General features: G+C 54.9%; 55 protein-coding genes (1 of these 55 running past the window's edge). 33 read left to right on the plus strand and 22 right to left on the minus strand.

Translation table 11 applies throughout. The features are described 5' to 3' along the window. The 12 genes from ROO76_15025 to ROO76_15080 form a co-directional block, all read left to right on the plus strand. On the plus strand, positions 1-681 hold a 681-nt coding region (locus ROO76_15025), incomplete at its 5' end, for a TrbI/VirB10 family protein (protein ID MDT8069474.1). Positions 682-805: 124 nt separating this feature from the next. Then, the gene (locus ROO76_15030; GenBank protein MDT8069475.1) at positions 806-1,675 is read left to right on the plus strand and encodes a hypothetical protein; all 870 of its coding nucleotides are present in this window, start codon (positions 806-808) and stop codon (positions 1,673-1,675) included. A 3-nt stretch (positions 1,676-1,678) separates the two neighbouring features. Beyond that, complete coding sequence (locus tag ROO76_15035) at positions 1,679-2,500, plus strand: type IV secretion system protein (protein ID MDT8069476.1); 822 nt, start codon at positions 1,679-1,681, stop codon at positions 2,498-2,500. A gap of 6 nt (positions 2,501-2,506) precedes the next feature. Continuing rightward, positions 2,507-3,190, plus strand: a complete 684-nt coding sequence (locus ROO76_15040) for a VirB8/TrbF family protein (protein ID MDT8069477.1) — start codon at positions 2,507-2,509, stop codon at positions 3,188-3,190. A 485-nt stretch (positions 3,191-3,675) separates the two neighbouring features. Beyond that, positions 3,676-4,068 (plus strand): single-stranded DNA-binding protein, encoded by a 393-nt coding sequence (locus tag ROO76_15045; protein MDT8069478.1) that lies wholly within the window; start codon positions 3,676-3,678, stop codon positions 4,066-4,068. 89 nt (positions 4,069-4,157) lie between these two features. Further along, entirely contained in the window at positions 4,158-4,454 is a 297-nt protein-coding gene (locus ROO76_15050) for a hypothetical protein (protein MDT8069479.1), read from the plus strand. A 16-nt stretch (positions 4,455-4,470) separates the two neighbouring features. Continuing rightward, positions 4,471-4,827 (plus strand): hypothetical protein, encoded by a 357-nt coding sequence (locus ROO76_15055; GenBank protein ID MDT8069480.1) that lies wholly within the window; start codon positions 4,471-4,473, stop codon positions 4,825-4,827. Next, complete coding sequence (locus tag ROO76_15060; protein ID MDT8069481.1) at positions 4,828-5,865, plus strand: hypothetical protein; 1,038 nt, start codon at positions 4,828-4,830, stop codon at positions 5,863-5,865. 3 nt (positions 5,866-5,868) lie between these two features. Continuing rightward, a complete protein-coding gene (locus ROO76_15065) occupies positions 5,869-6,729 on the plus strand; it encodes a hypothetical protein (GenBank protein MDT8069482.1) in 861 nt (286 codons plus the stop codon). A gap of 209 nt (positions 6,730-6,938) precedes the next feature. Next, the gene (locus tag ROO76_15070; GenBank protein MDT8069483.1) at positions 6,939-7,256 is read left to right on the plus strand and encodes a hypothetical protein; all 318 of its coding nucleotides are present in this window, start codon (positions 6,939-6,941) and stop codon (positions 7,254-7,256) included. Between the two features lie 16 nt (positions 7,257-7,272). Beyond that, the gene (locus ROO76_15075) at positions 7,273-9,309 is read left to right on the plus strand and encodes a TraM recognition domain-containing protein (GenBank protein ID MDT8069484.1); all 2,037 of its coding nucleotides are present in this window, start codon (positions 7,273-7,275) and stop codon (positions 9,307-9,309) included. Then, positions 9,306-10,268, plus strand: coding sequence for an ATPase, T2SS/T4P/T4SS family (locus ROO76_15080; protein ID MDT8069485.1), 963 nt, complete (start codon positions 9,306-9,308; stop codon positions 10,266-10,268). The genes ROO76_15075 and ROO76_15080 overlap by 4 nt, the downstream gene beginning before the upstream one ends. A gap of 369 nt (positions 10,269-10,637) precedes the next feature. Here ROO76_15080 and ROO76_15085 read toward each other — a convergent pair whose 3' ends face one another. From ROO76_15085 to ROO76_15110, 6 genes are all read right to left on the minus strand, one after another. Next, a complete protein-coding gene (locus ROO76_15085; GenBank protein ID MDT8069486.1) occupies positions 10,638-13,238 on the minus strand; it encodes a S8 family peptidase in 2,601 nt (866 codons plus the stop codon). After that, on the minus strand, positions 13,231-14,232 hold the full coding sequence (locus ROO76_15090; protein MDT8069487.1) for an ATP-binding protein: 1,002 nt from the start codon (positions 14,230-14,232) through the stop codon (positions 13,231-13,233). The genes ROO76_15085 and ROO76_15090 overlap by 8 nt, the downstream gene beginning before the upstream one ends. Positions 14,233-14,707: 475 nt before the next feature. Next, positions 14,708-15,649 (minus strand): LysR substrate-binding domain-containing protein, encoded by a 942-nt coding sequence (locus ROO76_15095; protein ID MDT8069488.1) that lies wholly within the window; start codon positions 15,647-15,649, stop codon positions 14,708-14,710. A 239-nt stretch (positions 15,650-15,888) separates the two neighbouring features. Beyond that, positions 15,889-17,484 carry a PAS domain S-box protein gene (locus ROO76_15100; protein MDT8069489.1) on the minus strand — a complete coding sequence of 532 codons (1,596 nt, stop codon included), beginning with the start codon at positions 17,482-17,484 and terminating at the stop codon, positions 15,889-15,891. Positions 17,485-17,802: 318 nt separating this feature from the next. Further along, a complete protein-coding gene (locus ROO76_15105; protein ID MDT8069490.1) occupies positions 17,803-18,114 on the minus strand; it encodes a helix-turn-helix transcriptional regulator in 312 nt (103 codons plus the stop codon). 139 nt (positions 18,115-18,253) lie between these two features. Next, positions 18,254-18,520, minus strand: coding sequence for a helix-turn-helix transcriptional regulator (locus ROO76_15110; GenBank protein MDT8069491.1), 267 nt, complete (start codon positions 18,518-18,520; stop codon positions 18,254-18,256). 110 nt (positions 18,521-18,630) lie between these two features. Between ROO76_15110 and ROO76_15115 the strand changes: the two genes are divergently transcribed. The 6 genes from ROO76_15115 (at position 18,631) to ROO76_15140 (ending at position 28,031) form a co-directional block, all read left to right on the plus strand. Then, complete coding sequence (locus tag ROO76_15115) at positions 18,631-19,389, plus strand: sigma-70 family RNA polymerase sigma factor (GenBank protein ID MDT8069492.1); 759 nt, start codon at positions 18,631-18,633, stop codon at positions 19,387-19,389. A 5-nt stretch (positions 19,390-19,394) separates the two neighbouring features. Further along, positions 19,395-20,744: a zf-HC2 domain-containing protein gene (locus ROO76_15120; GenBank protein ID MDT8069493.1), complete on the plus strand. Its 1,350-nt coding sequence runs from the start codon at positions 19,395-19,397 to the stop codon at positions 20,742-20,744. 160 nt (positions 20,745-20,904) lie between these two features. After that, positions 20,905-21,489 carry a hypothetical protein gene (locus ROO76_15125; protein ID MDT8069494.1) on the plus strand — a complete coding sequence of 195 codons (585 nt, stop codon included), beginning with the start codon at positions 20,905-20,907 and terminating at the stop codon, positions 21,487-21,489. Positions 21,490-21,540: 51 nt separating this feature from the next. Beyond that, positions 21,541-22,344 carry a DUF5677 domain-containing protein gene (locus ROO76_15130; protein MDT8069495.1) on the plus strand — a complete coding sequence of 268 codons (804 nt, stop codon included), beginning with the start codon at positions 21,541-21,543 and terminating at the stop codon, positions 22,342-22,344. A 250-nt stretch (positions 22,345-22,594) separates the two neighbouring features. Further along, the gene (locus tag ROO76_15135) at positions 22,595-25,684 is read left to right on the plus strand and encodes a carboxypeptidase regulatory-like domain-containing protein (GenBank protein MDT8069496.1); all 3,090 of its coding nucleotides are present in this window, start codon (positions 22,595-22,597) and stop codon (positions 25,682-25,684) included. Between the two features lie 34 nt (positions 25,685-25,718). Then, the gene (locus ROO76_15140) at positions 25,719-28,031 is read left to right on the plus strand and encodes a prolyl oligopeptidase family serine peptidase (protein MDT8069497.1); all 2,313 of its coding nucleotides are present in this window, start codon (positions 25,719-25,721) and stop codon (positions 28,029-28,031) included. Positions 28,032-28,088: 57 nt separating this feature from the next. Here ROO76_15140 and ROO76_15145 read toward each other — a convergent pair whose 3' ends face one another. From ROO76_15145 to ROO76_15180, 8 genes are all read right to left on the minus strand, one after another. Beyond that, positions 28,089-28,241, minus strand: a complete 153-nt coding sequence (locus tag ROO76_15145; GenBank protein ID MDT8069498.1) for a hypothetical protein — start codon at positions 28,239-28,241, stop codon at positions 28,089-28,091. Then, positions 28,216-30,222 (minus strand): asparagine synthase-related protein, encoded by a 2,007-nt coding sequence (locus tag ROO76_15150; GenBank protein MDT8069499.1) that lies wholly within the window; start codon positions 30,220-30,222, stop codon positions 28,216-28,218. Before ROO76_15150 ends, ROO76_15145 begins: the two co-directional genes overlap by 26 nt. A gap of 29 nt (positions 30,223-30,251) precedes the next feature. After that, positions 30,252-30,623, minus strand: coding sequence for a lasso peptide biosynthesis B2 protein (locus ROO76_15155; GenBank protein MDT8069500.1), 372 nt, complete (start codon positions 30,621-30,623; stop codon positions 30,252-30,254). Between the two features lie 2 nt (positions 30,624-30,625). Continuing rightward, on the minus strand, positions 30,626-32,683 hold the full coding sequence (locus ROO76_15160) for a prolyl oligopeptidase family serine peptidase (GenBank protein MDT8069501.1): 2,058 nt from the start codon (positions 32,681-32,683) through the stop codon (positions 30,626-30,628). Beyond that, on the minus strand, positions 32,668-33,918 hold the full coding sequence (locus ROO76_15165; GenBank protein MDT8069502.1) for a phosphotransferase: 1,251 nt from the start codon (positions 33,916-33,918) through the stop codon (positions 32,668-32,670). Before ROO76_15165 ends, ROO76_15160 begins: the two co-directional genes overlap by 16 nt. Positions 33,919-34,119: 201 nt before the next feature. Continuing rightward, positions 34,120-34,371, minus strand: a complete 252-nt coding sequence (locus ROO76_15170; GenBank protein MDT8069503.1) for a PqqD family protein — start codon at positions 34,369-34,371, stop codon at positions 34,120-34,122. A 295-nt stretch (positions 34,372-34,666) separates the two neighbouring features. Then, entirely contained in the window at positions 34,667-36,406 is a 1,740-nt protein-coding gene (locus ROO76_15175; protein MDT8069504.1) for an ABC transporter ATP-binding protein, read from the minus strand. A gap of 169 nt (positions 36,407-36,575) precedes the next feature. Beyond that, positions 36,576-37,943, minus strand: coding sequence for a hypothetical protein (locus ROO76_15180; protein ID MDT8069505.1), 1,368 nt, complete (start codon positions 37,941-37,943; stop codon positions 36,576-36,578). Between the two features lie 613 nt (positions 37,944-38,556). Between ROO76_15180 and ROO76_15185 the strand changes: the two genes are divergently transcribed. From ROO76_15185 to ROO76_15200, 4 genes are all read left to right on the plus strand, one after another. Beyond that, positions 38,557-39,363, plus strand: a complete 807-nt coding sequence (locus ROO76_15185) for a helix-turn-helix transcriptional regulator (GenBank protein MDT8069506.1) — start codon at positions 38,557-38,559, stop codon at positions 39,361-39,363. A 358-nt stretch (positions 39,364-39,721) separates the two neighbouring features. Next, complete coding sequence (locus ROO76_15190) at positions 39,722-40,012, plus strand: hypothetical protein (GenBank protein MDT8069507.1); 291 nt, start codon at positions 39,722-39,724, stop codon at positions 40,010-40,012. Between the two features lie 60 nt (positions 40,013-40,072). After that, positions 40,073-40,531, plus strand: coding sequence for a hypothetical protein (locus tag ROO76_15195; GenBank protein MDT8069508.1), 459 nt, complete (start codon positions 40,073-40,075; stop codon positions 40,529-40,531). A 2-nt stretch (positions 40,532-40,533) separates the two neighbouring features. Beyond that, entirely contained in the window at positions 40,534-40,836 is a 303-nt protein-coding gene (locus ROO76_15200; GenBank protein MDT8069509.1) for a hypothetical protein, read from the plus strand. Between the two features lie 2 nt (positions 40,837-40,838). On the opposite strand, the gene ROO76_15205 is transcribed toward ROO76_15200, so the two are convergent. From ROO76_15205 to ROO76_15215, 3 genes are read right to left on the minus strand one after another with little or no spacing between them, the layout of a single operon-like run. Next, positions 40,839-41,534, minus strand: a complete 696-nt coding sequence (locus ROO76_15205) for a hypothetical protein (protein ID MDT8069510.1) — start codon at positions 41,532-41,534, stop codon at positions 40,839-40,841. Next, positions 41,527-42,048 carry a DarT ssDNA thymidine ADP-ribosyltransferase family protein gene (locus tag ROO76_15210; GenBank protein MDT8069511.1) on the minus strand — a complete coding sequence of 174 codons (522 nt, stop codon included), beginning with the start codon at positions 42,046-42,048 and terminating at the stop codon, positions 41,527-41,529. The genes ROO76_15205 and ROO76_15210 overlap by 8 nt, the downstream gene beginning before the upstream one ends. Next, positions 42,045-42,206: a hypothetical protein gene (locus ROO76_15215; GenBank protein ID MDT8069512.1), complete on the minus strand. Its 162-nt coding sequence runs from the start codon at positions 42,204-42,206 to the stop codon at positions 42,045-42,047. Before ROO76_15215 ends, ROO76_15210 begins: the two co-directional genes overlap by 4 nt. 210 nt (positions 42,207-42,416) lie before the next feature. Between ROO76_15215 and ROO76_15220 the strand changes: the two genes are divergently transcribed. The 3 genes from ROO76_15220 to ROO76_15230 all read left to right on the plus strand — a co-directional run bounded on the left by ROO76_15220 (position 42,417) and on the right by ROO76_15230 (position 45,481). Then, a complete protein-coding gene (locus ROO76_15220) occupies positions 42,417-44,087 on the plus strand; it encodes an Eco57I restriction-modification methylase domain-containing protein (protein MDT8069513.1) in 1,671 nt (556 codons plus the stop codon). Then, a complete protein-coding gene (locus ROO76_15225; protein MDT8069514.1) occupies positions 44,074-44,793 on the plus strand; it encodes a PaeR7I family type II restriction endonuclease in 720 nt (239 codons plus the stop codon). Before ROO76_15220 ends, ROO76_15225 begins: the two co-directional genes overlap by 14 nt. Before the next feature lie 178 nt (positions 44,794-44,971). Beyond that, entirely contained in the window at positions 44,972-45,481 is a 510-nt protein-coding gene (locus ROO76_15230) for a hypothetical protein (protein MDT8069515.1), read from the plus strand. On the opposite strand, the gene ROO76_15235 is transcribed toward ROO76_15230, so the two are convergent. Next, a complete protein-coding gene (locus ROO76_15235) occupies positions 45,478-46,458 on the minus strand; it encodes an ImmA/IrrE family metallo-endopeptidase (GenBank protein ID MDT8069516.1) in 981 nt (326 codons plus the stop codon). The two genes, ROO76_15230 and ROO76_15235, sit on opposite strands and share 4 nt — an antisense overlap. Before the next feature lie 2 nt (positions 46,459-46,460). After that, on the minus strand, positions 46,461-46,907 hold the full coding sequence (locus ROO76_15240) for a helix-turn-helix transcriptional regulator (GenBank protein MDT8069517.1): 447 nt from the start codon (positions 46,905-46,907) through the stop codon (positions 46,461-46,463). Between the two features lie 128 nt (positions 46,908-47,035). On the opposite strand from ROO76_15240, the gene ROO76_15245 reads away from it, so the two are divergent. The 4 genes from ROO76_15245 (at position 47,036) to ROO76_15260 (ending at position 49,076) form a co-directional block, all read left to right on the plus strand. Then, entirely contained in the window at positions 47,036-47,194 is a 159-nt protein-coding gene (locus tag ROO76_15245; GenBank protein MDT8069518.1) for a hypothetical protein, read from the plus strand. 80 nt (positions 47,195-47,274) lie between these two features. Next, entirely contained in the window at positions 47,275-47,652 is a 378-nt protein-coding gene (locus ROO76_15250; protein ID MDT8069519.1) for a hypothetical protein, read from the plus strand. Between the two features lie 8 nt (positions 47,653-47,660). Next, complete coding sequence (locus tag ROO76_15255; GenBank protein ID MDT8069520.1) at positions 47,661-48,608, plus strand: caspase family protein; 948 nt, start codon at positions 47,661-47,663, stop codon at positions 48,606-48,608. A 54-nt stretch (positions 48,609-48,662) separates the two neighbouring features. After that, positions 48,663-49,076, plus strand: a complete 414-nt coding sequence (locus ROO76_15260) for a TIR domain-containing protein (protein MDT8069521.1) — start codon at positions 48,663-48,665, stop codon at positions 49,074-49,076. Positions 49,077-49,877: 801 nt separating this feature from the next. On the opposite strand, the gene ROO76_15265 is transcribed toward ROO76_15260, so the two are convergent. Beyond that, entirely contained in the window at positions 49,878-50,336 is a 459-nt protein-coding gene (locus tag ROO76_15265) for a DUF302 domain-containing protein (GenBank protein ID MDT8069522.1), read from the minus strand. A 145-nt stretch (positions 50,337-50,481) separates the two neighbouring features. On the opposite strand from ROO76_15265, the gene ROO76_15270 reads away from it, so the two are divergent. Beyond that, positions 50,482-50,907, plus strand: coding sequence for a hypothetical protein (locus tag ROO76_15270; protein ID MDT8069523.1), 426 nt, complete (start codon positions 50,482-50,484; stop codon positions 50,905-50,907). 266 nt (positions 50,908-51,173) lie between these two features. Here the strand turns inward: ROO76_15270 and ROO76_15275 are convergent, their stop codons facing one another. Then, complete coding sequence (locus tag ROO76_15275; GenBank protein MDT8069524.1) at positions 51,174-52,577, minus strand: sigma-54 dependent transcriptional regulator; 1,404 nt, start codon at positions 52,575-52,577, stop codon at positions 51,174-51,176. Beyond that, on the minus strand, positions 52,574-53,668 hold the full coding sequence (locus tag ROO76_15280; protein ID MDT8069525.1) for an ATP-binding protein: 1,095 nt from the start codon (positions 53,666-53,668) through the stop codon (positions 52,574-52,576). The genes ROO76_15275 and ROO76_15280 overlap by 4 nt, the downstream gene beginning before the upstream one ends. Positions 53,669-54,543: 875 nt before the next feature. On the opposite strand from ROO76_15280, the gene ROO76_15285 reads away from it, so the two are divergent. From ROO76_15285 to ROO76_15295, 3 genes are all read left to right on the plus strand, one after another. Next, positions 54,544-55,893: a TolC family protein gene (locus ROO76_15285; GenBank protein ID MDT8069526.1), complete on the plus strand. Its 1,350-nt coding sequence runs from the start codon at positions 54,544-54,546 to the stop codon at positions 55,891-55,893. Positions 55,894-56,062: 169 nt separating this feature from the next. After that, positions 56,063-57,502 (plus strand): efflux RND transporter periplasmic adaptor subunit, encoded by a 1,440-nt coding sequence (locus ROO76_15290; GenBank protein ID MDT8069527.1) that lies wholly within the window; start codon positions 56,063-56,065, stop codon positions 57,500-57,502. Positions 57,503-57,512: 10 nt separating this feature from the next. Further along, positions 57,513-57,671: the start of a hypothetical protein gene (locus ROO76_15295; GenBank protein ID MDT8069528.1), read on the plus strand. It continues 336 nt past the right edge of the window; 159 of the gene's 495 nt are visible here — the first part of the coding sequence; the start codon lies at positions 57,513-57,515; its stop codon lies off the right edge, out of view.

Genomic DNA, 57,671 nt, shown 5'->3' on the forward strand with positions numbered 1-57,671 from the left:
CCTGAGAATTTACCGCAGCAGGCTTCTGCTTCGCAAACCGCCGCTGCCGCAGGCAAACGCGCGCCGGAAGTCAACATCGACGCTGCGCATGGCCGCCCCTATGTGATCTTCGAGGGCACCAGCATCGATACGGCCCTGGTCAACCGTCTCGACGGCGAGTTTGCCGGCCCGGTCAAGGTCATGGTGACGAATCCCGTCTACAGCCGGGACCGCCAGCATGTGCTCATCCCCGAAGGGACGTTCATTCTCGGCGATGTTCAGAAGGTCTCCGGCTTTGGGCAGAAGCGTCTTGCCGTCGTCTTCCAGCGGATGATTATGCCGGACGGTTACTCCGTCGATCTCGACCAGTTCCACGGACTCGACCAGGCCGGTGAAACCGGCCTCAAAGATAAGATCAACAACCATTACCTCGAAATCTTCGGCGCAAGCATTGCGCTCGGTGTGATCGCAGGCGCAGCCGAGGCGGCGACGTATGGCAACGGCTACACCCTGAGCGGCCCGTCGATGTACGAACAGGGCGTTGCCTCCAGCCTGTCGCAATCGGGCGCGGACGTACTCGACCGCTTCATCAATATCCCGCCGACCATCACCATCCGTGAGGGCCACCGGATCAAGGTGTACATCACGCAGGACATGCTGCTGCCCGCATACGAGGACCACGACATGCCGGGGGTGATGTGATGCGCGTGGCCATGCTCACGCTTCTCGGCTTGCTTGTGGTTGGCTGCGCCTCCCCCTTGCCGCCAAAGAAACCCTCACCCTACCGCTACACCACCCACGCGCCATTCAACGGAAAGGAGCCGTCATGAAATCACTCAAATCGTTACTTCCCCTCGTCTTTCTCATCTCTGCGCTCGCGCCTCTGGCGCACGCACAGTTCGGCTCGGGCATCGTTTATGACCCCACGCAGAGCGCCCATGCCATCGAGCAGATCGAGCAGGGATCGCAGAGCTTACAAACCGCAGAGCAGATCTATACCACTGCCTACAGGACGATGAACCAGGTCATCGCCGCCTACAACCTTGCCTACCAGATGTCGCGGATGCCGCAGGATCTCGCCGCGCGGTATCGGTCCGACTTTTCCATGTGGACCAGCTTCGCATCCGCATCGGCGCCTGACACCTACGGCAATACCTCCGCATGGATCAACGCGCTCGATCTCGGCAACCCCACGCGCGCCACTTCCGCCTATAACGCTGCCGTCATTCCGTTGCAGAGCTATCCGGACGGTGCACTGTCCTCGCAGGATGCACCCACGCAAACAGCGATCCAGAACCAGTATGCCTCCTCCGAGATCGGGCAGGCGACCTTGACAAATTCGTTGTCCACGCTCGGCACCATCCGCTCCGATTCCCAGACCTTCCAGCAGAAGCTGACGAACCTCGAATCCGACACCTACTCGACCGACCCGACACAGCAAACCTCGAACGCCCTGCTCGGCAAGATCAATTCCGCCACCATGCTGCAGATTCACTCGCAGCAGGACACCAACCAGATCCTCGCAGCCGAGGCCGCGCAGCAGGCGCTCGATGAAAAGGAGCAACTGGACGAGCGCAATCGGCTCATGAACCAGTCGATCTACTTCCAGCAAACCTTTCCCACGCTGATCGAGAGCATGACCTCCGGCGTGAGCGATGCCATCCACTCCGTCTCCCTTTCAACGACAGGACACTGAGCCATGCAGCCAAACCCCTTTACCGCCCTGAACCAGGCGGTCAGTCAACTGATCACTTCGAACAGTGCCACGTTGCAGGCCACGGGACTCAACATCTTCCGCGGCCTGGCCGTGATCCTGATTGCCTGGTTCGGGATCAAGTCCGCCCTGTCCGCCTCGCAGGGGCATGGCGGCGGATTCCATTTCGCCAAATTCGCCGACCTGATTCTGATGATCTCCTTCGGGTTGGGGATGCTGACGTATTACTCCGCACCGATCCCAGGCGTGGGCTACAGCTTCTCGGACCTTGTCACGAAAGAGGCCCAAAACATCTCCAACCAGATCGAGTCCGACCAGACGCAGCAGATCGCCAACACCATCGTCAACGCGGAGGAGCAGCTTGGGGCGCCTCCCGGCAAGTACAGCATCCTCGAAGACCTGACCTACCTTCTGATCGCTGTGATTCTTGCCGCGATGGAGGCCGTAGCCTTCGCCGTCATCGCCTACGGCATGGTCGCTTCAGCGGTCTGCGTACTGATCGGGCCGATGTTCATTCCGTGGTTTATCGTGCCGAAGATGGACTGGCTCTTCTGGGGATGGTTCAAAGCATTCCTAGGCTTCAGCTTCTACCAAGTCGTTGCCGCCGCCTTCATCTTCGTTTTCTCGAAGGTGCTGCTCGGGATGCTGGCCGTCATCGGCCCACTGTCGCTTTCCAATGCCTTCACTATTCTGCCCGCTTTGCTGGTAACGCTGTTTGTTTGCATCTACGGGCTGATCAAAATCCCGGAGCTGACCGCGTCGATTCTCGGAGGTCGTTCCGGTTCCTGGGTAAACCCACTGGGGTAATTCGCCATGACAAAGACGCGAGATCCATTTCCGATCACCGAGGCCGGCCAGAAATTCCTCGAAGCCTATGGGGAGCCGGTCGTGACCAACACGTATTTGAAGGTTGCCATCTTGGTGCTCGCCGTAGTCTCCAGCATCTGTTTGTTCCTTCTTTACCGGGCCCAGACCGCCGCGCTGCAACTCAAGCCGCTGATTATCTCCGTAACCGACTCCGGGCGCGGACAGGTGATGCGCTATGACGACTTCCACTCGATTCCTATCGAGCGCGTCAGCAAGTACTACCTGGCACGCTGGGCCGGACTGTATTACGGACGCAATCACTCGACTCTGCATCGCGATTTCGCCGAGTCGTTGAACTTCTTCTCCAACGACCTGCAGGGTGCGACGCTCTCCCAGGTTCGCAAGTCCAATACGCTCGACTCTTTCCTGCTCGACCCCGGCCAGCCCAATGTGGACATCGAGATCAAGGCCGTGATGCTGGAAGACACGCGGCAAGCCCCGTATCGCGCCCACGTCGAGTTCGAGAAGGTCTTCCACTCCATCGGCGATCAGCAGGAGCAGCGCCGCGAACGCTGGACCGCCAACGTCGTCTACGGCTTCCGGGATGAGGTTCCCAACCAGATGCTGCTCTCGAATCCGCTCGGCCTTGTCATCAGCTATTGCCGCGAGGACCAGGCATTCGACAAATGACGATGGCAGCCGCACTCCAATTCGTACACGAGCTCCTTGCCACGGCATCGGCGTCTCTTCGCACTGGGCTGTCACCTCGGCGGTGTCTTCTTGCGGCTTCAACGACCGACCGAAGTATGGCAGTGCCCCAGCATGTGCGAACTCGGAGCTTGCTTTTCCCTTCTGGACAGGCAAACCAGGACGGACCTGTTGCTGACAGGCGGTCTGGGCCGCTTCCTTCATCAGCACTTGGCCGGAATGTTTCGCATGCAGAGCGCCATTCCTCCAGGTGTTGTCCTGTCACTCTCTCGGCCACCCGCTCGGTGCTCTTCCCGCGCCCGGCGGACTGCGGTTCTTGCATTTTCCGGACTCCTCCCCCGAGACGAGCTCGGGTCCCCACTCCCGAAAATGCGCCCCTTGCCTTGGGAGCGGGGCACACTCCCGTCGCTTCGCGCAAAGGGTATCCCGAGTGAGATTCGGGCCAAACCAATACGGAGGAAAAGACAATGGCACTCTACGAAAACAGCATCCGGCTCAAAGGTTTCATCGGCAAGGACGCCGAGACCAAATCGACCACCAACGGCAACACGTTCACCGTCTTCTCGCTGGCCACCAAGTCCAGCTACAAGGACAAGCAGAGCGGCGAGTGGATCTCGCACACAGAGTGGCACCGTATCGTCTGCTTCGGCAAACCCGCCGAGTTCGCGAAGCCGCTCAAGAAGGGCGACTACGCCGAGATCGAAGGTGAGTTGCGCAGCTCCGAGTACGAAGCCGAAACCGGCAAGGGCACCAAGAGCGCGAAGCGCCGCAGTTGGGAGATTCGCGCCAGCCACGTCCGCAAGCTGGAACGCCCCGCGAATCCCGGTGCCGAATCGACCCCCGAAGGCAATGCCGCCTGAGCGGCTGCGCCTTACACCGGGCGGGGAGTCCCAGACTCCTCGCCTTTGTTTCGATCATTGCCGCCCTCGTCGCAGCGGAAAGGAACACCGTGTTCGCCAACGCCGTCTTCGTCGCCACCCTGATCTTCCTCGCGCTCGGCGTCTGGCTCAGCGGCGAGCTGAAGTTCCTGACTCCGTGGCGCGGCCTCATTGCTCACCACTACCTCCGCGCGATTGCAGCCTATTGCGCGCTCCTGTTCGCCAACATCCTCGGCCTCACTATCTGGATTGAGCGCAAGTTCTTCCTTCGCGACACGGGCCGAAAACTCAAGCACCTCGACCAGGAGATTCACAGTGGGCACAACGAACTCTCAGAAGAAATCACCGCGCAATTCGACGGCGAATGAAAGGAACCGCCCTGATATGGAACAGGAAACACCACGCCCGATACCGTCCGACGATGTGGACCGTCCACAGCACTTGGATTATTCGTTCGATCTGGTGGCTCGTGTACGCGCCGCCCGCGACGCAGCCCAGCGCGAGATGGAAGCCTTCGGCGATGTCTCCGAGTACGAGATCCGCAAAATCTATGGCCAACGAACCGACATTAAATATGACGAGGTGGACAAGAAAGAAGAAGCTCCGACCTCCCCACCGCACAAAGATCGTGAGTCCGTTGCTGACGAACACAACGCGCCTGATGTTCCGAGCGGTGATCCGCGCCAGCACACATTCGACTTCAAAGCTGAAGATGCCCAGCCACGACGCGAGGAGGAGTAAATGCGATTTGATCTGCCTCGGGACTTACCACATGAAGTGCGTCGCAAGCGGGAGCCCGAATCGGCGTCAACACCGCCGCTTGAGCCTTCGCCCATTGAACTCCGCCGCGAGCGCCTAAGTGAGCAGGCCGCGAATCCAGCCCAGCTCAATCTCCCGAGACCGGAGCCACGAGAGCAAACACGCCTCGAACTCCCCCGCTCCCGTCCGCGCGACATCCCGCACGACCAGCGGACCCAACGCGACCGTATCCCGCCGCAGACCATCGGCCTGAGTCTGCGCACCGAAGAAGTCAAGCTGATCGCCGAGGTGGGACGGTTCCGTGTGATCTCGACGCCCGATCTTGCGGAGACGGTTTACGGCAACCGTCCTTCCCGGCTGGAACACGACCTCGCCTTCCTAAAACAGCAGGGGCTGGTCCAGATCGATGCCGTTCAGGCCCGGCGCGACGGGCGTCGTGGGCAAAGCCGACGCATCGAGGTGGTCACGCTCACGCGAGCCGGCAAGGACGTGGCGCGGCAAACATCCGGCCTTCCAGAAGACCAGAAGCTCTACGCGGGGTTGGTGAAGCCGCGCGAGGTCGAGCATGACGCGCAAATCTATCGCGCGTATCGGAAAGAAGCCGATCAGATTGAGAGAGCTGGCGGATCCAACCTTCGCGTCCGGCTCGACTTCGAGTTGAAGGCACAGATTCAGAAAGCCATCTATGCCGAGCGCAAGGCCGACCCCGAACGGGACATGAATGAGATCAAACAGCAGGTCGCCGGGGAGTTCGATCTTCCATTCGTCAACGACGGCATTCAGATTCCTGATGCTCGGATCGAGTACGACCTCGCCCGCGAGGGCGAGCGAGATATGGATCAAGGCTCACAGTCCGGACATACCGACATTGAAGTCCTCACTGCGGCCTATCGACCCGGCCATCTTCGCAACAAAGCGCAAGCAGGATTTCATCTCTACGCTTCGTCCTCGGACCGGGCCACCCTCACGGCCAAAATTGAAGGCGACCATCACCTGCTCGACAACGTTCTGGAGCTATAACCCATGACCGTCGATCCTATCGTCGCACTTGAATCACTCGGTTACACCGAACGCGAAGCATCGTTCCTGTACCTCGTCGCCGTTCATTCCGGCTACTTCCTTCGCCGCCAGTTCGACTACTTCATTGACCGGAACAAAGGCTCGATCGTCATGCGCTTCCTCGAAAAGGCACGCATCGCTGGCCACGTTCAGTTGCTCGACACGGCGCATAGACGGCAGGTGTATCACCTGTTCCATAAGCCCATCTACCGACTGGTCGGCGCTCCGAACTCCCAGAACCGGCGCGTCAAAGGCGATGCCGATGTTCGGGCAAGGCTGATGCGGCTTGACTACATTCTTGAAAACGATCACGAGCACTATCTCGAAAACGACGAAGAGAAACTAGAATACTTCGCGCGGACACGCGGCATTGATGCACAAATCTTCACCACTGGCGACGATGTTCTTCGTCCCGAAATTCAGTCCACGTTGATCTCCCTGATGGATCGGACCCAGCCTGCCACCTCTTTGGTCCGCTTCATCTTTGTCGATGAAGGGCTGCTGACCATCACGAAATTTCAGCGTGTGTTAAGCGCGATGGGTGCGCTGCTGCGGGCTGTCGCGTACTTCGAGTTGATCTATGTCGCAGCTTCCGATCACAACTTCCGGGAGGCGGCGGCATTCTTTCGGAAAGAATTTGTCGTCGGGTCTGAGCGGCCGCAGCAACTGCTCAACCCTGAGTGGAAGAGCATTCCCCGGAATCGCCCGCAATCGGCGCTGCCATTGCGTCCGCACTTCACAACCTTGCTGCTCAGGTTCAGCTATCCCGCCCTGCAAAGGAATGAACCGCATGGTTCCCGGCAAGGTTCGGAGTTAACACGGTGAACCACTTAATACACAAGCAGTTACGGAAAACCCGGGTCAACCGGGGGCGGGAGCGACCCCGCCCTCACGAGCTGCCGCTGACGCTGGTCGCTCCCGCCCCCGGACCGAGTTGCCACGGAGTCAGACCAAAGTCGGTACCTGATCTGGACCGTAGCGGTACCGAACAAGTGCAAACCGAGGCCGTGACTGCGGCCCGAGAGGTGAACGATATGAGCAAGCTGAGGATCGAACACGGCGCCAGCAAGATCAACTGGGTGCTACTGAAAACCAATATCGAAGGGTCCATCTCGCACGACATCGACCTGATGTGCCAATGGTCGGAGAACGACCGCAAGTATGTCGTTAACGAGTTGTTGCGCTTCGGCCTCACACAATCGGAAGAATTCCAGAAATACAAGGCTGCGAACGACGCCAAGATCGCACCGCTCACGAAAGACGCGAAGCCCGCTCCTGTAGCAACCAAGGTCACAACCGATCCCACGTCGAAGCTGGCTGTGCCGGTACCAGGAACGGCCATCCGCCAGTAATCGAAGGAGACACTCAATGCGTATTCCGAAAGCTCTTCAGAAACTCACTCGCGACTTGGTCGAGCACCGCTTACTGATCTCGCTCGGCCTGAGCGCGGCCAGTGGCTTGGTGCTTCGGAGTCTGTTTCCCATCCAACAATCTGATCCGTTGATGCGGCTGATCGCAATCGAACGCCCCATCATCTATCAGGAACTGACCTGGAGCTACGCGATGTTTCTATACAGCACGCCGTTTCTCGTGAGCTCCATCCTGTTTTCGCTGGCCTACGTCCACTTCTATGCACCGGACCTAAACCAGAGTGCTGGCCGTCTTCCGGTCCTTCCTGATCCTCGCACACGGCGCGATCTGTTCCTAGTGGTCGGCGAGATCCATCAGCAGTTGAAGCCGGAACAGTCACCGGCCCCACATTGGCTGGCCTTGCCCGAGCGTGGCCTCTACACCGGGATCGCCGTAGTTGGGGCCATCGGTTCCGGCAAAACTCAGGCATTTATCCTTCCGGCAATGCGGCAGCTCTTCGCCTACCGAGCCAATGATCCCGAGCGCAAACTCTCCGGCATCGTTCTTGAAGTCAAGGGCGATCTTTGCCGGCAACTGAGCGCAATTCTCCGCGAGTGCGGACGGGAACAGGATTACGTCGAGGTTTCGCTCGACGGCGATATGCGCTACAACCCGCTGAACAACGATCTTGACCCCTACGCCCAGGCGTACAACATTGCCTCCATCATCACCTCGATCTGGGGAAGGGGAAAGGAACCCTTCTGGCAGCAGTCGTACACGGACCTTGTCCGGTACGTGATTCTGCTGCATCGCATCCGTGATGGATACGTCACGCTCGTCGATGTCTTCCGCACTGTCATCAGCTCCAACGCGCTGGAGCGGATGTTAATCAAACTCGGGCGCAGTTTCGTTGACGTCCGCTATGTGGGAATCGACAAGGCTGTGTATTTGCGGCACGAGGCGTCATTGCGAAAGTTCGGCTTTGAGCGAAGGGACGATTCGGACGAGTATAGAGCTCGCTGGACCGAGGAACTGGACGCAATTCTGACCCGCGAGACCGGAGCGACCGCAACCTTATATGTACGTCATTGCGGTGATGCTTCGGCACGTGAGCGGTTCAGAAGCGTGGACTACTGGTACTGGGAGCATTGGAAGTTCTTCCGCTCCGAGGTCAAGACGTCGATCATTCAAGGTATCGCCGTTTTCCTGTCGCTGTTCGAAACCGATCCGGATGTGCGGCGCGTCTTCTGCCCGCCGAAGGAAATGTACGAAGGCCAGCGATGCGACAACGATCCGCATGGCCGCGTGTTGGCTCCCTTCGATGAACTGATCGAGTCTGGCAAGGTTGTCGGACTGAACTTCCCCGTGGCCCTCAACCCGGCATTGGCGAAAGTCATCGGCACCATGATGAAGATCGACTATCAGCGCGCCGTGCAACTGCGCATCCCCAAGATGGACGCCGAGCCCGACCGCCATTTTCGCCCGACGGTATTCATCTGTGACGAGTACCAGAACTACGCCACGGTGGGTGGGGACAATCCCACGGGCGACGAACGGTTCCTTTCCATCTCCCGGCAGCCGAAGTGCATTCCCATTGTAGCCACGCAGAGCGTCTCGTCACTGAAGGAGGCCCTGCCGAATGAGGGGGTGAAGACGTTACTCCAGGCATTTCGCACAAAGGTCTTCTTGTCCACTTCCGATCCCGACACAGCGCGTTTCGCATCGGAGATCTGTGGCAAGACCGACCGCACTCGGATCAGCTACTCCGTTTCCGAATCCAGCTCCAACGCCAACGTCGGCTGGCTCAGTGGCCGCACGTCTTCCAATAAAGGATCAGTCTCGGCCTCCAAGCAGTACCAGAAGCACAAAGAGCCGCTGTTTGACGAGCGGGTGTTCTTTGAATTAAAGAATGCGCAGGCCATCATCGCAGCCTTTGACGGCATCAGCCCAAGACCTGCCACCTACTGCTACCTCAAACCCGACTTCCTTCCCATCGACATGACCTGGTTCGAGCAGGAGCGGATCGGCTTCGATCCCCGGAAGGTGCAGCGATGAGCTTTGAGGTGATTCTGCCGTTCCTGAAACCGATCAAGCATCTGCTCGAAGCCGAGACCGTCTCCGAGATCATGATTAATCCAGACTCGACTGTCTGGATCGAAGAAGATGGACAAATTCAAGCCTTGCCGGGGATTCGCTTCGAAGACGGTGCGCTGCTCACCAGCCTCGAGGTCATTGCGAATCGCTATGGCAAGAAGCTCGACGCGGATTCGCCGATCATGAATCTCCGGCTGCCCGACGGCAGCCGGATGGCGGCTTTGATTCCTCCGGTAGTCCATCCCCGGCCTATGATGACCATTCGCAAGTTCACTTCCCGCGGTTTCACTATGTCGGATCTGGTCGATCGCAAAATGCTGACAGAAGATCAGGCTTGCATTCTGGCTCGGGCGGTCCAGCGCGGCGACAATCTTCTCATCTCTGGCGGCACGGGTTCCGGCAAAACTACGCTGCTCAATGTTCTGGCCAATTACATTCCAGAAGTGGATCGGATCCTTATTCTCGAGGATACGGCGGAGCTATATATAGGGAAGCCGCACGTCGTCTCTGCTGAAGCACAACTCGATACCCACAAAAGCCCGATCAGTTTCGCAGACTTGCTCAAGGCCGCGCTCCGTCACCGCCCCGACCGCATCATCGTTGGAGAAATTCGCGGGGCTGAGGCGCGTGTTTTTCTCGACGCCCTCAACACTGGGCATAGAGGATCACTCACCACCATCCACGCCAACGGTTCTGAAGACGGCATCCGCCGACTTGCCCATCTCGCGATGCGCAGCTCTGGGAATATTCGCCTCCGGGATATTGAGGAAGAATGCCGCCGCTCAATTCAAGTTGTGGTACACATCGCGAGGGAGAGCGGTGTCAGGGCTGTACGTGAGGTATTGCAACTTCACACATATAGGGATCATGAGAAAAACTCCAGACAACGCATTCCCACAGACGGCGCTCTCTCTGTTTAAAGGTGATCGGGCGGTCCAGCGTCCCTTTCTGGGTAGAATCCCGTGGATTGGGGCCAAATGGGCCAGTGTTCGCACTGCGAGCAAGACCTCGCTCCTTCAAGTGTCTGCCTGCTTCTGACTTTTAGACGGGATTGTGATGGTTCCGCAATTGGATCGTAAGGCGTCTCTCACACAGTCTTGGCACATCGACCTACACTGTAGAGCAGCGGATCGGATCTTTCGGCTGACAGAAACGCATCACTCGTGTCCTTGACGAGCGCGAGTCTTCTGAGTGGAAGTCGGGTAAGGGGCGAAAAAGATAAATCGCTCTTCCCGTCTTGACGTAGCGGGCCAGAGAAATTTAGCTAGAAAACTCTAACTTCAATAGTGCTATCCGCGAGGCTGGGGCCGAACGCGTAACCGTTGTTGAATCTGGTCGTAGACTGGAATCGGTGTTCCGGCTTGAAGGGTCACGGCAACTGCGTATCGGATCAGTTCGCCTTCAATAAGCCCAGCATCTTCTTTGCACCAGACCTGTAATGTGAGGTGCCCATCATCGATGAATGGGACCGCTGCGGCGCCCTCGAATCGTTCGTGGAATACGCTGCCGCGCTTCACGGATTGGTCAGCTGGTTGACTGCTCCAGCGTTCCACGCCAAGCACCACAAGCGGCTTTTGCACCGGCGCTGCCTCTAGTCGGACGCATCGGTAACTCTGGTGGCCAGCCCTGATGGGTGAAAACCATGCAACCGTAACCGTCAGCGACCGTGGATCAGTTACCCGTTCGAGACAGGCTGGCAAGGGAATACGGTAACGGTACGCGCTGTCCGGTGGCAGGGTGCCAAAGCCAGCAAGGGTCGCTCTGTTTTCAGAACACTCGATCACTTCGGCAATAGTCGGCACGCCAAAACCGATAAATCGGCAGGCATTTTCCGCTCTTTCAACGTGCCTCCTTTTATCCTCCGGCCCGCATATTTCTTTGAGTAGCTCATCGTTCCCGTTCCACCTGGCGCTATGCAGGAGGAGACACTTTACGAGCACAGCATAAAACTCCGGCTCGATGTCCGCGAGCATTGAACCGCCTTCCCGATCCATCAGCGCATCGAAAATTTGGTGAGCAGCCCGCGTGCCAAGAGCAGTAGCTGAACTCGTCCCGTCGCTAAGTGCTGTATAGTCCAGTCGACCTTGGCCCGAAGGGTCAGGTGCGGCGGCCTTCAATCCGTAGAGGCGTTGCGGAGCACCGACTGAGACTTCAAGGCCGTTGCCGGTCCTTTTCATTCGGACGAACTCGCGTCCTCCGGGCAAGTAGATGTCCGGCTTGATCATCCTACGGTACCCCAATCCTAGGCCAGAGCTGATATTCGGGAGGGCGTTGTCCTGAAAAGGATCAACGGCATTTTGTCCCCCCTGACGCTGAATAAGATCGTCATGGTGCTGGGCGCCAATTGTGACGGCATTCAGTGATTCTGCGGGGGATAATATGGTTCGCTCATGCTTGGCAGCGTTCAGTGCCTTGAGGACCGCACGTTCTCTTGCTTCGGGCTGAGCCTGCGTAAATGGTGTCCAGTCTTGGAAGTCCGGTATCGCCAGGGGAGTTTGGACGTTTCCGCCGCTCACTAAAAAAAGAATGTTGTAACGATCTGAGAGGAAGTCGAGCAATCGGGCCAGAGGGCTGACCATTCTCGTGAACGGACGGCGGACATCTCCCAATGAAAGATTGACGAGAAATACTGAAGGCGCCGCTGCTTCCTGGCCTTCAGACCCCTTGATGCGCACGATGGCACGATAAACCGTGTCGATAACCAGCCGTTCCTTGTCCGTGTGCTCGTAACCATTTTCGTCGGTGATCAGCACGGGCCGCACGTATAAAGGACGTTGCATCGGCACACCAGCGGCGTTTCGATCTCCGTGGAGAATGAGCGACGCCATAGCCGTGCCATGGAGACGATGCCTGACGATAGCGCGATTTTGCAGATCATCGGGGTCGTCGAGGATGAGGCGACCGTCCAGCAATGAGTGCGCCTGCACCGGAACACCGTCGAGGAGAGCTGCTATTGGTTGCGCCGCTGCCGCCTGCGCCACTTGAGGATTGGCTGCCCCGTCAGCGGCGGCCTCAATCTCCATTGGTGCTGCGAGGGTACTTTGGGGCCGGAGAAACATCACATCATCGGCGAGCGCAAGGTTAACAGCGCCATGATCGACAAGATTTTGAACTTCGGCTGCAGGAATATCGACCAAAGCGCCGTGATAGGCGATCTCGGGAATGATAGCTTCGTGAACAACCCGCCCGTTCGCCGCTGCCACTATGTTTGCGAGCGTCTGTGAGGCAGTTCGGCGGCGGGCTTCAGTATTTCGAAACCATAGTTCGACCTCAGTACGGACTGGTTGATTAGGGTTGCGAGCCGTCTCTTCGCGCCAATATGAGACCGTCTCTTCTGGAATGCGATCCTGCGCGCTCCAAGGCCGGAGATCACGAAGCTGCAGGAAGAGGTGAGCGAAGGGAGCATAGCCGGTACCGAGCTTGCGGCCCGCGACCCAGCGCTCCCAAAGCCTCACAAGCTCATTCAAGGCCTGGGTGTCAGGCATCGCTAAATAGAAGCGTCCAGAGACGCTCTTGTCGGTGCGATCCTGTCCCTCTTTTCCTTTGCGACCGTCGACGACGGCGAAGTTCTCATCTGGGGTAAAATCCGTCTCGTACTCCGCCATGAACTCCAGTCCGTCAATGCGGGCAAGAGCTTTCAGAAAGTTATCGATCGTGCCGGCGATTTCAAAAACGATAACGCGATCAGGCGCAAGGCTGGTGGGATCGTTTCGCAGCTCAATTGGTCCGGACTGTCTGCCGAGAACGTTGCGCAGCCTGGTGAACACGGGACCGAATTGATTTGTCTGCCTGTCCCTCGACGGGAATCGCAGATTACTCCCGCCGCCGCCGCCCTTTGGGGGATCGACCCTAAGAGGCGTCGGCAGGACCAGCAGCGGACGCTCAGGCATTACGGCTCCTCTGTCGTGGTAGCAGCGTCCTTCGCGCCTGAGACTTCCAGATTTTCAGTTGCTCAGCGACGATAATCTTCAAACTCGTTTGTCCCATCGCGAGTATTTGTCGCCGCCGCATATCGAGACAGAACTCTTCAGCCTCCGCATAGCTTATGAGGCCGAGTGTTTTCGCAATTATGCTGGGAGAATAATTGAGCGGTTCTCCGAACTTTTCGGCAAAGCTGCCGATATATGCGGCAAGTGCCTTTTGCGTTGGCAACGGGAGATCCAGGCGCAACTGAAAGCGCCGCCAGGCCGCTCGATCGAGCAATTCGGGGTGGTTTGTAGCGGCAGCAACGATTGTGTAGCTGGGCAGTTCGTCAATCTGCATAAGGAGTGATGTGACAACGCGCTTGATTTCACCAGTTTCATGGGTGTCGCCTCGCTCTTTGCCGATGGCATCAAACTCGTCAAAGAACAAAACGCATGGTGTTGTGCGGGCGTAATCGAAAATTCGCTTTAACCGAGCCGCCGTTTCTCCCAGGTAGCTGCCGATCATGGCTTCGTAGCGAACCACAAAAAGCGGAACCGCGACAGACTCAGCAATCGCCTCAGCGAGCGTCGTCTTGCCGGTGCCCGGCTCGCCAACGAGCAGCACGCGGTGTCGGGGTTCCAGGCTATGTGCCCGCAACACGTCGGCGCGCTGCTGTTCCTCGATTAGCTCTCCGATGGCTTGCCGCGTTGCGCTTGGCAGAATCAGTTCTTCCATGCGCCGTTGAGGCGTGATCTCGGAGATGAAATCCCTCCCGCGATTGGCCGTGTCCACCACCGCCGAGAGTGCGTGAATCCCGTTGCCGTTAACCTGGATCGCTTTCGTGAGGCGATCAGCTAGAACACTGTGGCGCTTGGCACGCTCCTCGGCGATTATGGCTTCAGCAGTGGTGCGAAATACGCGCGCATCACCGCTAGTTCCAGCCTTGACTAGAGAGACGAGGAGATCACTTCGTGCCATGTGAACCTCCGGCGCTGCCCTTCCGCAATTTTTCGATTGCGGCCTCAAGCAACCAGTTGTTCCGAGACAGAGGGACGTCTCTTTGATCCAGATCTTGGTCTATCTGCTTGACTAGATTTTCAGGCAAACGGATGGTAACCGGCACCCTCGTTAAGATTTGCCGCCGCTTGGATGAGCCATTGTTCTCTCGACGGTTCATTGTGACATCATAATGCAGTCAGAATGAAGCACAAGTACTTTCATAGTTGGAGTTCTTCGCCCAGCAAGGAATGCTTTGTTTGTCCCGGAATCAGGCACATCACTTGCACACATTTGTCGGAGATAGGCAGAATTAGCGCTGGTCGGCGAAGGACCCCGACTGATCGGCCTCCAGTAGTTACCAATTAATGATCGGTGAATGCTCTGCAATCACTTACTCAGGGAAAGTCTGTTTGTTGAATTCTTCCGGCCTGTACCCGCCAGATGCTAACAATTCTCAGCGAAGAATCAACTTCGGACTTTGCAGACGCGACGCCAGGAACATCACAAAGTCCTGAAGGCCACCACGCAGCAGATCTCGCCGAGCAAATATCGAAGTTTCAATCTGCAGGAAGCGATCTGTGATCGGTTTAAACACAACTCCCGCGCGAGTCAGGCGCGACGCTCCACTCGGAAACAAAGCGAGACCGAGGCCACGAGCCACCGCGTCGAGCGCCTGGATCGTGGAACCTATTTCATGCAAGACCGGATGTGCCCCCGTGCTTTGGACATATTCAACGGTATGATCATGAAACGCAGAATGTAGTTTTCGAGGGAACCAGAAGAGCGACTGCCCGTCCAGATCACGCACCGCAATCGAAGTTCGTTGCGCAAATCCATGGTTCTTCGGAACGCAAATGCAAAATGCTTCCCGTGCGACCGGCTTCACCCAAAGATCCAGGTCTTGGACTGGCTGAATGCCCAGTCCCACCTGAAGTTGTCCTCGTAGGACTTGCTCGACCAGGTCTGGAGTGTTGCTGCTCGCTAACTCTGGCCGCGCTTGTGGGAGACCCGCGGTATCAGTGCGCTGCACTTCAAGTTCCGAGAGATTCAATTCGTAGAGCAGAGGCACAAGCGCGCCATTGATGTATGGAGAATACCCAACACGAATTGGACCGGTGGCGATTCGCGCCGAATATCGAGCCAGTTCCCATGCTCGCTCAGAGTGTCGGAGTGCAAGTTGCACCTCCGGTAGCAGCATTCTTCCCGCTTCAGTCAATTCCAGTCGCCGCGTGGACCGCCCGAAGAGCCTGGCGCCGAGAGTGCGTTCCAGATTTGAAATCCTCTTTGTCACAAATGACTGGGAGGTATGCAGGCGTCGAGCGGCCCTCGAAAAGCTGCCTTCTTCGGCGACAATCGCGACGTACACCTGTGCTTGCATGAACCCGAAATCCACCATGACAAACACTCCATGGGTCTGGTGAAGTCGTGCTTCGGCCGTTTAACCAACAGAACTCACGAAGAGACTGTCGGCACTGACAGTGAAAGTATGCGGACCGCCCACGTCCTCTCCAGAGGCGAGAGGAGCTGTATTTTGCCCAATCTTGCGAATCGCCGCTGCTTTTTCTTAGACGTGGCCGGGATTACGGGCAGAACTGAATGGTTTTCGAGATGCGAGGACAAGTGGTTGGTCCAGGCTTAGTTGTACTGTTGTGGGCCAGACTGTATGACATCTTCTGAAACGACCAGAAGGCATGTTTGCCCGTCTAGCTCAATACAATCCGCCGAATATGCCGTGGCAATCAGCTCGCCCGATTTTGTCCGAAGTCTTGTCACGGCGTTTCGGACCGCTATTCCGTGCCGCACCTGTTCCACCAACCGAGTGCGTTCTGTGGGATCATTCCAAATCCCAATCTCAGGTGAGGTTCGACCCAGCAATTCGGTGCGCGTGTAGCCGTACCGACGCTCGAAGGCCTCATTCACATCGACATATCGACCATCTGCAAGCGTGGTCACGGAAAACGCGATTGGGCTCGATCGGAAGACTTTTTGGAAGCGATCCTCGGAAGCTCTGCGATGCTCTTCGGATTGCTCGAGTGCTTGTTTTGCTTTGCGGAGATCAGACAGGCTCCGCTCAAGTTCTTCGCCGTAGATCTCGGCGCGCTCGTAAAGCCGGGCATTCTGAATTGCAACGGCCGCTGGAATCGCGATTGACTTGGCGAGTCTGAGGTGTTCGTGCGTGAAACTGTTTGGCTCTGTATGTACGAGAGAAAGTATCCCGAGGTTTCGCTGGGACGCAATCAGGGGCACGGCTAGCCAAGACCTTATCTCCGTATGTCCCTCAATAGGTCGCCATTCCGATGTTTTCTGAGTATCAAGAAGCAGGACGCCATCCTGAGTTGTCAAAACCTGCTGCATGATCGGATAGTCTGCCGCATCCAGTGTCATCGGACATTTCAGGCCTAGTTCTGAGTCATCCTCCGGCACCGCTTCTCGCCCCAGAAACAGCCGTAAATCCGCCTCGACAAGCAGGACCTGGGCGGCTTCATAAGGCACTAACTGTCGCAGAGACTGAAGCAGCGTATCCAGGACAAAATCCATCCGAAGATCCTGCGTCATAGCAAGGGTTGCTCTGCGCATGGCATCGGCTTCCGACCAGGCAGACCGAGCCATTGCCAAGTTCTTTTTAACCTCTTCTTCTGCCTGCCGCCGCCGCGTGATATCTCGAAGAATCATCACATGCTTGCCGGGCAGGAAGTCCGCTTTTGCCGTGAATTCTACGAATGATCCTGATCCGTCCCGTCGCATGAGTTCGGCGTACCCTTGATCGCGCTTTTGTTTCCTCAGATCTTCCCAAAAATCGCCGAACTCCGCAGCGTCCTTGAAGAAGGTTGCCAGCGGTTGGCCGACCAGCTCGGATTGCACAGTGCCAAGCAATTGTTGAGCCGCAGGATTCGCGTCCACACTGATGCCTCGGTCATCGAGAATCAAAATTGCATCTAGTGCATTTTCAAAGATGGATTGAAACTCGCGCTCGGTTTCATCAAGGGCTGCCGTGGTCTGCCGCTGCTGCTGCCGTGCCAAGTACAGGAACCGTGCGTGTAGAAGAATCAAGACACAGAACACCAAGGATGACGCGGCCAGGAGCGCCACAAATGTTTCCAATTTGTGCATCTTCGCCGCATAAATGAGTGCGAGCAGAATGATCGCCGCGCCGGAAGCCAGAAATGAGGTTATTCTCCAGCCGAGATTAGGTGTTTGACGCGGAAGAGGTTCGCGGCGATGAGAGTTCACTTGCTCCATAGGACGCAGGACAGAGGTGAGTGCACGATTTACTCTTGCGACAGAGGATCGCTGTCAGCCATTCGAGATTTCTATCACCGTTCGGGGCCGGATATTACCTGCTGATGTTCCGTAACGTCAAGACTAGGCCGGAATGACTCTTGGAACAAGGGAGTGTATAGAACTGCCTGGCTGCAAAGGGACTGTGCCCTAGCACAGTGGCAAATACGCGAAGAATCAAAGGTGGATTTCGAGAATCTGAATAACGCTGACTTTTGTGGCGCCTAACTAACGGGAAGGAGGACAGTTGCGCCCTTGAAACATCGCGGATTACCTTTCGTCGGACACAAGCATTAGCCGGTAGTATGTGCGGAGTCGCTTAATGTCATCGGTTTCGATGAGACGATGAATCTTCTCACGGATTGCCTCAGGAGTGTCGTCAGTGCCTTCAAAGAAGAAGAGGTCGCTCATTGACACTCCCAATTCACGAGCGATAGCAGCAATGACATCCAGTGGAGGCGAATCGATGCGGCCTGTTTCGACTCTCGTGATGTAGTTCGCCTCTCGCCCGATCTTCTCCTCCAGTTGGCCCTGACTCAACCCTTTGGCCTCACGAAGCGCGCGGAGACGTTCCCGAAACAATTTCGCTCCATCTGAACTCATCTCGACTGACCTTAGAGGGACAGTGAGCCGAAACAAAGTACGCAATCGGTATTTTATTGTTGATAAATAAGACGGTTAAGGTATGATGTGCCGATCAATTTGCTACTGACGCGGCAAGTTACGCCGTGTACAGCCTGGATTGCTCCATGCGGCGTACTAGTTCAGACGGCCGCACGTTCAAGCATTGAGCAAACCGGACAATCATTCTGATGGTTGGACTCTGGACTCCGCGTTCCACAGCGCTTATGTACGTTCTGTCAATCCCGCTCTCCATATACAAGTCCATTTGGGACAGTCCTCGGCTCTTGCGGATTTTTCGCAAGGCGTCCCCAAGCGCCTTCTCAGGTCCGGATCGAGGCTGAACTTGTCTGCGCCGCTTTACCATCTCGGCACAATTGTTTGCGATCTGATGGTTATAAGCCAACGGATCATAACCAACATTTGCTCAGGACAGATTCCAATCGTCCGAAGTGTGCAGATCAAGCTGGAGGCAGCATGAGCTCGGAGGCTGTCCGCTATTTTCTTCGTGTCCTGGGAAGCGATATAGAGAGAAGCTGCGCGGAAATAGAAGATGCTCGGCAGTCGTCAATGGACGAAGGTAGACCGCAGATCCTTGGAGAATCGATCTCGACGTCGGACATCACGAAGCTTGTTGCTCAGCCCACCTCGCGCTCCACTGTGAACTCGGACGAAGTCTTGATCGCACGAGTTTGCGGCGGCGACAGGGAGGCACTCGCGCAACTCTTCCGGCGATATGCATGTCTGGTCCGCACAGTCGCCAACCGTATCTTGCGTGACGTGTCGGAAGCAGACGACCTGCTTCAAGAAATCTTTCTCTTTATCAACCGGAAGTGCGAGATGTTCGACAGCTCGAAAGGTTCGGCTCGCTCCTGGATCGTGCAGATCACCTACCATCGGGCGATCGATCGCCGTCGCTATCTCTCTTCGCGCCACTTCTATACGCAGGTGGACATTGATGGCCCTGCGATGGAGGTCCCCGATCCGCGCGCGGACATCCTCCCTTACGACCAATCGATGGAGGGAGTATTGGGAAGGTCCGCGCTGGAAAGGATCGAGAAATCACTCTCCCAGGATCAGTGGACGACAATGCAGCTCTATTTCTTCCAAGGCTTTTCGATTGACGAGATTGCCGAACACCTCGGCCAGTCAGCAGGAAACGTCAGAAATCACTATTACCGGGGTCTCGAGAAAGTGCGCAAGCAAATGCTCTCAATGAAATTGCGGGTCGATTGAGTAATATGGTAAAACGTAGCTCCAAACTAGGAGCCGGGGCATTGTCGCATAGCGAATCCCATGACGAGTTCCTTGAGCTCTGTGCAGTTGCGACCTCGGGCACGTTGAGCGAAAGAGATAGGGCGCGGCTAGAGAGGCATTTGGCAACTTGTGCCTCCTGCCGGGATGCCATGCGGCAGTACGAACAGGCTGTCGGTAGCGTGATTCCCGCATTGGCTCCCAAAGACTTCCCTGAAGGCCTCCAACACGATCCCAACTGGTCTGAAAAGAATGCCGAGGCAGCCTTCTTCGCACGCTTGGAGCAAGAAGAAAGACAGTCGGCCCGCATTGATGACAGCCGCGCACCCGCAACCGACCACCCGGATTTTCCTCGCATACCTCACGCCAATGCGGGAGAAGCAATCTGGCGGCATGTTTGGCTTCAATATGCCGCTGGAATCTTGCTGACCATCGGCCTTGGATTTTGTGTCTACGAGATTGGAATGCATCGCGGCGCGCAGCGTTCCCCTGCTGTGCCAGCTCCTCCGCAGAAATCCGAAGCCTCTCTCGAACAACAGTTGAGTGATGCCGGGCATGAGCGCGAACTGGCGCACACCGAGAGCTTGGAGCGTGACAAGACGATTGCCGAACTCCGGCGGCGGCTGGACCAGCAGGTGGCTGAAGTGACTCGCCTGAAAACCGCACAAGCGCAATTGGAGAGTGACCTGCGCATTGATGATGCGAGCAAAGACCACCTCGCACAAGAACGGGCCACGCTGGCGCAACAACTTGAGGCCGCACAAGTCAAATCGCAGGCTTTCGAGCAGAGACTCGATTCGGTGACTCGTCAGGCTTCTCAGGACGGATCGCGCGCTACAGCCTTGGAAGCGAAAGTTAACGAATTGACACGTGCCATTCACGACCGTGACCAGGAGATCGATCACCAACAGGAACTGCTAGCACACGACCGTGACATTCGGGATCTGATTGGTGCACGGGACCTCTATATCGCCGAAGTCTATGACGTCGCTGGCACAGGAGCGACGCAAAAGCCGTATGGGAGAGTTTTTTACACACGGGGGAAATCGCTCATCTTCTATGCCTACGATCTTGACCAGCAAAGTGACATCAAGAATGCCAGTACATTCCAGGCATGGGGACGCCGCGGGCCAGATCGCAAGCAAGCGCTCAATCTTGGCATCTTCTACCAGGACAACGCGACCAAGAAGCGCTGGGTACTCAAGTCGAATGACCCCAAGACGCTGGCACAAATCGATGCTGTCTTTGTGACAGTTGAGCCAAACGGCGGCAGTCACCTGCCAAGCGGCAAACAACTCCTCTTCGCTTATCTGCGTATCGATCCCAACCACCCTTAGGAACCGCAGCTCGACCTTTCGCCGGACGAGCGCCGGGCTAAAAGCGCTCCTAAGTAACAAAGGAGATTGCTACCGCGTAGCCCGTCGCCCGGGAGGAATTCTGGGACTCTACCCGATGACCAATCAAAACAGCAGAGGCGCTAATATACTCAGCAGTAGTATGTCGAAGAGCTCACTCATTGGCGATGCTGGACTCGAAGTATTTTGCAGGCAGGTCCGAAACAGGTCTCGGGAGAATAAGGAAGCACTTGCTCTTCTGCACCACAACGCTTTGACCGGCAATATCATGGCAATTCTGCGGCAAGAGCTGGATTCCATGGTTCGCTGTATCTTCCTTCTGTCAATCGCCGAAAGGGAATACCGCAAGCGGTTGCTCCTGGACTCAATTAGCGGCAAGCCCTGGCGTACCGAAGATGGCAAGGGCAAAATCACCGACAGGAACATGGTTGACTTATCAAGCAAACTGCATGGCTGGACTAGGAATGTCTACGCCTTCGGCTGTGGCTTCATCCATCTTTCGGCGTTTCATGACTACCCGAATCGTGACCCCTTTGACTTCCTGACGCCCCAAGATCGCAAGGACATTGCTGGTTACCTCCGCCACTACCACGGTGTGGAAATAGTTGCTACGACCAAGTTTCGGGAGATCGAACCAATTCTGCCTGCGGTTTTTGAAAAAATATCCAGTAATCTTGAGTGCTACATCAAGGACCTTGAAACGGATTGTGACCTCACGGACCGATAGAGCTGGTTTGTGTGCGTCAAGTGCGGTCGGAAGTCGCTAAGGAGACGGCCCTTGCTATTCCTTACAGCTGAGCAACATCAAGAGGTAGTGCGGCGTTTACTTGATTTCGGAAAAGGTCACGCAGACAGAGTCCCGTTTCACCCGGCTGGCGTGGAATACACCTCTCTCATGGTGTGTTTCCTCCTTCACAATCTTTCTGCTGCAGAGACTCTTCTGCGAGTCGGCGGCTCGGTCGGTACCGCATGGTTTCCGGTGACTGTCGGTTATGCCATCACGCGAACGATGTTTGAGGCAGATGTAACCGCCCATTACGTGTCCCAAGCGCCGGTGGACCGTACCCGGCAATACATCAACTTCGGGGCTGTTCTCAACAAACGTCAAATGGAAACATGTCTGGCGCATAGAGATAGCAAAGATCCACTGTGGCGTGAAGCAATGGCCCTTCTTTGGCAACACCGCTGGGAACCCCGTGAGTCCGACGTTTTAGAGAAGTTCGATTCCGTTGCTTCTCAATTTAGTTGCACGGGAAAAGCTGGAAGAACGTCGGTTTGGCGAAACTGGTCGGGAGTATCGCTCCGCCAGATGGCCGCTGCGGTTGATCACCTCGAAGCATACGACATCTTCTACACTGAGCTCTCGTCATTCACTCACGTTGACGTGCATTTGGCTGACCGATTTCTCCAGCGTCGTCCCGATGGGCTAGTTTGGTCGCAACGAGCGGAAGAGGGCGATGTCGGCAACGTCTTCAAGCATGCAGCATCATTCCTGACGTGTTACCTAGAGCTCTTCGGTCGGCAGTTTAAGATTTGGTCAGAAGCTGCGGTGCAGAGCTGTTGGAAGGTGGAAGCAAACTGATGATCCAAACCTGCGCTTTCGCATAATGGCGAAAGGCCTCTCTATTTCCTGAATGCATTTCCGAAAAGCAAACTCTGATATCTCTGCGGCTTTCTTGCAAAGATAAAAGCCAATAGCGCCTAGACACTCGCACCCACCTTGTGCGAGTCGTCAGACGTACGGCCATGCGAGAATCATTGATAAATATTGGACAGGCGCTTCCGTAAACCGGATGACGAAACACAAATCCGGGCGACTAAGGAGCCTACTTGTGCAACTGCCTCACTCAGTTCGATTGCTGCTTTTGTGTGTCCTTGTTGGAACCGCAGCGTTTGCGCAATCACCGAATGGAACGATCAGCGGTATTGTGCTGGATCCTTCTGGAGCAGCCATCGCCCACGCCGACATTCAAATTGTGAATGACGCAACGGGCGTAAGATACCCAGGCACAACGAACAGCGAAGGCATTTACGCCGTGCCGAATCTCCCGCCAGGTGCATATCGCATTCAGGTTGCGAAGGTCGGATTCAAGACGCTAATCAAGCCCGATATCGTCCTTAATGTTCAGGACGCTCTGGCAATCAACTTCACTTTGCCGGTAGGAGCGTTCTCAGAAACTGTTACGGTGCAGGGTGGGGCACCGCTGGTCAAGACGGAGTCTGCTTCTGTTGGAACCGTCATTGACAGGCAGTTTGTGGAGAATCTTCCGCTCAATGGTCGCAGCTTCAACACGCTTCTGCAGTTGACGCCGGGCGTAGTCATCGCGCCTTCCAGTTCCGCTTCCGGGCAATATTCGATATCCGGTCAACGAGCAACCTCCAACAACTTCATCGTTGACGGGGCGTCGGCTAACTTCGGAGTCAGTCCATACCTCGGACTGAACGGAACCGGCGCGGGAACCTCGCAGGCGTTCAGCGCCATCGGAGGCACCAGCAGCTTGGTTTCCGTGGACGCATTGCAGGAATTCAGGATAGAGACATCCTCATTCGCCCCTGAGTTTGGCCGCACTCCGGGCGGACAAGTGGTTCTGACTACCCGCTCCGGGACCAACGAGTTTCATGGCGGACTCTTTGAGTACTTCCGAAATGACGTGATGGACGCGAACGACTGGTTTGCAAATCAAGCACATCAACCGCGACCGCCAGAGCGGCACAACGACTTCGGCGGTTTTCTTGGCGGTCCTATACTTCGTCGCAATACATTCTTCTTCGCTTCGTATGAAGGTGCCCGGCTAAGGCTGCCAAATACACAGACAAAGCAGGTGCCATCCGAAAGTGCGCGAGCTTCTGCTCCTGCGGAACTCGCCCCATTTCTGAACGCATTCTCGGACCCGAATGGCTCGATATCAGCAAATGGGTACACGGCTCAATTCACGGGAGGGTACTCCAACAGCGCAACCCTGGACGCCGGAAGCATACGAATCGATCATAAATTCAACGACCGCTTTTCGATTTTTGGACGATATAACGATGCACCTTCCCAATTCGCGACGCCTTTGGGCGGCGCTAGTTCTCTGTTCCTGACGACGGTCAACACAAAAACGCTGACCGTGAATTCGAACATGACGTTCAGCAGCCGAATACTTAACAATCTGCGGGCAAACTTTTCAACCCAGTCGTCAGGCCTGGCATACAGCACGGGGTCGCACCAGACTTACGGTGCGACAGCGCTAGATCCCAACCTGATTGCGGCTCCACTTCAAGCGTCGGATGTTCTCGTCCACTTTGGAACCCTCGACACGACGGCATCATTCTATGTTGGCCCAGATGGGAACAATAGAACGAGACAGGTAAATCTTGCGGACGACCTGGCAATCACCGTTGGGTTACACCAACTGAAGTTCGGAGGAGACTACAGGGCCATCTTCCTGAATGAAAACCCCGCACATTACATCGTCAACGCGAGCGCCAGCAGCGTCCAGTCTCTGCTCACCACCGGGCAGGCCTCATTGTCAGTTTCCGAGTTTCTTCCATCCAGGTTCCTTGCACAGTCTCTGTCGCTCTACGGCCAGGATGTTTGGCAAGCGACTCCGCGACTGGTAGTCACCTACGGACTGCGATGGGAACTTAGTCCCGCACCATCACCACGCGGATCAACCACCGTAACGGGATGGCGCAATGTGACTGATCCATCGACCATCAGCCTGGCGCCCGTCGGTTCGTCTTTGTGGAGCACCAGGCATGCCAACTTCGCCCCCCGTCTCGGAGTGTCCTACAAGCTGAGTGAGAAAGGCGACTTTGTGCTGCGCGGGGGCGTGGGCAGTTTCTACGATCTGGGATTAGGCTCGGCATCGAATCTTGGCTACTCTTTTCCTAATTCAGCCAACGTCTACACTGCTTCCGTTGGGCTCCCAATGGGGGATGTTCAGCCCTATCTGCCGACAATCTCCTTACAGCCCCCGTACCAGGGCCTCATAAGCGGTTTCGATCCGAACCTGAAGCTTCCGCGGTCCTATCAATGGAACGTCACGCTGGAGAAATCGTTTGGTGAACGGCAGGCAATCTCGGCCGCTTACGTCGGACAGGTTGGACGTGACCTGCTCCGACAGTCGGCCCTGTATGCTCCGAATACAAATATCACTGGGGACTTTTTGTTGACGAACAACTCTGCGTGGTCCAACTACAACGCCCTCCAGGTGCAGTACCGCAGGCCGGTATCGGCAGGACTCCAGGCAATTCTGAACTACACATGGTCACACTCACTGGATAACGCTTCGAACGATGTCATCGCTGCACTGCCGAGCAATGTCATATCCGCTGCCAGTGACTACGGATCATCCGATTTCGACGCCCGACACAGTTTCTCAGGCGCACTGACATACGACGTACCACCCGCGGCCAAATCTGGACCTGTCAATCTGCTAACCAGAAACTGGTCTGTCGATACGGTCATCGTGGCCCGTAGTGGCTTTCCGTTCAATGGAACCGTAATTATCGGATCGCCAGACCCGGGTCTGTTTGCCACATCCCGGCCCGATCGTGTTCCCGGTCAACCGTTGTGGATTGCCCAGTCGGGAGCCCCAGGCGGAAAGGTGCTCAACCCCGCTGCATTCAGCGTGCCTTCGACACCGCGCCAAGGCAATGAGGGCCGCAACGACATACCAGGATTCGGTTTGACTCAAGTGGACCTGACAATTGGCCGAAAGTTTTCCCTTTCGAACCGTTTCAATCTCCAGTTCCGCGCCGACGCATTCAACGTGTTCAACCATCCGAATTTCACGAATCCGGCAGCGTATGTCGAGTTCGGGGAGCCATTTCTTCAATCGACAAACATGCTCAATCAGGGCTTGGGAGGGCTCAACCCACTCTTCCAACAGGGAGGCCCCCGTTCTCTGCAGTTGTCATTGAAGCTCACGTTCTGACAGTTGGGTCCCATGCCTGCGTGAGGTGGTTGCTGTGAGAATCTCTACAGGGATTACAACGCTACTCGTGTCTTTTGCCTGCGTATTCTCGCCGTTTTGCGCAGCCGCGCAGAGCACCGAGCCACTGGCAATTGAGGACGTCCTTTCGAGCCGGGAATTTGGTCAGCTCACGATCCCAGTCTGGTCACCAGATCAAGAATGGCTGGTCTATGCGGTCAAAGATAGGAGCAGGCGGTCGGAGGCCTCCTCAAGCGATACAAAGCAGACTTCGATCTTTGCCTATTCGAAGGATTCCGACCTTTATGCGGTCAACATCCACACCGGCGACACAAAAAATCTGACTGGCGCCAAAGGAAACAACGGGTCTCCAGCGTGGTCGCCCGATGGGCATTACCTTGCATTTCTTTCCGACAGAGACGGCAGTGGTGTTGCCAAGCTATGGCTATGGCAGCGATCCACCGGAGACCTTAAAAAGGTCTCCGACGTTTACATCCGAGCGACGGAACTTCAATGGCTGAACGGTCGAGAGATATTGGTCACTCTTGCTCCGGAGAGCACCTCCCCTGTAACTCCGAGGGAATCACCATCTGAAACGGAGATTGGGACGAACTGGCAAGAATCGACTGTCAGGGTATATCGCTCGAATGCAACGTCCTCAACGACAAGCGCAGGAACTATATCCGCACCATGGAACCTGGATGTGTATCGCAGTGATCTTGCAATCGTTGAAATTGAAACCGGTAAGATACGGAGGCTCACACACGACCAACGACTCGGAACGTACGCAATATCTCCCGACGCCTCGCGCATCGCATTTAGCAGCCCGATTCGTTTCGAAAAGGCGGGTTCGCAGCAGATACTCTGGTCCCTCTCCGTTGTCTCTGTGGCGACTGGGGAAATTCAATCCCTGGCCTCGGAGATTCGCCTCGAATATGACGGATCTCCTTTTTCATGGTCGCCCGACAGTTCCAGACTGGCGTTCCTGACCGGAGGCCCCATTGAACATAACGAAAGAGGAGACTGCTATGTTGTCGATCTGAATGAAGCAGGCTCGAAAAACCTCTCGCACTTCGAATCGCCTCCCGGTCGTGAAAAGCAACGAGCGCCACTGTGGGATGCGACTGGAGAGTCCATCTACTTCATTCGAGACGGCGCGGTATGGAAAGTGCGGGATGGTAAGCCTGCTCAGGCGCTTCCGAGGATTAAGGACCGCCGTGTTATGGAAATCGTTGCCGGCGGCCACGAGCAGGTGTGGTCTCCGAAACCTGGCTCCATCGTCGTCCTTACTTATGACAGCTCGGCGAAGCAGTCCGGCTTCTACAGGATGAACGTGATAACTGGCGAAAGCACCAGATTGCAGGAAGATGGCCGCTGCTACAACTTCATGAACGCGGACGATCATGTCTATGCGGTATCCGGCGGGAGCAGGTTTGCTTACTTCGCCGAGGATGCCACTCATGACAGAGACTTATGGATGGCTAATGCCGACTTTCGGTCTGTCTGGCGACTGACACATCTCAATCCTCAGCTCGACAAGTACAAAATGGGAGAAGCCAGATTAGTTGAGTGGCACAGCCTTGATGGCCACATTCTCAAAGGTGCGTTACTACTTCCGCCGACATACAGAAAGGGGGTTCGTTACCCCTTGGTCGTATGGGTTTACAGCGGAGATCGCGGATCGGAGTTTGTGAACCGCTTCGGTCTGGCCGACGCCGGACCATTCAATCTGCAACTACTCGCAACACGAGGGTATGCGGTGCTGTTCCCAGATATTCCAGAAGATCCTATAGCGCCGATGGCGAACATCGCCAAGTGCGTATCGCCGGGGATCAACCATCTCGTGGAGACTGGTATCGCCGATCCGGACAGGGTCGGCGTCATAGGGCAGAGCTATGGCGGCTACAGCGTTCTGGCATTGATTGCACAAACCAATCGGTTCAAGGCCGCGGTGGAAATCGACGGCGCGGGAAATCTGATCGGCGTTTACGGAGAAATGGATAAAGCCGGCGCAGCCTTCGGAGTTTCAGAACTTGAACACGGACAAGGGCGGATGGGTGGAACGCCATGGCAGTACCGCGAGCGTTATATTGAGAATTCTCCGTACTTCTATCTCGACAGAGTTGAAACACCGCTATTAATCGTGCAGGGAGCAGCGGACACGACGACAGCACCGTTTCTCGCGGATGAACTGTTTGTAGCGCTTCGTCGTCTCGGAAAGGAGGTCGAGTACGCAAAATACGAAGGTGAGGGCCATTCGGCTGTGTACTGGAAATACTCAAATCAGGCCGACTATTGCCGTCGAATGCTGTCGTGGTTCAATCGCCACATGGGCACCGACAATAGGTGATTTCCGGGCACAATGATCGGAGCGCCCACAAGAAGTGTGAGCGCCCCGGTTGGTGGTTTACTCATCCGCTTCATATGCCATTGCGGTCAGGTAGTGGTTTGGATTGGTTGGTTCGATGCTGTCGCCGAAAACCTGCGAACCTTTCGCCGTCCGCTGAATCGTGACCAACGCTTCCGTTGACTCCTCAATACACGGTTTCGTGTACGTCATTGTTTTCACCTCCTTTCGTCTTGGAATGCTCCTCAGCTGAGAATTCGTTCTTGCTTGCCATTCGAGGAGAAATACGGATTACGTCCATCTGCCTACGACCGTTCTCCCCCTTGCTTTCTTGAATGAGGCCTCGCCGTCCAAGGTCCTGGAGCCAACCTTCCAGCGCTAGGGTTCGCATCAGCGGCACGAGTGGGGACTCAAACCCGCAGCTAGCTCTCTGAACCGCCTCGACCAGCTCGCTCTGAACCACGAAGCCCAACCTTGCGCTGATCATGCCTTGATCCAAATCGATTAGCTTTCGAAAACCCACAGAGAGCGACGCGGACGGTAGTCGGGTTACGTACGCCTTCCTCTTACGCTGAAGCAAGTTGTCCGGCACAATCCCCACAAGCGCGCGTCGCATCAGGGAACGGCGTTGGCCCGGACGAACCAACTGCTCCCGGGGAATTGCGTATAGAAATTCGAGAAGGTCCCGATCCAGGTACGGATACCGCTTGTCATACAGCGGATACCGTGGAAGCTCCTGACATCCCAGTTGCCTCCGCAGCAAATTCAGGGTACTCATGTTTTCTTGAAAACTTGGCAGGGGACCAGTCAGCGATAGGCGCGGCTGGTAACCACTCAATGCATCTCGATGTCGGCTGACAAAATCCGGGTGGAGCCAACTCGCCTGCTGCACGTGCTCAAGGGAGCGAGCTTGAACCCGGGGGAGAAAGACTTGTACGGTCTCATAAAACAGACTGAACCATGGCCTTCTCATCTGAAGCGCCCAACTTCGTAATTGATGAGCGAGTGCTCCGAGGTGAACTCTCGTTAGCAGATCAGCAAGTTCCGGCATTGGCGTTGGTACACCCCCGGTAACTTCATCGCCACCGATTCCTGAGAGTACGACCCTATGGCCCTGTGAGGCCATATAGGCTGCAAGATGTCTGGATGCTTCGTTCACGCTCCCGACTGTTCCTGGCGTCGGCCTAAAACAGACATCGTTCTCCTGCAACCGTGACGGCCTTTGTGCGCCTGCGTCGATATGGCATCCAGTCCGGCCGCGCTTCTCTTCAACTATGGTGAAATACGGCCGTTCATCCCAATTCGGTTCCGAGTCGCTGAAGTATGAAAGAGTGTCCAGCCGAGGAGTTTCCGCTAATCCTCGCTCAATCAGCTCGTCAGCCATGCAAACGATGGAGGAAGAATCCAAACCGCCGCTCAACTCGGCAAGGACCGGCGCATCGGAGCGCAGACGGCGCCGAATGGATTCGCTGACCGCTGATCGAAAATGCTCTTCATATTCGGCATCGTTCCGATAGCGAATCTTCTTTGCGCGGTTGAAATCCCAGTACCTGTGAAGCTCACACCTTCCTCGTCCCAGCCGGACGAAGCACGAGGGTGGAACAGAATGAACGCCGGCGTATGGAGTCGATTCGGCGGCAGGAAAGCTTGATAGCCAACCAGCGATGTATTCTTCGTCGAGTGCGAGATCATCGCCGATGGAGGTGAGTAATGGCTCAAGGAGGCTACTCCAGACAACATGGCTGTCGGAGACTCGGTAATAAAGTGGACGCGTCCCGACAAAGTCTTTCGCTAAGATGACCTCCCGGCTTTTTGGATCCCAAACAGAAAGAGCCCAGTCCCCGTTCAGCCTCTGGAAGCAATCCGTAGCCCAGCGATCGAAGGCAGCCGCAACAATCGAGACGTCAGCAGCATCCCTCAGAATCCCATCGCTCAACTCATGAGCAAGTTCCTTGCGATTATCGAGCCGTCCATCCCAGGTGATGACAGATCCGGATTGCGAAACGCAGGGCTGAACTTCAAACCGAGACTCCCCGATGACGTGAAAAGCTCGATAAAGGATGTTCATGCCCCGGACGCAATACGCACCTTCGCCATCCGGACCATACGGAGACAGGAGTGATCGCATCGTCTCCATGTAGTCGGCGTCTGCCGGTACATCATCGAAATTCCATCTTCCAAACTGGACGCTCATGGGTTGCCCCTCTCGCCGAGCCCCGATGTCTAGCACCTATCGAGAACCGTATATATTTCCGGCGTATACGGTTTGTCATTGACCACTTGTCCGCCAACTTCGACCCATGCGTGTGCCCGGAGAGGAGCTTGCTGAGTACCAATGACCAGCTGGGCAGGTATGCCATAACGTTTGAGCAAACAAGCAGTGGCGGCGGATCGCTGCAGACAGAGCGCCTCTTTCCAATACCAAATGCAAGCAATGTCAATTGCCGAACAGATTCGTTCGACGACATCGGGTGCCAGTGCTCCACCCTTGCCGAGTGGATAGTCACGCACCTTTTTGTAGAGAGAGGCGAAATCTCCTCGTGCCAGATAGAGATCGAATTCAATCAGCTTCATGTACGCTCGTAACCGAAGCATCGTCACGGCCGGTCCACCTTTCTCACCTGAAGCTCCAGCTGATCGCAAAGAAACGCCATGCGGTCCGTGAGGGCTTCAATGCGTTCACTCAATGGCAGTACAGGCGAGTGGCCGCGCGAATGACGGTAGTCAAGCAGTATTGGGTACCTGGAAGAATTCGCGGCTTGCAGACGCGCGGTCATCTTTCGGGCGTGAAGAGGATTACAGTTTTGGTCGGTGTCCCCGGAAACGATTATGGTTGCGGGATAAGATGTGCCATCACGTACCTGGTGATATGGGGAGTAGCTCGCAAGCACCGCAAAGTCATCCGCATCTTCCGAGGTCCCCAGTTCGTCCTTCCAGAAACCTGCGTTATCAAATAGGTGGTAGCGGAGCATATCCAGCAGAGGGACCAGGCAAACCACAGCGCGAAACAGATCGGGGCGTTGCGTCATAGCCGCGCCGACCAGGAGGCCCGAGTTCGAGCCACCGAATATCGCGAGCTTACGAGGCTTGGTGCGATGCGTTTCAATCAGCCATTCCGCTGCGCATAGAAAATCGTCGAATGCCACTTGCCGGTTCCGGCGCCTGGCGGCGTCATGCCATTTGCTTCCAAATTCCGAACCGCCACGAATGCACGGAAGCGCAAACAGGCAGCCGAGCTCCAGGAGAAAGGCCACGAACACGCTGAATTCCGGCGTCATGGAAATGCCATAACCGCCGTAAGAGGTCATGATCGCAGGATGCGAACCACATTCAAGAACGTCTTGCCGCCCCACAAGAAACATCGGTATGTGCGTTCCGTCCTTCGCCTTGAACCAAACGCGCGTATGACCGTAACGTTGAGAGTCGAATGGAATGCGTCGATCTGCCCACAGCTGCAGATTGCCGTTCCGGCAGGAGTAACGATAGATTGCAATGGGTTTAGTGAACGACTCCCGTTCAAAGAACACTTCATCTCTGTCTGCGGAACCGCCGGCGAGACGAATCGTGTCGCATTTCTCATTCGGTAATCGACCAAGTCGTTTGCCGTACGAATCGAAGATGATTATTTCTGTTGCGGCTTCTCGGATATAGGAAACAAATATTCGATTCTGAGTCGCAATCCAGCTCTGGATTCGTGACTCACACGCCGGTACCACATCGACAAAGTCAGGCTGCCGTCCCTGTTGGGAACGAATCTCGACAATCCGGAGGTTGGGTGCGTCACGGTTGGTAATCGCCAGAATTCGCCCGTCCTGCAATAACATCGGTCCAATCGTGTATTCGGCATTCTCGACCAACGGCTCCGGGGCATCTTTGCTACCCAACGGCCACAAATAGAAGTCTGTGAACATCTTTTCGAGAAATCTGTAAACCAGAAAGCCGAGCTGATGCTTCCCTGAGATCATCTGCAGCCGAATCTTCTCGCCTTCCCCAGCAAAGAAAATCTGCTCGTCGGTCTCGAAATCCATACCAAAAACATGCCGAAAGACTGCTCGATAGTATGGTCTCCGCGACTCCGCTTGCTCATGTACGTAATAGAAACCGCGGCCATCCGACGCGAAAACGAAACCTCGCAGGAATCCGCGAGGAAGGACATCGGGAAGTGTCTTGCGGCTGCGGACATCGAGGATCTCAAACGTCCCGGTTCTCTCTCCGCCCTCTTTGACCTCATACAGAAGCAGCCGTCCATCTGGCGATATTAGAAGCGGTCTAACCGCCGTATTTGGACCCGTTCCGCGCATCTTGGGATCAAGCAGGAGCCGGTCTTCGCCGCTCGGTCCATCACGCAGAAAGATGCTGGGTTGTTCCTCGCCTCTCGTTCGCTTGCGAAAGACATATTTGTTCACAGCTATGTGAATGGAGTCGCATGTCTCGACATCCAACAGCTTGCGGATACGCTCACGGATCGCCGCTCGGCCAGGAACTGCATCCAGATAGGAACGAGCATAAAGGTTCTGTTCCGAGAGCCATGCGCGAGTGCGCGGTGCGCCCTGGTCTTCGAGCCAGCGATATGGATCCATTACCGCTACACCGTGCAGGAAATCTGTTATGGGCTCGACGACAGAGTGGGGCGGGCAGACTAGGAGTTGAGGCATGCGCGTCTCCGTTCTTGCAGCTTCCGGCTCTCGCGGTGCATCCGGCGAATCAGGCTGCGGAAGTACCCCGCATTCTCGGAGCTGAAGACCTTTTCACGGTCGCGCCAATGGTCCATGCCAAGGGCATATGCGAAGGGAGCGAGAAGCTGTGCGATTTCCAGTCCTTCCGTGACCACGGCGACCGGGAGTATGAATTCCCATTGCTTCCTGTATCTCGTTACAAGCGTGAAATCCAGGCCACCTTCTGAGATCGCTGACTGCCGGAAATGGCCGCGAAGAAAATCGAGCGTGAGGAATGGAGGCCCCACATAGGCTTCGCCCCAATCAAGAAAGACGCAACGATCCGGCGAGACGATAATGTTATGCGGACTTATATCCAGATGTCCCAGTCCGTCAGGAATGTTGAGTTTGGGCCAATCCGTGATGGCTTGCTTGATGCTGGCTCCGAGCGCGATCACTTCCTTCTTCGTCAGCGCTGGTGGAGAAACCTTCTCCTGCCGTTCCATCAGCTCCGCCATGACCTCCATGAAGGCGTCGGCTTGTCTTAGCAGTTCTTCGATCCTCAGATCCCTGCATCCTGCATTCAAGAGTTCATCGATTTTTCCTCGAGACTCAATTTGAAGCTTGGCAATTGCCTCTGCTGCCTCTTCCCACGCACTAGCACTGTCGATTTCGCTCAGTGTCAAGCCTTCGCACTCTGTCGTAAGCCAGCCATGGAGAGAAGGATGCGTTGCGATGACGCTGGGAACATAAACAGGCAGTTCTCGCGCCAGTGCGGTCGCAATTGAAACCTCTCGCACGTTCGTCTCGTCCACTGCCTTGAACCAAACAGCAGAACCGTTCGTTTCCATTCGCAATAGCGCACACATTGGGCAGGGATTGAACTGGCGAAGATCCCCACTCAACCGGAGTCCACGCGGCTCGATCTCCTTCTGCACCCAACACAGGAGGTCCTCCAACCAACCCGGCTTTCCAAATGGGCCGATCGCCCACCCTCGTGCATAGGAGCGCATCTCTCGAATAGCCGCTGAGACCGCAGAGGAATCTTCTTCATTGAAGTTTTCACTTTCGATGTGCTCGACCGGCATCCATGCGCAGTCCATGGGAGCGCAACTGACATCCTCCCTGGCCTCCATCACCTCGTAAGTGCCAGGACTCGGATCGGATGCCGGCACCTTAATCGTGAACAGAGAATAGGCGGCGATTCCGAGTTGACTTCGTACGTCCTGATTCACACTCTCGGCTACTTGCTGTCGCCCGGAAAGGACGATTCTTGGAAGCTCTGATCGTGGCCCTCGACGGAATGTCAACAATTCCGATCCAGACCGGCGCAACAAGATCACAGGGTGGGTCACACAATTCGTGCCAGGTAGGCTCAAGCCCCGGTCGTCGCATTCTTCCGATAAGTGACTCATCGACGGTTCTCCCACCCGCTCTCAAAGAAGCAAGTGTTGCTGCTTCAACAATCCTAGAAACTTAACAAGATCGTTCTCGACCGTTTCTCGTGAGACTCCCCAGTCTTCGCTGATCCTGGTGGCAATCTGCGATTCGCTCTGTCCTTCGCGTAGCCATTCGAAAATCAAGGCACCCGTCGAATTTAAACGAAGGAGCTTGCCCCGCTCGAGATCGAGCAAAACCCCACCATCATCATTTCGTGTGCTGCGAACGCCGCCTGGAACTCGATACATGATTCGCTCAGCCTTTAGCGCCGGATGCTTTCCCACGGGCCAATGTGCCATTTAAGTGGACTGAAGAGCTACAGGGTGTGAAGTTTGTTCGCGAATGCGCCGACTGGGAAGGAATCTGGGTATGGATCAACAATATGTATAGCTTTGTTCGCGATTAAAACAACGAGCGACGTTCGCATTCTCTACATGATGTGCTTCAACGCAACCACATAGTACGCGTCGGTGCTGAGAGAGCCGGGACTTTCTCTTCCCTAAGAATATAGATGGAGGGGTTTCTCTTCTGAGCGGCTCTTGGTTAGCGGTCACAGGTCGAAGCCGTACCGGATCTAAATCCGAAAGATCCAACGCGTCCGTCATGCAGGATCTGTCCATCGGCGAGCGCCAATACTCGATCAAAATTCGATACCGTTGAAATGCGATGTGAAATCACAATGAGAGTGGAGGTGGGAAGCTCGTGTCGTAGATTGCGAATCACCGTTTCTTCGGCGAGTGGGTCAAGGCATGAAGTCGCTTCGTCCAAAACAACTATTCGCGGCCTCGCGAGGAGTGTTCGCGCGATGGCCAGGCGTTGGCGCTGGCCGCCTGAAAGTTGGCAGCCTCCCGGCCCGATTCCCTGATCGATACCATCGGGAAGTTGTGCAATAAACGAAGATAATTCGGTGCAGCCAAGGGCTCTCCACAACTCATCATCTGATGCCGATGGTTTAACAAAACGCAGATTGCGAGCAATTGCTCCGTCAAACAGAACCGGATCGCGCGGCAAATAGGCAACGAAGCGGCGAAGGCTGTCCAGTTGGATACTCCGCACATCCCAGCCTCCAATGGACACTGACCCGGAATCCGCATCATAGACACGTGCAAGGAGCTTGACCAGCGTGCTTTTCCCAGCACCGTTCTCGCCGACGATTGCGATCTGCTCTCCGGAACAGATTCGGAGGGACGGAATTCGGAGCATGTTCTTCTGTCTCTGATATCCAAACTCAACGTTGTGAAAATCGACTTGCCACGTGTGCTCTTGCGATAACACAGCCGCACCGGGCGAATCCGTAATAGCGGGACGCAGGGCCAACACAGACTGCACGTATCGCATACTGGCGAATGTTTTCTGCGCTCGCGCATATAGTTCGGCGGCAGAACTAAGAGGCTCAAAGAGCTGCGTCACGAAACCGTAGAATGCCACCAGACCTCCAACAGTCAGGGTTCCAGACAGGACGCTCCATCCTCCGCAGCCGATTACCCATGTCATGGCCAGGACTACGGCCAGCGACGTAAATACGGTGAAGCGAATGCCGGTCCTGAAGAGTTTTTGTTCGGAGCGTGCGGTACTTGCCAGCAAGCGAAATGCCTTCCTCTCCTGCTGTCGTTGCTGTCTGAGCAATTGGATCGGGACAATGGCGGAAAGATGCTCTTCCAGGAAAGTGCTCCAAACAAGCCGTCTGCATTGCACCGCGTCGGAATCCGAACCCAACCTCGTCCGGAAATATAGCCGCGCAATTAAAAAGGCGGGAATGAGCGGAAGGACAGTGACCGTCAGCATCGGACTCAACATAAACATCGCGAACAGCGTAAAGACACCCGTCAAGAACAAGCGCAGTATCGCAGGAAGCAGGTCTGAGCCGAAATAGGCGATTTCCTCGACGGGCTGTTTGAGCGGATAAATTGCCGTGCCCACGGCGGTGCTCTCGTAATAACTCGCAGAGAGCAGATTAAGATGCCGGAGCACTCTCATGCTCAATGCAAGGTTCAGCCGCTGCGAAGCGTTCAGGTTGAGATAAGCCCCGCAGCTTGTGAGCAGCGTTCTGCCTTCGTAAGTGATAAAGAACACAACAGCGAGACCGGCGAGAAGCCCCAGATTCCTTTTGGGGAGCGCTTGATCGATGAGCCACTTGAGAACGAACGGCGATAGAAGCCCCAGGACGCTCCCCGCGGTCACGCACAGGAAACTACCGAGATGCCAGCCGAGAAATGGCCGAATTTGCTCCGCAAGCCATCGATATTGTTCCGGCAACCAGGATGATGGCAGATGTTTGCGCATCGCAGACTGAGGAAGGCCCCTGACCATCGAGCTTAGTTCGGCACTCGCGAAGTTGACCAGCAAGCATCTCGAATGTTCGCCTTTGGCTCAACAGAGAGGAATTCTTGGCCAAGAGCAAAGAATCAAATCGTCCCGCCAATTCGCTCAGCGTTCGCCAAATCGTCAGTATTCATGGAATCCTCCTAACGATCGTCACGACTTCTCCAATAACCTCGACATCATTGTGATTTCTTACCCGCTCGGATTGTTGAGAGTCCGGCTGATTCGCATGAATAACCAGTATTCCCTCATCCAGAGAGCAGGAAGCACAAAAATACGTCCCGTCACGCCTGACGAGCATGTACAGCGGTTGCTGCCATTGCTGCAACGTGATTGAACGAAATGGTTTCTTTTTGTGTCGATTCACGATGATCAACAGAGCGCCTCGCAGAGATGGATAAAAAAGCCTGCTCTTAGTCCCAGTCCAAAAGAAGTCGCGAATCGAAAGTTCCTTAATGCCCGAGAGCGTTTCCAGCGATCCTCGAAGGAAAAAGGGTAGCTCTTTGAATTGAGCCATCAGCCGAGTTAAATCTGGATCATGATCCGCGAATTTGACAGCAGCGAAATCGCTGCTCACCTTGGTGAGACCCATAGCAGTGAGGCCTGCGTTAGGAATCGCATCCCGACCCATTTCCTCCATGTTGATCCCCGCGGCAGCAATCAGGTCGAGAAATCGAATTCCATAGAGTGCACATAGCGTAATTACCTTGTGGAAATGGCGGGGCGGATCGTCTGCCACCTCATAATCAGAGAGAGAGCCAGGTGAGGCAAAGTACCGTTCGTCGCCCAGAAGATCGGCAAGTCTTCGACTCCTCGTCGAAGCCTCTCGGAACGATAATGCCGCTTGCCTTCTCGTTCGACGCAGCAGAGGCCCCAATCCTCCATGCTGCCGATCAATTCGCTCCGGTTTCCAGGCGTTCGCCAACTCCTCCGGAACATCCGGCTCCGCAAAGGCATGAGTTCGCCGGATCTCCATGTCAACAATTCCGAGGACCCGCATATCACGGGGCACTTGAAACTCAATGTGTGCGTACGGAAGTTGATCGCTGATTGGGACGATGCGGCCTGTCTCCGAAACGTGTACTCGGCAACACCAGAGTCCCTTGCTGTGCTCAATCAGAAAAACACTCTTCAACGTTCTTCCCTTTTCCCCCTGCAACAGACCATCCGATATCTGCGGATTTACACGTACAATGCTGCCAGGTAGCAGCTCTGGAAATGCGAGTGCATCCTGACGACCAACCTTCGCATATAAGAAATCCCGGTCATCTGACCTGGTTAAAGACTCCAAGCGCCTGAAGGAAGAAAACCCCACCAACTGCCCGAGGGGTACGATCCCTCTGGGCGGAGGCTCGCCAGTAACATTCCGAAACCATGGCACCCAGGAATTGCCATCATCCAACGAGGAATCCAGCAGAATCGTGCGTTTTGAAGGCAACGAAAGTTGCAATTCCGGTATCTTCTCCGGAGCAAAACCAAACACGCGCAGCCAATCCATCAAGTCGTAGCCCGTGATCCGGCTCAGGGCACAAAGCTGATGTAAGGCAGGGCTGAACGACCCGCGCCTCAGTGCGTGATAGAAATTGTGCGGTAGAAAGTAGTGCGTTGAGGACCCATACAGCTCCGCCGATCGCCGTGAAACTTTGTGGAGGGTTAGACTTCTGGTCTCCAGGATCGCTTTCACACGATCCACGAGAATGTTTCGCTGTTCGGCCTTGGTCGGCACCGGCACGCCCTTAACTGGATTTCTGCGTGCCCGGCCTTTGCAAAGGCAGTAGAGTCGCTCTCGTCTGCCTCCGTTAACGAGAATTGTCGGCGGACCTGCCCGCAGCAGATGAGTCCTGTATAGCTCCGACATTTTGACCCCATCACAAAGAAATAGGAGATGCCCATATTTACGGGCAGTCCGCTGAATGCAGCCGGGAGGAGAACCACATGCATATTGCTGCGAGAATGGACGTAAGATCCAAGACGGCCGGAATTACGGGCGCTTTGAACGATTATCCAGTTCACTGACTCTGGAAAGCGCCGACGAGCACGTTGTTCGGATTTTCGAACAAGATCCATGTTGCTGGACAATTTGCGCGAATCCCGCGTACGATATCTGCCCCATGACCCCGGCGCCAAGTCCGGAAGCTGGTAAACGCCTCAAAGCCGAACGCCTTCGGGTGCGGCTTTCCACGCGTGAGGTCGAAAAGCTCAGCCAACAAATTGCCCAAGAGAGAGGCAGCCAGGAATATCGCATATCTGATTCATGGCTTGCTCAGGTGGAGAACGGCGAGTTCACTCCGAGTATTTACAAGCTCTACAGTCTGAGCCGCATCTACGAACGGGACTATGACGAAATTCTCGCGCTTTTCGGTATCTTCTTCAGCGAAATCGGTGCAGAGGCGAGCCCTTTGAGACTCCCACGCACCCACCTGGTGGGACCAACCTTGCGAGAAACTGGCGGAACGTTCCCGGCGCCACTCGAACTCCGTGACAAAGTGGTACTCGAGCGTACCAATCTGGTCCACCAGATGTTTGAAAACTGGGGCGAGGTTCCTGTATCCCTCCTGCGTCAATTGGGTTCCAGGAATACGCTCTGTGGTTATATTGGGCTGGAAAATCGCACACTGTACCCCCTGATCCGACCTGGATCATTTGTCCAAATCGATCCTCGTCAGAAGAAGATCGAGGGGGGCAATTGGCAAAATGAATTCGAGCGCCCTATTTATTTCCTGGAACTACGGGAAAGCTACGCGTGCAGTTGGTGCCAGCTCGACGGCAGCCGCTTGACCCTCATCCCCAGCCCACAGTCGCACAAACCAGTTCGGCAGCTACACTATCCCGTTGATGCTGAGATCATTGGGCGCGTGACTGCGGTCACCATGAGAATCGCGGAAGTGTCGGGCGATCCATCGAAAACATCTCCCTAATTAGTTCAGTCCGTTTCGATCCCAGCCTCGACGCCAATCATTACGCCCGCTGTTTATGAGCAGTTCAAAGATTTTGCACTGTTTGTGAGTAGCCTTAAGAGCGTCATGCTGGTCGTTCCAATTTCCGGGCGCGAATTTAACCTCTATGCGCTATCGCTTCCGACTGGTCCGAACTTTGGCCCCGTCCTCTTTAAGTCTGGATGGAAATCCCGAGACGGCAGGAGCGTTGGTGCACTTCTGGTCAATCCGTACGCGCAAACTTTCGAGATCGTAGTATTGCGTCGCCGGACGGACCATTGCTTTGTTCGTACCTGGAACAAAAGCGGATTGCAGAATCATTGATGCAGCCCTTGCGGAATTGACTAGCGAGTTACGACTGGAGGACGATGCCGAGCCGCTACCCACGGGCGCGAAGAAACGAAAACATCTCCTGCAGGCTGCTACCAAAGAGCTGGGTGGGCACTTCAAGCTTCTCACGCGCACCCTGACGCACTATCCCGCCCTGATGGCAGTTGGCGAGGTTTACCTCGCGATGCCCAATCCTGATGACAATTTCGTATCGGATCTCCAGACAACGAACTTCGATTCCCGTTTGTTCGAGCTCTATCTGCTTGCGGCTTTTCGTGAGCAAGGAATTTCAGTTTCGTAGGATCATGATTCACCTGATTTTTTCATTGAACGCGCCGGGCACCAGTGCTAGGTCGAGGCGGTGACAGCGAATCCTAAGGAAGCTCGCGTTCAGGGACTTACTTTTCCGACATTCGCCCCCGAGGTGCGTGAAGAGCAGCTGCTGGGATCACCAACTGCCCGCTTCGCCAAAACCCTGCGGAGCAAGCTTCAGAGGGAGTACGAAAAGCTTTCGCACGTGCAGGGAAAACCGTTTGCCCTCGCAATTGCAGATTTTCATGCGCCAAGTTCGATGGTTTGGAGCAGGGAGGCGCTGCCATCTTATCTCTATGGCGTAAATCCCAAAATCGTGCATGGTCCGGACGGCCCTAGAGCAGTCGGTTCTACCGTGAACACACTGCTGGGCGAAGTCCAGATCCCCACAGGTCTTTTCCGCGATCCCGCTATTTCCCATCTTTCCGGTGTGATCTTCAGCACGCGGCCACGCTTGGAAAATTCAATCGGATGGGCTTTCTCGCGGGATGGCGGCCGCCAGGACTGACCATGGTGCGGGAAGGCATATTGTTCGACCGCACTCCCGGAGCGCTGGAAGCGATTCATTTCAAGTTGGATGTCTTGAGCGAGGAGTATGCCGTCTTATGGAATGAAGGCGAGGCTTGGTGCCAGGAGCTTGAGGTTTACCACAATCCCATGGCCGAAAATCCGATTGATCTCGCCTTGATGCCGGGAGCGACGCACTGGTTCGAGACCGATGGTGAGATAGTTTGCTCAACGATTTGGGAGAATTCCGTTCTCTCATCGATCACTGAACTGGATATCAAGAAGGGTGAGCCAAGTTCCTTATGACGCTAGAAAAATGCATCTTGGGCGTCCCCGTTTCTCAGCTGCGGGTGGTAGTCATAGTGAGCGATGAGTCTCGTGAACTCCTGCGGCGACGCAACCGCCTGCTGCAATTGATTGTTCTTCCTGAGAGACACAAATAATGCACAAGAGCGTGCCTGGCAGTTGATGGACTTGGACGGGTTGAATTCGATATCCGTAAACCCTGCGTACTTGTAGAGACGCTCAAGCCAATCACGGTGCGGATAGATCGCATTGATGTAAAGCCAGTCGTAGAAGATTGTCTTGGGTTCGAGCGGGAAGGAAAAACCATTGAATTCGAAGCCGATAAGCTTCCCTGATTCCTGTAAGCGCGGATCGCGTTTGGCCTCCTTGCCCTCAGCCATATAAAGGTCCGTATAAGGGCCGCCTTTCTCAAATACTTTGCTGCCCTGAAAAGCAGATTCCAGCTTTATTTCCTCCATGCCCGCTTCGCGGACTTTAAGATGGAAAGCGCTTAAATGTTGACCCAGCTTCTCTTCCGACTTCGAAGAGATCTCCAGTAGCGGGTTATAGCCAGCCCGCGCGGCGGCCTCATGCAAGGCGATGATGTTCTTCTTTTTCTGCACCGGGGCAAAGCCGGGGCTCCAGACAATATTGAAATACTCTTCCCGTACCAGCTCCTGAGTACCTTGTTGCGGTATAAAGACGGGCCGTTCAGCCATTAGGAAGATTCCTTATCAGATCGAGTGGAATTTTCTTCGGCACAAGTATTTCGTACTTTTCCGCCCGTTGCAGCCGCTTCTGGACGGCTTCGTCGCTCCAATCGGTGCGCGTGTAGAGCACTTCAAAATCGATGATCTTCCTCGCTTCTTCCATAGTATGGATTTCCACCCCCGCCTTGTTCGATACGTCCGCCGTGAATTTGACGCCGTCCCACAGCAACACATCCGGATGGATCTGCAAGAAGATCGTGTCTCCAATCCGGCCATCCGCGCGGGCTACATACTCCATCGGATGCGTAGCCCGGAAACAAAGATGAACGTATGCGTCCATCCCTTTCATACCGTCGGCGTCGCGGCTCCACTCGTTGCCGCCCGGCGCTGGAACTTCAATCTTCTTTTTTCGAAGTCTTGCTAAAGGGTAAAGCCCGCCATGTTCTCGGATCAGCGGAAGATTTCGGCGATCCGTAAAGTGGTAAAGCAGCGTAATCCGTTTGAGAGGATCAACTTTGGTCACGTTTTCGCTCTGATTGGCGGATCGGACTTCTCAATGCGGGAGAGGAACTCTTCCCAGGGGTCTGAACCTTTATATTGGTCGCTCAGAATCGTGCCGGGAGCATGGATGTGCCGGTCCCATCGATTCCAAAGCGCTCCGCGTGCGTTTGCTGAATCCATGTATTGCTCCACGTCCTGCGATCAAAATTGGCGTCTGGCGAAAATCCGACGCATGATGCTACGAGTGCGTTGAAGGCCGTTGCAAGCATTTCGATTGCCGGATACCATCGGTAATAACATTTATGGCGTATCGGTAAGAAGAAACAATAACACTTTGAGGTGCTAGTGGGGCAGAGCCCGATAGCGTTGCGATCATCGCGAGCGATTCAGTTGCCACTATTGGTGCCAACGCGAACTCCTCAGCTCGCCACACTTGAGTTTAAAGGTGTCGTTTACACCAAACGGTGGGTGGTGGAGCTGCTGCTGGACCTTGCGGACTACAAGTCAGAAACAAATCTCGCGGATGCGGTCGCAGTGGAGCCGGCGGCGGGGAACGGGGCCTTTCTCGGTCCCATGATTGAACGCCTGGCGGAATCGTGCCGCAGGTTTAAGCGGCCGCTTTCGGACTGCGGGAGCGCGTTGATTGCCTACGAACTCGACGACGCGAGCGCTGAGCACGCGCGTGGATTGGCTGCAACTATTTTAAAGAAGCACGGCCTGAAACGGCCGTTAGCCGAGCGTCTTGCGGGTGCATGGGTCCGGACGGGCGATTATCTTTTCGATTCAACGACTGTGGAAGCGAATTATGTCATCGGCAATCCACCGTACGTGCGGCTCGAGGACATTCCGGAAGAGATCGCCACGATTTACCGCGCCGCCTATCCAACGATGCGGGGTCGGGCAGATCTGTATGTCGCGTTCTTTGAAGCGGCTCTCAGGCAACTGAGAGAAGGAGGTACGTGTGCGTTCATCTGCGCTGACCGCTGGATGCGAAACCAGTACGGTGCCGAGCTACGCGAACTGGTAACTTCCGCCTACTCAGTCGATGTCGTCCTTGAGATGCACAATGCGGACGCATTTCATGATGAAGTAGACGCCTACCCTGCTATCACCGTCATCCGCTGCCAGAAGCAAGGATCAGCAGTCGTGGCTAGCGCCGGACCGGAAGTCGAGCACGTCCTACCAACAACACTTTCGGCAGCACTGGAGGCGGCTAAGGACGCAAAGCCGATGGTCGTTGCCGAAGGGCTTCGTGTTGCCCGCGTTGAAACGTGGTTCAAGGGCACAGACCCGTGGCCCTGTCATTCACCTGAGCAGCTCGCGCTTCTCCGCCGACTAGAAGAGCGTTTCCCGGCACTCGAGGTCAATGCGAAAGTGGGCATCGGTGTTGCGACTGGCAACGACAGCGTTTTTATCACTAAAGACAAACACCTCGTCGAACCGTCCCGTCTTCTCAAGCTAGCTCTGGTCAAGGATATCATCGGCGGAAAGATGGATTGGTCCGGGCACTACCTGGTAGATCCCTGGAACAGCGATGGGTTGGTCAGTCTGGACAAATTCACTCGGCTGCAAGCGTATTTCGAGAAGCACGCGGTGGCCTTGAAAAAACGTCATACCGCCGCAAAGAATCTTCGCAGCTGGTACAAGACCATCGACCGCGTGACACATACCCTTACGGCCAAGCCCAAGCTCTACATCGCGGACATCAAGAACGTGCTCGACCCGGTTCTCGACAGCGGCGAAACCTATCCGCACCATAATCTTTATTTCATTCAGTCGGATGAATGGGATCTCGAGGTACTCGGCGGACTGCTGATGTCGGCGGTCGGGCAGTTCTTTGTTGAGTCCTACGGCGTCCGCATGCGCGGCGGTTATCTGCGCTTTCAGGCGCAATATCTGCGACGGATTCGCGTCCCGCCTCCTGGGTCAATATCGAAAGACCAGGCGAAAGAACTGGCGAAAGCTTTCCGCCTGCGTGACAGGAAGCGCGCAACGCAGATCGCTCTTGAGATATATGGAATCGACGAACAGGAGATGGAGACAGCACTTGGACATCGATAAACGATTACAGGAAGCCGTTCAAAGCTACTGGGACGCGCGTGGAAAGAACAAGGAAAAACAGATTGAAGGTGGCAAGATCGATGCTGGAACGCGCGGCGAAGTCACAGGCGGCGCGCAAATGGGCGCTATGGAGGTCCTTGTTGCTGACATCCTGTCCGATGCCGGGCTGAAAAAACTTGATGTGAAAACGCGCACGGCGCTGGAGCTTCCCGGTTATTATCGCGCGGAAAAAAAGTGGGATCTGATTGTGGTGTCTGGTGGCCAGCTCGTCACCGCGATGGAATTCAAATCCCAGGTTGGTCCGTCCTTTGGCAACAACTTTAATAACCGGTCTGAAGAGGCCATAGGCAGCGCGACGGATATTTGGGTCGCATTCCGGGAGGGAAGGTTCGGCAAAACTCCTGCCCCCTTCCTTGGCTACTTTTTCCTGCTGGAAGACTGCGGCCGAGTGAAGACGCCAGTGCGCAACAAGGAGCCATACTTCAAGGTAGATCCGGTATTCCAGAAGGCGTCATACAGCAAACGTTATGAGCTGCTGGCTCGACGCTTGGTGCTTGAACGCGTCTATAGTGCTGCCTGTCTGGTCATGGCCACGAATTCTCCGCGTACCCAGATTACTCAACCTGCAGAAGACCTTAACTTTAAGCGTTTCGTAGCGGCGCTCAGAGGGCATGTTGTGACCTTTCTGGGCAGTCAGAAGAAATAGCGCGCAAGCTCCGGCTTCACTCACGTATCCAACGAAGAGCCTCAAACCGCTCGACTGTTTCCTTCGTCGCCGGTGATGGACTTCTGAACACCCACCGCACCCTGTGGCCGTGTCACTGATGAAGGCATTGACTGTGCGCGACGCAACTCTGGCAATTAAGGATCAAAGGAACCGAGGTATGGCGCAAGACCCACGCATCATCCAGATTCTGAGCAGAGCAAAAAAGCTCGCTCAGCAATACCGCACGTTGACGGGAAAGCCTCTTGGCATAACTGGCGAAGTGGCTGAGTACGAAGCCGCCCGCGTTCTTGGTGTTGAGCTGACGCCTGCGCGACAGGCAGGATATGACGCGCTTGAACGGCGCAACGGAATAATAAGTCGGCTGCAGATCAAGGGACGGTGTCTACTTCCCAACTGCAAACCAGGGCAGCGCCTGGGCTCAATAGATATTACGAAGGATTGGGATGCCGTCTTGATGGTTCTCTTGGACGAGAACTTTGACGCCGTCGAGATCCATGAAGCGGAACGTACCGCAGTTCTTACCGCGCTTTCCGCACCCGGGTCTAAAGCACGAAATGAACGAGGGGCTCTTAGCATCAGCAAATTCAAGGCCATCGGCAAGTTTCGCTGGCCACAGCCGTCGCGTCCCAAATCTTCGCCGATCCTGCAGCAAAATATCGCACCTTAGAGGCGCTCGATGAGCTCCTCCCAAAAGAAAAACACGTCCCCAAATTCCTCGCCTGCGTTGTCACCTTGATAGGGGCAAAGCATTGCCTCAATTTGTCCGCTCACGTTCGCCAAGTTAGGAAGGTTTTCCACGCCGCTGTGTATTCCGCCCTCACGGGCCTTGTACACCACTGAACTCGGATCAAACGACTTATTAAAACGGATTGTGTATTCCTCTTCGCGACAAGCAGGCGAGAGATGCACAGATTGACGTCGATACTTGCGTTCCGCAGGTTGTGATCGAAGCGTTGGGACCTTCGAGAACAGAAGGCCCTGATTTGCCGCCTTCGTAAGTCTTCTTTCTTCATCCTTCGTTAAACGGTACTTCAACATCCCGGCAACCGCAAAACCGGGATGAGCCGTTGCGAGTCGATAGACAGTTGCTTCGAAGGATGTGCCAAAGTAAGAAGCCAATGTTTCAACAGCGGACAGGCCGAATCTCCCGTTTGCTCGTCGTTGAAACTGATCCAGCGGCATTACTAACTCCGAAGCACCCAAGTGACACAGGAGTTCAAGTTCGTTCGCCTCCCTTGAACTCGGATTCGTAATCGCCCTGAACCGAGCACCGCTCGTGCTGTTGGGGAAAAACGTGTGGACGATCTCGTGTGCAATAGTGAAGACGATCCGAGCCCGAAGGCGATTCGGATTATAGAGAACAGTCCACCCCGAGGGAGTTGGGTACAGTGCCGCATCTCGTTTTTCGCTGCGCACCTGGTCCATGTCCATCGGCAGGATCTTGATGCGATTGAGGGAGGCAATGATTTTCAATCGCTCCAACGGATCGTCAGGCAGTCCCAAAAACCTGTTGGCTTTTTCGGTCAGAGAGCGAGCCAAATTCACGACCGTCGAACGCGGATCAATCAGTTCTCCGCTCTGCCTACAAAGCGAAATAATGTCGGGGTCAGAATAACGCCGACCACCGATGCGTAGAGTATCCATCTCTATTTTTGACGGCTTCGTTCACCAGCCATTCTTATGGCCTGAAGCACGAACCGCCACCCTTCTTTGTCTCTTGGCCTGTTTCCCCTAAAGTTCACTTGCGCAAGCATCTCCACATCAGCCTGCGAAAGCGCGTCATCGGAAAGAGCAAGCTCCTGTTGAAGCTCCGCTAATCCGGGTGGTAAGTCGCCAGATGACCGCCGCTTCGCTCGCTGCTCCTTCGCTGTGGCATCCTTCAGCAGGTCGTCCAGCGTGACATCGAGTGCCACTGCAATATTGAAAACGTACTGGATATTCGGCTTGCCTGCTGCCCCGTTTTCCAAATCTGAAATATAGGCCTTTGAAACTCCGGACTTTTCGGCCAAGTCAGCCAAGGCCCAGTCCTTCCCCTGCCGCAGAAAGCGGATCTTGGCACCCAATTTCTTTAGATCAATCTGCGTGTCATCCATCTAATTTCCAACCCATTGTAAAAAAGTGTTGACCTCGTAGCTTTGACCATCGCATAATGGCGACGGGTTGTATTTTAGTGATAATACCGATTTACGAAGTCATACGCAACTCTGAAAAGAAGGCAGAAATGGCAAACAAGAAACATAAAGTGCAGTTTGAGGCTCATCGCACCGTCCGTGAAGAAGTACCCGTAAAGTTCAAGACTCGTGATGGCGAGCGGGTCTCCTTCGAGGCCAAGAAGAAAGTGAAAGAGCCGGTAAAGGTCAAATTCTTGGCAAAGGATTAGTTAGCGGTTGGTTCGTCCGGCGAATTGCGACGAACTATTGGATTTTGGAAATATGTCAGTACAACACGAGAGGATAGAACATGGCTAAGAAACGAATCTTCATTGCATTTGCGGTTGAAGACAAAACCTATCGGGACTTCCTTGTCGGGCAGGCAAAGCACGCGAAAACTCCATTCGACTTTATAGATATGTCAGTTAAAGAACCTTGGGATGCACAATGGAAAACAAACTGTAGAGCGCGGGTTAAGGGGTGCGACGGCGCTATCGCGCTGATTTCGAAGAACACGGCCAAAGCAGACGGAGAGCTCTGGGAAATAAAGTGTGCTGATGAAGAAGCAATACCTACCATGCTGATGTGGATCAACGGCGACCGCCCAGGGCTTCCGTCATCACTGAATGGCAGACGCGTAAACATCTGGAGTTGGGATAACCTTGAATCCTTCATCGAGAAGCTTTGACACACACCATGAGAAAAGCCCTTGTCGTCGGTATTAATGACTATCCGAACGCTCCGCTGCGCGGGTGCGTTAACGACGCAGTTGCGATCAGCAACATTTTCGCCACCCATGGTGATGGCGCACCCAATTTCGGAATCAAACTCATAACCTCGCCCGGCGAAGCCGTCACAAGGTCAAGGCTTAGAGGCGAAATCGAGACTCTATTTTCTGGCGATCCGGATATTGCGCTGCTGTACTTTTCGGGGCACGGCCTGATCACAAGTCTTGGCGGCTTTATTGTCACGACGGACTTCAAGAAATATGATGAAGGCGTTTCAATGGATGACATCCTCAACCTAGCGAATCACTCCAAAGCGAAGGACAAAATTATCATCCTTGATTGCTGTCATTCTGGTGCATTCGGGTCTCCGACGATTACAGGAAGTAATGTCGCCCAGCTCTCAGAAGGTTTATCTGTACTGACAGCTAGCCGAGATTCGGAATCAGCTCTGGAGATAAATGGCTGTGGTGTCTTCACCGCGCTCGTCGTCAGTGCTCTACAAGGCGGCGCGGCAGATTTACGAGGCCACATAACCCCTGGCGGCATCTACGCCTATGTCGATCAAGCCTTAGGGCCATGGGACCAACGGCCAATATTCAAAACGAACGTAACTCGCTTCACATCCCTCAGAACTATTACGCCGCCTGTGTCACACGCGACGCTTAGGAAATTGATTGAGTATTTTCCCAGACCACAGGACGAGCACAAGCTTGACCCTTCCTATGAGTTCACTGAACCGACCGCCGATCCGAAACGAGTGGCAATAATGAAAGATCTTCAAAGATTTGTCAGCGTGGGCTTGGTAGTGCCGGTGAATGAAGAACACATGTATTTTGCGGCCATGAATTCCAAATCATGCCGGTTGACCGCCGTGGGTTTTCAATACTGGCGACTAGTTAAGGAAAAGCACCTTTAGCTCTACGATCAGAAACGGAATGGACCTACGACAACATATAGGTCCGGAGCGAACATGGCACTAAAACTTTTCATTAGCTTTGCGGCTGAGGACATGCGGTTTAGAGATTTGTTCGTTGGGCAGGCAAAAAACAGCGATACACCTTTCGAATTTCGAGACATGTCGCTTCAGGAGCCCTTCGACTCCAAGTGGAAGACGCGATGCCGTGACAAGATCAAGCAGTGCCACGGATTCGTAGCTCTCCTTAGCAAGAAGACATGGCGAGCGGAAGGTGCCCGATGGGAAATCCAGTGCGCTTATGAAGAAGACTTACCGCTACTTGGGATACACATTCATAGGAACAACAAAGGGGCGATACCGCCTGAACTCGCCGGGTGTAGGGTCGTGGAATGGCACTGGAACTCTATTGGGAACTTCATACGACGTGTGAATAGTAAGAGGTCGGCATGGGATCGGTTTCTCGACTAAACGCTTGACTGAGTCGACGCCTATGCACGATAACCCCAAACGGCAATTGTTCAGGGATGTGGAATTGGAGATTTGTAAGGAGCGCCTCGCTAAATACGAATACTTCTCCTGATGAAGCCAAAGCCCCGAATCTGCCCGCGCTGATGAAGGTGATCGGAATTGCCCACATGCGAACGAGATTTGCCGTTTCTACGACTAATGGGATTCGAGGCTGCTTACCTGAGCGCAAATGAAGATCTAGTTGAACTCAGGCTGTCGATACGGTTCCATAAAAGAACTAAATTGACAAACCAAATAGCGTCCATTACGCATCTCGATCAGACCCAAACCTGCGGACCTGGTATCGCTGGTAATCTGGGAACAAGTCCCAAATCTGGGAACAATAAGGGAACAATAAGCCGATTTTGGGCGGTTTACAGGGCCTTAGAGGGCGACCAGGGCCTTATAAATCAACTGGTTACGTTTTTGAGAAGAAATGGCATGGAAGAGGTCGTCGGTTCGATCCCGATCAGGTCCACCAATTTCAATAAATTAGCACGACCTTCTTTCGTGTTATGGAAGAGGTTCTCACTCGATCTCCTTTGTTTTCAACAGCTCGATAAATCCCTTTTGATCTTTTGGAAGAGAACCATTTTCGAGGGGAATGATTTTTGTCCTGCGAGGATTAGCCAAAGGATTTGCAGAACAACTCACGATCAGGGAAAATCCGTTCCCTTCCCAGCGCCGTGCCAGAGACTCAAGTAGAAGGATGAACTCCTGGCATTGCACCAGAGGATCGGATTCATTTCAGCCGAAGTGGTGTCACCGACTTAATGTACTTTTGCGAGCGGCCGCCCGTGGATCGGTGTGTTGTTCATGTGTCCCGAGGTGCAGCAGAACTTCGCGGACCCGCCGATTCATCTCTTGGCCAAGTACGCGAACGCCGAGCGATGCTTCTCGCGTAAGGGACGGCTGGTTGAGAGCCGCGACAATGGTTGCGCCACCATTTTGGTACACCGCAAGGTTGAACGGCACCATTAGTCCGCCATTGGGGTCACTTAGTATGGCTTGGTAGGCAGAGAATGGGTGCCAAACGATGAGCACAATGTAGTGGGTAGCGGATATTCCGATATGGCTCTCTAGCTCCCTGCTGAAATCGACTTCCGATAAAATACGAAAGTCGCGGCGCGGCAGCTCCGTGCGCAGAGATTCAAGTGTGCGATCAAAGCTCATCGACGTTTGTACGGCAACGACATTGTCCGGTGGCGTGATGATGGTCATGGGACAGCCTCGCCTTTCAGAGATGCAACTACGATGCCAATTCGGCAAGGTCGACTTCTTGCGGCGCACAGATCGATGGCGGAGGCCCAAACGTTGAGACTCTTGCTTGAAGTGCCCTGAATCCCGAGGGCAAGAAAGGACGGCTATGCTTCGCCGCGGAACAAAATACAAAGAGGTCATTTTTGGGGTGTTGTTTGGGGTCGGCGCGTCGCTAATCGATGTTGCAATGCATACCACCATGCGGGGCGGTGATTGGTTGGCCGAACTGCTTCATCCGACATTGGTAATGGCGGCTTATCGCACTCTGTTCCTCGTCTTTGGTGTCGGCTTGGGTATTTTGCTATGGCAGAGGAATCGAACCGAGCGCGACTTCAGACGGCTGTCTGCTGCATTCGATGCACTACGGAGAGAGCTTACGGCGCCTTCCATGCTAGTCCACACCAATCTTCAGTTGCTCCTAACTCGCCATCAAGATCAACTTTCGCCGGATGCAACGGCCGTGATCCGTGCAGCCTACGAAAACTCAACTGTCATTCAGCGCGTCCTGATTAGCGCACCAAGAGCTATGTAAGGCTTCTGCAACGGAGGGGAGTTCAATGACGGAAACTAATTCCGTGAGTACTCCAGAGAAAAAAGCACCGCAAAGGAGCATCGGGGGCTGCTCATCCTTGCGGTGCCGTTCTGGGGGAAGTCGGCTCTCCGTTAGGCTGCTGTTTCGATAAGTTCTGGTGCAATCCGACTTCCACTCGGAATACCCCTAATCTGAGCTCAAAAACATAAAATGAAGTCTCAGATATGACGCATTTCGGGCACTCGCCTGCCATTTTGAGGCAGTGGTCATTCTGCATTGTTCGGCGCTTCGTGCTCGGCGGCCCCACGTTCGACTAGACCAAACTTTTCCATACGATAAATGAGAGTTTTTCTGCTTATGTTCAAGTAGCGGGAGGCACGCGTCTGGTTCCAGTGATGTTTTTCAAGTGCCTGCACGAGAATTTCCTTCTCGACTTCTTCGAGGCTTATCCCCTCGTCAGGAAGCTTCAACCCTATGGAAGCGATACGGCTTCGGTTGGCGCGGATTTCGGCCGGTAGATCCGCAGCGCCGATCGCATTCCCTGTGGCAAGTACCGAGAGTCGCTCGATCACATTTTCAAGCTCCCGTATGTTGCCGGGCCAATCGTATTTTTGCAGCACGTCGAGCGCATCATCTCCGATTGTCAGTCGGGTCGTCTCGTATCGTTCCGCGAAGCGCCTGAGAAAATGGGCGATGAGAGCGGGAATATCTTCCCGGCGTTCTCGAAGGGGCGGCAACTGGATAGTGATTACACTAAGTCGATAGTAAAGATCCTCGCGAAGATCGCCGTCCTCCACTTGGGTCTTCAGATCTCGGTTAGTCGCCGCAATAATCCGGACATTGACCTTAACCGGATGAGAACTGCCGAGTTTGTCGACCTCTCGCTCCTGCAGCACGCGTAATAACTTTACTTGCATGGCGAGGGGGAGTTCTCCAACCTCGTCCAGGAAGATCGTGCCCTCGTTGGCAGTTTCGAATTTTCCTGCCCGCTCGCCAGCCGCACCGGTAAATGCACCTTTCGTATGTCCGAAGAGTTCCGACTCGACGAGTGTCTCCGGGAGAGCCCCACAATTTACCGTGATGAACGGTTTTCCAGCGCGCAAGCTGTTTTGATGGATCGCCTTAGCAAGTATTTCTTTGCCGGTTCCGCTCTCGCCGGTAATGAGGACGGTGCTGTCACGCCGGGCAACTTGAGTGGCAACCGCGAAGACGTCTCGCATTTTCCTTGAATTCCCGATTATGCTAGAGAATTGCAACTCGGAGCCGACCAGATCTCGAAGATACCGGTTTTCGTCGACAAGTTGCTGTCTCTCGAAGATTCGACTGACACTGAGCTTGAGCTCATCTGCATTGATCGGCTTCAAGATGTAGTCAGCGGCGCCGAGTCGCATCGCATCCACAGCATCAGACACCGTACCGAACGCGGTGATTACGATGACGGGGGTGTCATCATTGATTGCCTTGACCTTTGCCATCAAATCCAGCCCCGACATGTGGGGCATGCGCATGTCGGTAATTACGAGGGAGGGAGAGTGCAGTTGGAATGCCTTCAGGCCATTCAGCCCATCCGGGGCTGTAACAACAGTGTAGCCAACCTCCTGCAGCCAGAATTCAACAATCCTGCGTTGTCCGGGGTCATCATCCACAATGAGGATCGGGCCGCGGGTCATACACTCTCCTTCTTGGCGTCACAGCTCGAATCCGGCAACCTTACAACAAAGGTCATTCCACGGATTTCATTTTTTTGTACGCTTATGTGGCCTTGGTGCTGGTGAACGATACGGTAGGCGATCGATAGACCCAAGCCGGTCCCCTCGGCGCGCGAAGTGTAGAAGGGATCGAATATCCTCTCCAGGTCGCCCTCCGGAATGCCCTTCCCCTCATCCACAACTTCGAATTCAACGTAGTCATCGCCCGTCTTAGTTCGGTATGTGAGAGTACCCCCGGCGGACATGGCCTGAATGCCATTCAATCCAAGATTTAGCAGAACCTGTTTTATCTGATCCGCATCTACTCGGATCGGTCGATCCAAATCACTAATGTCCACATTGACAGTAATCCCCGCCATCTTTGCGGTCTCCCCGACCAGCTTTACGACGGAATCGACAAGGACACGGGGATAGGTATCGATCTTTTGCAGAGGTTTGGGACGCCCGAAATTTAAAACGTTGTTAATCAGTTCCTTCAGGCGCTCGATTTCGCCAGCCGCCAACTGTCCGAACTCGTTTTGAGTAGCCACCGGAAGCGCCGGTCTTCTAAGAATTTGCACTGCGCCCTCAATGGCTCCCAGGGGATTGCGTATTTCATGGGCAAGTCCAGCGGCAAGTTCGCCGAGCGCAGTTAAGCGGTCGGCCCGGCGGAGTTGCTCAAAACTGTCTTGCAGTTGCTTATAAACCTCGCTCAATTGTCGCGCCGTGGCTTCCGCCTTATAGCGCTGCGCTCGCTCATGGTCGGAGAGCATGCCGATCATGAATCCAATTGGGAAGAACATCCCAATCTCAATGTATTGGGAGGCACTGAACTCCGGATGCATGTGCCATGCCATCCAGATATGAGGAATGTAAACGATCGCACAGAAAGTAGCCGCAACCAGCCCGCCGCGCCAACCGTACCAGATAGCAAACAGCGCGAGAGGTATGTAATAGGCGCGCTGAAGAAGTTGGTGAATCAGCAGGTGGGAGGTGGCGGTATGGTAGTGCAGCGCAGACACACCAATCACTGCCGTTCCAGCAATCAAGATGCGGATGAGATTTCTTTCCATGTTGACGTGCCGGATTCTAGCACCGCAAGAGTACCGCCGAATCAGATGGCTCGGAAGTGACGCCTCGCAGCCGAGCAGCCGCACAACTCGCTACCTCTGAAAACGAGGCACTCCCCCAAATGCGTGAATCCGATACCTGGGTTCTCAGAGCGTCCCTGACCGGATGATTTGCGCCATGCACTGCCTGATTTCAGGCAGCTGGGGCCAGAATTTCTAACGGATTGGTAGGCCGTAGCACAAAAATAGCCTCGGTGTTTTGGCATTCCAAGTGCACTCACCAGAGACAAACGCTGGCCTAAGAATACGACTGTGATCGGAGTCACAGACGCGGGTGACTCAGCGGAATATCCTGAACTTAAAACGATGACGCGAAAGTTCCAATTCGTTGTGGTGGTGCTGGCAGCATTAATGGTTCTGGGATCACTGCCACTGTGCGCACGCTGTGTTCGCGCGCAGCAGAATGATCGAAAAACGCAACACTGCGCTCCAGATTGTCCTATGATGATGCACGCGAGCGGTAGTGTGGAGCAGCATCAAATCCTAAGTAAGGCTCTTCTCCCTGCGAATTGCTGCAACGTATCCACCTCGCGTCCAGAAGCAACGGTGCAATTACAGGTACCTGCGGGTGCGAGCGTTATTCCCGTTTCTGAAATCGCAGGGACGGCAGATTTGGAATCTGGAGCATTCGCAGAAAGTTCTCTCATCTGTTCTTTTTCCGCGTTCGACCGACTCTCCAGCCAAATACTCCGGATTTGATCCCGTCCTTTCTGTCTCTCGCGTAGTTGTGTCCCCAAACACTAAGCTACTGAACTTTCGATATACCAAATGCCCGGCGCATTTGGATCGACCGTGAATTCAAGATTACGAGTGAACACATGAAGAAACTAGGGCTGTTCCTGTTCGTGATGTGGGTATCTGCGAGTTGGGTCTTCGCCGCTGACGATGGTCCAAAGTCCCAGGCGCAGGCCAAGGTCTTGGTCGCGCAACAAGGCGTGGGGAATCCGCCGGGCGTACTAACACTCGACGACGTTATCCGCGAAGGACTGCAGAAGAATCCGGCCGTTCAGGCCGCCTTCCACCAAGTCGAAGCTCAAAAACGGCGGATACCGCAAGTGCAAACCTTGCCCGATCCGGTAGCCTCTGTCGGCTGGGCAGGCAATCTCACTCCGTTCAGCGTTCAGAACGGCGATCCGTCTAGTTCGCGAGCGATCACCGTATCGCAGCAGTTTCCATACCCCGGAAAGCTAAAGCTGCGGGGAGAAGTGGTTAGCAAGGAAGTCGAAGCTGCGAACTGGGATTATGAAGCAGTCCGCCGTCGCGTCGTCACCGATTTGAAAACGGCCTATTACGACTATTTCTTCCAGGATAAAGCGATTCAGACCACGCAGCGGAATAGGGATCTTCTCCAGAAACTTGCGAGTATCGCTGAAGCCCGTTATCGGGTTGGCAAGGGCATTCAACAGGACGTGCTGAAATCGCAGGTTGAGATTTCGTTGCTGTTGCAGAAGCTGACAGTTCTCGAACAGCAGAAAAAGACAGCTCAGGTTCGGCTCAATACTCTTCTTGCTCGAGATCCCGATGCACCGCTGCCTCCAGCCGCAGAATTGTCACCAGCGGAGCTCGCAGTGACTCTCGACGAATTGTACGCGCAGGCGCGGTCGGCAGATCCCGCACTCCAGAGGGAACAGACCATGGTGCAACGGAGTGCCGTGGCAGTAAGTCTGGCGAAAAGAGATTACTACCCTGATTTCAGTGTCGGCTACATGTATCAACAGCGGCCAGGGATGCCCGACATGAATGGCGCCACTTTCGGCGTGAATATTCCGATCTTTTACCGCACGAAGCAGCGCGAGGCGGTCCGCCAGGCAACAGAGGAACGTATCAGCGCAGAGCGCAGCCGTGACAATCGACAGAACGAGCTGAACTTTGAATTAAAACAACAGTACCTCTCAGCCAAAGCGTCTGACCAGCTGCTACGCCTGTATTCCCAAGGTGTTGTTCCACAGTCTTCACTCGCGCTCGAGTCCTCGATGTCGGCATACCAAGTTGGCAATGTCGACTTCCTCACTGTCCTTGGCAATTTCACGACGTTGCTGAACTATCAGGTGGACTACTACCGAGAGCTCGCCAATTACCAGACAGCCCTAGCGCGGATTGAAGCCCTCACCGGGACCGACCCGTCCGTGACGAAGCAGACAACCAGCATTCAAACAGAGAAGAGGTAGCTATGTCGCATTCCGAGAACCCCGCCCTCCTCGCCGATTTGAAGAAAGCATTTGCCAAGCTGCCCGAAGCCGTAAGGCAGCAAATTGTTGAAGCCCTTCATGAACTGCGCAAAGAAATCGAGAGCGCTGAGCGGAAGCCGGTTATGAGACCTAATAGGAGCACAGAATCATGGTTCGCAAGAGCGTAATTCTCATCGTGGTTGTCGTTGCCGTCAGTATCCTCGGCTTTATCTATCGCGGGAAGATTGTTGCTACCTTCCAGTCATCAGGCTCCGGCCAAGCCGCGTCCCGGCCCTCTACACCGCCTGGAGAAAGGAAAGTTCTCTATTGGTATGACGCGATGAATCCGACGCACACGTATGACAAGCCGGGAAAGGCCCCCGACGGCATGGACCTGGTGCCGAAGTATGCAGACGATGGCGGCGGAACTGGGAGCACCGACCAGCAATCGGTTGGGTCCGCCCCGCCCGGTGAACGCAAAGTCCTCTACTGGTACGACGCCATGAACCCTACCCACCACTATGACAAGCCCGGCAAGGCACCGGACGGTATGGACTTGATCCCCCAGTACGCGGAGGACAGCACAGCAGGACCGCCGCCTGCGGGCACAGTCCATGTGGACACCCGACGTCAACAACTGATCGGCGTGCGAATGGGCACCGTGGAGCGCGAACCGCTGGTGCGCACGGTGCGAACGACAGGTCAACTCACTGCCGATGAAACCAGGATCGAGCATGTGCACGTCAAGATCAATGGCTACATAGATAAGGTGTACGTGGATTACGTCGGCCAACTGGTAAAGAAAGGGCAACCCCTGTTCACCGTGTATAGCCCCGACTTGGTAGCCACGCAAGAGGAGTACCTCATTGCCAAGCGCGGTGACAAGGCCATGGGAAAGTCCGACTTCAAAGAAGTATCGCAAGGCGCTCAATCGTTGCTCGACTCCGCGCGTCAGAGGCTGAAACTCTGGGACATCAGTGACGATCAAATCAAAAAACTGGATGAAACCGGGGAGGTCAGTAAGTACATGACCTTCTATTCTCCGGTCAGCGGCTTCGTCATGGACCGCAAGGCATTTCCGCAGACCGCTATTACTCCCGATATGGATCTCTACCAGATCACGGACCTTTCGAAGATTTGGGTGAATGCGGATATTTACGAGTACGAAGTGCCGTTCGTGAAAATCGGCCAGACGGCCGACATGAATCTCAGCTATTACGCCGGGAAGACCTACACCGGAAAGATCACCTACATCTACCCGACGGTTGACCCCATCTCCCGCACCGTAAGAGTACGCATCGAGTTTCCCAATCCGAAATTCGAACTCAAGCCACAGATGTTCGCAAACGTCAGCCTACAGATCAACTATGGGACCCAAGTCGTGGTTCCGCAGGAGGCGGTGCTGGATTCGGGAAATGAGCAAGTCGTATTTGTCGCGCGGGGGGATGGTTACTTCGAGCCCCGAAAGATCCGGGTCGGACCAAGCCTGGACGGGAAGGTGGTCGTACTGGCGGGCCTGAAGCCCGGTGAAAGCATCGTTACCAGCGGCAATTTCCTGATCGATTCCGAAAGCCAGCTGAAGGACGCCATGGGCGGCATGAAGCACTGAGGAGAGAGAGATGGCGAAGAAAATTTCCATTGCAGGCCTGATGTTACTGGTCGTGGTCGGCGGCCTCCTGATTGCGGGTGTATGGAAGGTCAAGCGACACAGCGAGACGGTGTGCGGGTTCTGCAATCGCCCAATCCAACCCAATCTCGGAGTCGTCGCCGAGGTAGGC

The sequence above is a fragment of the Terriglobia bacterium genome (genome assembly GCA_032252755.1).
In the GTDB taxonomy this organism is placed as follows: domain Bacteria; phylum Acidobacteriota; class Terriglobia; order Terriglobales; family Acidobacteriaceae; genus JAVUPY01.

Bases quoted from the DNA above. Each gene is read 5' to 3' on its own strand.
- ROO76_15030 (MDT8069475.1), top strand. From the start codon at position 806: ATGAAATCACTCAAATCGTTACTTCCCCTCGTCTTTCTCATCTCTGCG.
- ROO76_15035 (MDT8069476.1), top strand. From the start codon at position 1,679: ATGCAGCCAAACCCCTTTACCGCCCTGAACCAGGCGGTCAGTCAACTG.
- ROO76_15040 (MDT8069477.1), top strand. From the start codon at position 2,507: ATGACAAAGACGCGAGATCCATTTCCGATCACCGAGGCCGGCCAGAAA.
- ROO76_15045 (MDT8069478.1), top strand. From the start codon at position 3,676: ATGGCACTCTACGAAAACAGCATCCGGCTCAAAGGTTTCATCGGCAAG.
- ROO76_15055 (MDT8069480.1), top strand. From the start codon at position 4,471: ATGGAACAGGAAACACCACGCCCGATACCGTCCGACGATGTGGACCGT.
- ROO76_15060 (MDT8069481.1), top strand. From the start codon at position 4,828: ATGCGATTTGATCTGCCTCGGGACTTACCACATGAAGTGCGTCGCAAG.
- ROO76_15065 (MDT8069482.1), top strand. From the start codon at position 5,869: ATGACCGTCGATCCTATCGTCGCACTTGAATCACTCGGTTACACCGAA.
- ROO76_15070 (MDT8069483.1), top strand. From the start codon at position 6,939: ATGAGCAAGCTGAGGATCGAACACGGCGCCAGCAAGATCAACTGGGTG.
- ROO76_15075 (MDT8069484.1), top strand. From the start codon at position 7,273: ATGCGTATTCCGAAAGCTCTTCAGAAACTCACTCGCGACTTGGTCGAG.
- ROO76_15080 (MDT8069485.1), top strand. From the start codon at position 9,306: ATGAGCTTTGAGGTGATTCTGCCGTTCCTGAAACCGATCAAGCATCTG.
- ROO76_15085 (MDT8069486.1), bottom strand. From the start codon at position 13,238: ATGCCTGAGCGTCCGCTGCTGGTCCTGCCGACGCCTCTTAGGGTCGAT.
- ROO76_15090 (MDT8069487.1), bottom strand. From the start codon at position 14,232: ATGGCACGAAGTGATCTCCTCGTCTCTCTAGTCAAGGCTGGAACTAGC.
- ROO76_15095 (MDT8069488.1), bottom strand. From the start codon at position 15,649: ATGGTGGATTTCGGGTTCATGCAAGCACAGGTGTACGTCGCGATTGTC.
- ROO76_15110 (MDT8069491.1), bottom strand. From the start codon at position 18,520: ATGGTAAAGCGGCGCAGACAAGTTCAGCCTCGATCCGGACCTGAGAAG.
- ROO76_15115 (MDT8069492.1), top strand. From the start codon at position 18,631: ATGAGCTCGGAGGCTGTCCGCTATTTTCTTCGTGTCCTGGGAAGCGAT.
- ROO76_15120 (MDT8069493.1), top strand. From the start codon at position 19,395: ATGGTAAAACGTAGCTCCAAACTAGGAGCCGGGGCATTGTCGCATAGC.
- ROO76_15125 (MDT8069494.1), top strand. From the start codon at position 20,905: ATGTCGAAGAGCTCACTCATTGGCGATGCTGGACTCGAAGTATTTTGC.
- ROO76_15145 (MDT8069498.1), bottom strand. From the start codon at position 28,241: ATGACGTACACGAAACCGTGTATTGAGGAGTCAACGGAAGCGTTGGTC.
- ROO76_15150 (MDT8069499.1), bottom strand. From the start codon at position 30,222: ATGAGCGTCCAGTTTGGAAGATGGAATTTCGATGATGTACCGGCAGAC.
- ROO76_15155 (MDT8069500.1), bottom strand. From the start codon at position 30,623: ATGCTTCGGTTACGAGCGTACATGAAGCTGATTGAATTCGATCTCTAT.
- ROO76_15160 (MDT8069501.1), bottom strand. From the start codon at position 32,683: ATGCCTCAACTCCTAGTCTGCCCGCCCCACTCTGTCGTCGAGCCCATA.
- ROO76_15170 (MDT8069503.1), bottom strand. From the start codon at position 34,371: ATGTATCGAGTTCCAGGCGGCGTTCGCAGCACACGAAATGATGATGGT.
- ROO76_15175 (MDT8069504.1), bottom strand. From the start codon at position 36,406: ATGCGCAAACATCTGCCATCATCCTGGTTGCCGGAACAATATCGATGG.
- ROO76_15180 (MDT8069505.1), bottom strand. From the start codon at position 37,943: ATGGATTGGCTGCGCGTGTTTGGTTTTGCTCCGGAGAAGATACCGGAA.
- ROO76_15185 (MDT8069506.1), top strand. From the start codon at position 38,557: ATGACCCCGGCGCCAAGTCCGGAAGCTGGTAAACGCCTCAAAGCCGAA.
- ROO76_15200 (MDT8069509.1), top strand. From the start codon at position 40,534: ATGGTGCGGGAAGGCATATTGTTCGACCGCACTCCCGGAGCGCTGGAA.
- ROO76_15205 (MDT8069510.1), bottom strand. From the start codon at position 41,534: ATGGCTGAACGGCCCGTCTTTATACCGCAACAAGGTACTCAGGAGCTG.
- ROO76_15215 (MDT8069512.1), bottom strand. From the start codon at position 42,206: ATGGATTCAGCAAACGCACGCGGAGCGCTTTGGAATCGATGGGACCGG.
- ROO76_15230 (MDT8069515.1), top strand. From the start codon at position 44,972: ATGGCGCAAGACCCACGCATCATCCAGATTCTGAGCAGAGCAAAAAAG.
- ROO76_15235 (MDT8069516.1), bottom strand. From the start codon at position 46,458: ATGGATACTCTACGCATCGGTGGTCGGCGTTATTCTGACCCCGACATT.
- ROO76_15240 (MDT8069517.1), bottom strand. From the start codon at position 46,907: ATGGATGACACGCAGATTGATCTAAAGAAATTGGGTGCCAAGATCCGC.
- ROO76_15245 (MDT8069518.1), top strand. From the start codon at position 47,036: ATGGCAAACAAGAAACATAAAGTGCAGTTTGAGGCTCATCGCACCGTC.
- ROO76_15250 (MDT8069519.1), top strand. From the start codon at position 47,275: ATGGCTAAGAAACGAATCTTCATTGCATTTGCGGTTGAAGACAAAACC.
- ROO76_15255 (MDT8069520.1), top strand. From the start codon at position 47,661: ATGAGAAAAGCCCTTGTCGTCGGTATTAATGACTATCCGAACGCTCCG.
- ROO76_15260 (MDT8069521.1), top strand. From the start codon at position 48,663: ATGGCACTAAAACTTTTCATTAGCTTTGCGGCTGAGGACATGCGGTTT.
- ROO76_15265 (MDT8069522.1), bottom strand. From the start codon at position 50,336: ATGACCATCATCACGCCACCGGACAATGTCGTTGCCGTACAAACGTCG.
- ROO76_15270 (MDT8069523.1), top strand. From the start codon at position 50,482: ATGCTTCGCCGCGGAACAAAATACAAAGAGGTCATTTTTGGGGTGTTG.
- ROO76_15275 (MDT8069524.1), bottom strand. From the start codon at position 52,577: ATGACCCGCGGCCCGATCCTCATTGTGGATGATGACCCCGGACAACGC.
- ROO76_15280 (MDT8069525.1), bottom strand. From the start codon at position 53,668: ATGGAAAGAAATCTCATCCGCATCTTGATTGCTGGAACGGCAGTGATT.
- ROO76_15285 (MDT8069526.1), top strand. From the start codon at position 54,544: ATGAAGAAACTAGGGCTGTTCCTGTTCGTGATGTGGGTATCTGCGAGT.
- ROO76_15290 (MDT8069527.1), top strand. From the start codon at position 56,063: ATGGTTCGCAAGAGCGTAATTCTCATCGTGGTTGTCGTTGCCGTCAGT.